This is a genomic window from Aeromonas sp. DNP9, from assembly GCF_001728955.1.
Taxonomy (GTDB): Bacteria; Pseudomonadota; Gammaproteobacteria; order Enterobacterales; family Aeromonadaceae; genus Aeromonas; species Aeromonas veronii.
The window spans coordinates 1-53,080 of sequence record NZ_LYSQ01000028.1 but is presented as its reverse complement, the minus strand read 5'-3'; the positions used below and the strand labels follow the sequence as shown (position 1 = coordinate 53,080).

General features: G+C 59.2%; 70 protein-coding genes (1 of these 70 cut by a window edge). 25 read left to right on the top strand and 45 right to left on the bottom strand.

Annotation, left to right across the window (positions count from 1 at the left end):
- From A9G06_RS18170 to A9G06_RS17955, 45 genes are all read right to left on the bottom strand, one after another.
- Window positions 1-5,517: the 5' portion of an LPD38 domain-containing protein gene (locus A9G06_RS18170; RefSeq protein WP_069556138.1), read on the bottom strand. 1,341 nt of this gene lie to the left of the window's left edge; the window shows 5,517 of its 6,858 coding nt (coding positions 1-5,517); its start codon is at window positions 5,515-5,517; its stop codon lies beyond the left edge, outside the window.
- 134 nt (window positions 5,518-5,651) lie between these two features.
- Window positions 5,652-7,052 (bottom strand): hypothetical protein, encoded by a 1,401-nt coding sequence (locus A9G06_RS18165; RefSeq protein ID WP_069556137.1) that lies wholly within the window; start codon window positions 7,050-7,052, stop codon window positions 5,652-5,654.
- Between the two features lie 11 nt (window positions 7,053-7,063).
- Complete coding sequence (locus tag A9G06_RS18160; RefSeq protein WP_069556136.1) at window positions 7,064-7,303, bottom strand: bacteriocin; 240 nt, start codon at window positions 7,301-7,303, stop codon at window positions 7,064-7,066.
- Complete coding sequence (locus A9G06_RS18155) at window positions 7,303-7,677, bottom strand: hypothetical protein (protein ID WP_041980040.1); 375 nt, start codon at window positions 7,675-7,677, stop codon at window positions 7,303-7,305. Before A9G06_RS18155 ends, A9G06_RS18160 begins: the two co-directional genes overlap by 1 nt.
- Before the next feature lie 10 nt (window positions 7,678-7,687).
- Window positions 7,688-8,326 carry a hypothetical protein gene (locus tag A9G06_RS18150; protein WP_069556135.1) on the bottom strand — a complete coding sequence of 213 codons (639 nt, stop codon included), beginning with the start codon at window positions 8,324-8,326 and terminating at the stop codon, window positions 7,688-7,690.
- 8 nt (window positions 8,327-8,334) lie between these two features.
- On the bottom strand, window positions 8,335-8,694 hold the full coding sequence (locus tag A9G06_RS18145) for a hypothetical protein (RefSeq protein WP_069556134.1): 360 nt from the start codon (window positions 8,692-8,694) through the stop codon (window positions 8,335-8,337).
- A complete protein-coding gene (locus A9G06_RS18140) occupies window positions 8,691-12,437 on the bottom strand; it encodes a DUF1983 domain-containing protein (protein WP_069556133.1) in 3,747 nt (1,248 codons plus the stop codon). The genes A9G06_RS18145 and A9G06_RS18140 overlap by 4 nt, the downstream gene beginning before the upstream one ends.
- Window positions 12,437-13,981 (bottom strand): hypothetical protein, encoded by a 1,545-nt coding sequence (locus A9G06_RS18135; protein WP_253182352.1) that lies wholly within the window; start codon window positions 13,979-13,981, stop codon window positions 12,437-12,439. The genes A9G06_RS18140 and A9G06_RS18135 overlap by 1 nt, the downstream gene beginning before the upstream one ends.
- 155 nt (window positions 13,982-14,136) lie before the next feature.
- Window positions 14,137-14,460, bottom strand: a complete 324-nt coding sequence (locus A9G06_RS18130; protein ID WP_069556132.1) for a hypothetical protein — start codon at window positions 14,458-14,460, stop codon at window positions 14,137-14,139.
- Entirely contained in the window at window positions 14,457-16,139 is a 1,683-nt protein-coding gene (locus A9G06_RS18125) for a hypothetical protein (protein WP_069556131.1), read from the bottom strand. The genes A9G06_RS18130 and A9G06_RS18125 overlap by 4 nt, the downstream gene beginning before the upstream one ends.
- 11 nt (window positions 16,140-16,150) lie before the next feature.
- Entirely contained in the window at window positions 16,151-16,828 is a 678-nt protein-coding gene (locus A9G06_RS18120) for a DUF6682 family protein (protein WP_069556130.1), read from the bottom strand.
- Window positions 16,829-16,837: 9 nt separating this feature from the next.
- A complete protein-coding gene (locus tag A9G06_RS18115; RefSeq protein WP_069556129.1) occupies window positions 16,838-17,419 on the bottom strand; it encodes a hypothetical protein in 582 nt (193 codons plus the stop codon).
- A gap of 2 nt (window positions 17,420-17,421) precedes the next feature.
- Window positions 17,422-17,859, bottom strand: a complete 438-nt coding sequence (locus tag A9G06_RS18110; RefSeq protein WP_069556128.1) for a hypothetical protein — start codon at window positions 17,857-17,859, stop codon at window positions 17,422-17,424.
- A gap of 66 nt (window positions 17,860-17,925) precedes the next feature.
- Window positions 17,926-18,315 carry a hypothetical protein gene (locus tag A9G06_RS18105; RefSeq protein ID WP_069556127.1) on the bottom strand — a complete coding sequence of 130 codons (390 nt, stop codon included), beginning with the start codon at window positions 18,313-18,315 and terminating at the stop codon, window positions 17,926-17,928.
- A 68-nt stretch (window positions 18,316-18,383) separates the two neighbouring features.
- On the bottom strand, window positions 18,384-19,601 hold the full coding sequence (locus A9G06_RS18100; RefSeq protein WP_069556126.1) for a N4-gp56 family major capsid protein: 1,218 nt from the start codon (window positions 19,599-19,601) through the stop codon (window positions 18,384-18,386).
- Window positions 19,602-19,673: 72 nt separating this feature from the next.
- On the bottom strand, window positions 19,674-20,603 hold the full coding sequence (locus tag A9G06_RS18095; RefSeq protein ID WP_069556125.1) for a hypothetical protein: 930 nt from the start codon (window positions 20,601-20,603) through the stop codon (window positions 19,674-19,676).
- Between the two features lie 149 nt (window positions 20,604-20,752).
- Window positions 20,753-21,607, bottom strand: coding sequence for a Gp49 family protein (locus A9G06_RS22095; RefSeq protein WP_069556124.1), 855 nt, complete (start codon window positions 21,605-21,607; stop codon window positions 20,753-20,755).
- Between the two features lie 119 nt (window positions 21,608-21,726).
- The gene (locus A9G06_RS18085; RefSeq protein WP_069556123.1) at window positions 21,727-23,853 is read right to left on the bottom strand and encodes a portal protein; all 2,127 of its coding nucleotides are present in this window, start codon (window positions 23,851-23,853) and stop codon (window positions 21,727-21,729) included.
- Entirely contained in the window at window positions 23,853-25,550 is a 1,698-nt protein-coding gene (locus A9G06_RS18080) for a terminase (RefSeq protein WP_069556122.1), read from the bottom strand. The genes A9G06_RS18085 and A9G06_RS18080 overlap by 1 nt, the downstream gene beginning before the upstream one ends.
- A 59-nt stretch (window positions 25,551-25,609) precedes the next feature.
- Window positions 25,610-25,969 carry a hypothetical protein gene (locus A9G06_RS18075; protein ID WP_069556121.1) on the bottom strand — a complete coding sequence of 120 codons (360 nt, stop codon included), beginning with the start codon at window positions 25,967-25,969 and terminating at the stop codon, window positions 25,610-25,612.
- A 22-nt stretch (window positions 25,970-25,991) separates the two neighbouring features.
- Entirely contained in the window at window positions 25,992-26,192 is a 201-nt protein-coding gene (locus A9G06_RS18070) for a hypothetical protein (RefSeq protein WP_069556120.1), read from the bottom strand.
- Window positions 26,193-26,234: 42 nt separating this feature from the next.
- Complete coding sequence (locus A9G06_RS18065; protein ID WP_069556119.1) at window positions 26,235-27,125, bottom strand: terminase; 891 nt, start codon at window positions 27,123-27,125, stop codon at window positions 26,235-26,237.
- A complete protein-coding gene (locus tag A9G06_RS18060) occupies window positions 27,126-27,305 on the bottom strand; it encodes a hypothetical protein (RefSeq protein WP_205756326.1) in 180 nt (59 codons plus the stop codon). It lies immediately after the preceding gene.
- 53 nt (window positions 27,306-27,358) lie between these two features.
- On the bottom strand, window positions 27,359-27,589 hold the full coding sequence (locus tag A9G06_RS18055) for a hypothetical protein (RefSeq protein ID WP_069556118.1): 231 nt from the start codon (window positions 27,587-27,589) through the stop codon (window positions 27,359-27,361).
- 1 nt (window position 27,590) lies between these two features.
- A complete protein-coding gene (locus A9G06_RS18050) occupies window positions 27,591-27,815 on the bottom strand; it encodes a hypothetical protein (protein WP_069556117.1) in 225 nt (74 codons plus the stop codon).
- A 55-nt stretch (window positions 27,816-27,870) separates the two neighbouring features.
- Window positions 27,871-28,350 carry a TIGR02594 family protein gene (locus tag A9G06_RS18045; RefSeq protein ID WP_069556116.1) on the bottom strand — a complete coding sequence of 160 codons (480 nt, stop codon included), beginning with the start codon at window positions 28,348-28,350 and terminating at the stop codon, window positions 27,871-27,873.
- Window positions 28,350-28,667 (bottom strand): phage holin family protein, encoded by a 318-nt coding sequence (locus A9G06_RS18040; protein ID WP_069556115.1) that lies wholly within the window; start codon window positions 28,665-28,667, stop codon window positions 28,350-28,352. The genes A9G06_RS18045 and A9G06_RS18040 overlap by 1 nt, the downstream gene beginning before the upstream one ends.
- A 139-nt stretch (window positions 28,668-28,806) precedes the next feature.
- Window positions 28,807-29,133 (bottom strand): hypothetical protein, encoded by a 327-nt coding sequence (locus A9G06_RS18035; protein ID WP_139126286.1) that lies wholly within the window; start codon window positions 29,131-29,133, stop codon window positions 28,807-28,809.
- Between the two features lie 39 nt (window positions 29,134-29,172).
- Window positions 29,173-29,871 carry a TIGR02642 family protein gene (locus A9G06_RS18030; RefSeq protein ID WP_069556113.1) on the bottom strand — a complete coding sequence of 233 codons (699 nt, stop codon included), beginning with the start codon at window positions 29,869-29,871 and terminating at the stop codon, window positions 29,173-29,175.
- The gene (locus tag A9G06_RS18025) at window positions 29,868-30,293 is read right to left on the bottom strand and encodes a hypothetical protein (RefSeq protein ID WP_069556112.1); all 426 of its coding nucleotides are present in this window, start codon (window positions 30,291-30,293) and stop codon (window positions 29,868-29,870) included. Before A9G06_RS18025 ends, A9G06_RS18030 begins: the two co-directional genes overlap by 4 nt.
- Entirely contained in the window at window positions 30,290-30,535 is a 246-nt protein-coding gene (locus A9G06_RS18020; RefSeq protein ID WP_069556111.1) for a hypothetical protein, read from the bottom strand. The genes A9G06_RS18025 and A9G06_RS18020 overlap by 4 nt, the downstream gene beginning before the upstream one ends.
- Entirely contained in the window at window positions 30,532-30,849 is a 318-nt protein-coding gene (locus A9G06_RS18015) for a Ref family recombination enhancement nuclease (protein ID WP_069556110.1), read from the bottom strand. Before A9G06_RS18015 ends, A9G06_RS18020 begins: the two co-directional genes overlap by 4 nt.
- The gene (locus tag A9G06_RS18010; protein ID WP_069556109.1) at window positions 30,830-31,564 is read right to left on the bottom strand and encodes a metallophosphoesterase; all 735 of its coding nucleotides are present in this window, start codon (window positions 31,562-31,564) and stop codon (window positions 30,830-30,832) included. Before A9G06_RS18010 ends, A9G06_RS18015 begins: the two co-directional genes overlap by 20 nt.
- Window positions 31,561-32,004 carry a recombination protein NinB gene (locus A9G06_RS18005; protein WP_069556108.1) on the bottom strand — a complete coding sequence of 148 codons (444 nt, stop codon included), beginning with the start codon at window positions 32,002-32,004 and terminating at the stop codon, window positions 31,561-31,563. The genes A9G06_RS18010 and A9G06_RS18005 overlap by 4 nt, the downstream gene beginning before the upstream one ends.
- Window positions 32,005-32,182: 178 nt before the next feature.
- Window positions 32,183-32,479 (bottom strand): hypothetical protein, encoded by a 297-nt coding sequence (locus tag A9G06_RS18000; RefSeq protein ID WP_069556107.1) that lies wholly within the window; start codon window positions 32,477-32,479, stop codon window positions 32,183-32,185.
- Between the two features lie 75 nt (window positions 32,480-32,554).
- Window positions 32,555-32,857: a hypothetical protein gene (locus tag A9G06_RS17995; RefSeq protein ID WP_069556106.1), complete on the bottom strand. Its 303-nt coding sequence runs from the start codon at window positions 32,855-32,857 to the stop codon at window positions 32,555-32,557.
- Window positions 32,857-33,132, bottom strand: coding sequence for a hypothetical protein (locus tag A9G06_RS17990; protein ID WP_069556105.1), 276 nt, complete (start codon window positions 33,130-33,132; stop codon window positions 32,857-32,859). Before A9G06_RS17990 ends, A9G06_RS17995 begins: the two co-directional genes overlap by 1 nt.
- Window positions 33,133-33,134: 2 nt before the next feature.
- Window positions 33,135-33,623 (bottom strand): hypothetical protein, encoded by a 489-nt coding sequence (locus A9G06_RS17985; protein ID WP_253182351.1) that lies wholly within the window; start codon window positions 33,621-33,623, stop codon window positions 33,135-33,137.
- Window positions 33,601-34,635: a conserved phage C-terminal domain-containing protein gene (locus A9G06_RS17980; protein ID WP_069556104.1), complete on the bottom strand. Its 1,035-nt coding sequence runs from the start codon at window positions 34,633-34,635 to the stop codon at window positions 33,601-33,603. The genes A9G06_RS17985 and A9G06_RS17980 overlap by 23 nt, the downstream gene beginning before the upstream one ends.
- Window positions 34,632-35,651: a phosphoadenosine phosphosulfate reductase family protein gene (locus A9G06_RS17975; RefSeq protein ID WP_069556103.1), complete on the bottom strand. Its 1,020-nt coding sequence runs from the start codon at window positions 35,649-35,651 to the stop codon at window positions 34,632-34,634. Before A9G06_RS17975 ends, A9G06_RS17980 begins: the two co-directional genes overlap by 4 nt.
- Window positions 35,648-35,800 carry a hypothetical protein gene (locus tag A9G06_RS22310; protein WP_171903404.1) on the bottom strand — a complete coding sequence of 51 codons (153 nt, stop codon included), beginning with the start codon at window positions 35,798-35,800 and terminating at the stop codon, window positions 35,648-35,650. The genes A9G06_RS17975 and A9G06_RS22310 overlap by 4 nt, the downstream gene beginning before the upstream one ends.
- 50 nt (window positions 35,801-35,850) lie before the next feature.
- Window positions 35,851-36,069: a hypothetical protein gene (locus tag A9G06_RS17970; protein ID WP_069556102.1), complete on the bottom strand. Its 219-nt coding sequence runs from the start codon at window positions 36,067-36,069 to the stop codon at window positions 35,851-35,853.
- 5 nt (window positions 36,070-36,074) lie between these two features.
- Window positions 36,075-36,542, bottom strand: coding sequence for a hypothetical protein (locus A9G06_RS17965; protein WP_253182350.1), 468 nt, complete (start codon window positions 36,540-36,542; stop codon window positions 36,075-36,077).
- Window positions 36,529-37,332, bottom strand: coding sequence for a BRO family protein (locus A9G06_RS22090; RefSeq protein ID WP_069556100.1), 804 nt, complete (start codon window positions 37,330-37,332; stop codon window positions 36,529-36,531). The genes A9G06_RS17965 and A9G06_RS22090 overlap by 14 nt, the downstream gene beginning before the upstream one ends.
- Window positions 37,333-37,365: 33 nt before the next feature.
- On the bottom strand, window positions 37,366-37,581 hold the full coding sequence (locus A9G06_RS17955) for a hypothetical protein (protein ID WP_069556099.1): 216 nt from the start codon (window positions 37,579-37,581) through the stop codon (window positions 37,366-37,368).
- Window positions 37,582-37,708: 127 nt separating this feature from the next.
- Between A9G06_RS17955 and A9G06_RS17950 the strand changes: the two genes are divergently transcribed.
- The 25 genes from A9G06_RS17950 (at window position 37,709) to A9G06_RS17840 (ending at window position 53,044) form a co-directional block, all read left to right on the top strand.
- Complete coding sequence (locus A9G06_RS17950) at window positions 37,709-38,320, top strand: helix-turn-helix transcriptional regulator (RefSeq protein WP_083243827.1); 612 nt, start codon at window positions 37,709-37,711, stop codon at window positions 38,318-38,320.
- Between the two features lie 144 nt (window positions 38,321-38,464).
- Entirely contained in the window at window positions 38,465-38,800 is a 336-nt protein-coding gene (locus A9G06_RS17945) for a helix-turn-helix transcriptional regulator (protein ID WP_069556098.1), read from the top strand.
- 228 nt (window positions 38,801-39,028) lie between these two features.
- Window positions 39,029-39,274, top strand: a complete 246-nt coding sequence (locus tag A9G06_RS17940; protein WP_069556097.1) for a hypothetical protein — start codon at window positions 39,029-39,031, stop codon at window positions 39,272-39,274.
- 409 nt (window positions 39,275-39,683) lie between these two features.
- Window positions 39,684-39,875: a PA3496 family putative envelope integrity protein gene (locus A9G06_RS17935; RefSeq protein ID WP_069556096.1), complete on the top strand. Its 192-nt coding sequence runs from the start codon at window positions 39,684-39,686 to the stop codon at window positions 39,873-39,875.
- 2 nt (window positions 39,876-39,877) lie between these two features.
- On the top strand, window positions 39,878-40,243 hold the full coding sequence (locus tag A9G06_RS17930) for a hypothetical protein (protein ID WP_069556095.1): 366 nt from the start codon (window positions 39,878-39,880) through the stop codon (window positions 40,241-40,243).
- Window positions 40,240-40,797 (top strand): hypothetical protein, encoded by a 558-nt coding sequence (locus A9G06_RS17925; protein ID WP_069556094.1) that lies wholly within the window; start codon window positions 40,240-40,242, stop codon window positions 40,795-40,797. The genes A9G06_RS17930 and A9G06_RS17925 overlap by 4 nt, the downstream gene beginning before the upstream one ends.
- Window positions 40,794-41,636: a PD-(D/E)XK nuclease-like domain-containing protein gene (locus A9G06_RS17920; RefSeq protein ID WP_069556093.1), complete on the top strand. Its 843-nt coding sequence runs from the start codon at window positions 40,794-40,796 to the stop codon at window positions 41,634-41,636. Before A9G06_RS17925 ends, A9G06_RS17920 begins: the two co-directional genes overlap by 4 nt.
- Before the next feature lie 56 nt (window positions 41,637-41,692).
- On the top strand, window positions 41,693-42,598 hold the full coding sequence (locus A9G06_RS22500) for a RecT family recombinase (RefSeq protein ID WP_139126287.1): 906 nt from the start codon (window positions 41,693-41,695) through the stop codon (window positions 42,596-42,598).
- A 319-nt stretch (window positions 42,599-42,917) separates the two neighbouring features.
- A complete protein-coding gene (locus A9G06_RS17910; protein ID WP_069556092.1) occupies window positions 42,918-43,604 on the top strand; it encodes a KilA-N domain-containing protein in 687 nt (228 codons plus the stop codon).
- A gap of 74 nt (window positions 43,605-43,678) precedes the next feature.
- Window positions 43,679-44,902, top strand: a complete 1,224-nt coding sequence (locus A9G06_RS17905) for a hypothetical protein (RefSeq protein ID WP_069556091.1) — start codon at window positions 43,679-43,681, stop codon at window positions 44,900-44,902.
- Window positions 44,899-45,501: a hypothetical protein gene (locus tag A9G06_RS17900; RefSeq protein WP_069556090.1), complete on the top strand. Its 603-nt coding sequence runs from the start codon at window positions 44,899-44,901 to the stop codon at window positions 45,499-45,501. Before A9G06_RS17905 ends, A9G06_RS17900 begins: the two co-directional genes overlap by 4 nt.
- On the top strand, window positions 45,494-46,072 hold the full coding sequence (locus A9G06_RS17895) for a phage N-6-adenine-methyltransferase (protein WP_069556089.1): 579 nt from the start codon (window positions 45,494-45,496) through the stop codon (window positions 46,070-46,072). The genes A9G06_RS17900 and A9G06_RS17895 overlap by 8 nt, the downstream gene beginning before the upstream one ends.
- Window positions 46,073-46,130: 58 nt before the next feature.
- Window positions 46,131-46,307, top strand: coding sequence for a hypothetical protein (locus A9G06_RS22305; protein WP_171903403.1), 177 nt, complete (start codon window positions 46,131-46,133; stop codon window positions 46,305-46,307).
- Window positions 46,308-46,329: 22 nt separating this feature from the next.
- Entirely contained in the window at window positions 46,330-47,268 is a 939-nt protein-coding gene (gene rdgC, locus A9G06_RS17890; protein WP_069556088.1) for a recombination-associated protein RdgC, read from the top strand.
- A complete protein-coding gene (locus A9G06_RS17885; protein WP_069556087.1) occupies window positions 47,265-47,537 on the top strand; it encodes a hypothetical protein in 273 nt (90 codons plus the stop codon). The genes rdgC and A9G06_RS17885 overlap by 4 nt, the downstream gene beginning before the upstream one ends.
- Window positions 47,534-48,103 (top strand): hypothetical protein, encoded by a 570-nt coding sequence (locus A9G06_RS17880; protein ID WP_069556086.1) that lies wholly within the window; start codon window positions 47,534-47,536, stop codon window positions 48,101-48,103. The genes A9G06_RS17885 and A9G06_RS17880 overlap by 4 nt, the downstream gene beginning before the upstream one ends.
- Window positions 48,100-48,777, top strand: a complete 678-nt coding sequence (locus tag A9G06_RS21670; RefSeq protein WP_216093223.1) for a hypothetical protein — start codon at window positions 48,100-48,102, stop codon at window positions 48,775-48,777. The genes A9G06_RS17880 and A9G06_RS21670 overlap by 4 nt, the downstream gene beginning before the upstream one ends.
- Entirely contained in the window at window positions 48,764-48,982 is a 219-nt protein-coding gene (locus tag A9G06_RS17875) for a hypothetical protein (protein WP_253182349.1), read from the top strand. The genes A9G06_RS21670 and A9G06_RS17875 overlap by 14 nt, the downstream gene beginning before the upstream one ends.
- A 50-nt stretch (window positions 48,983-49,032) precedes the next feature.
- Window positions 49,033-49,473: a hypothetical protein gene (locus A9G06_RS17870; protein ID WP_139126285.1), complete on the top strand. Its 441-nt coding sequence runs from the start codon at window positions 49,033-49,035 to the stop codon at window positions 49,471-49,473.
- Between the two features lie 59 nt (window positions 49,474-49,532).
- A complete protein-coding gene (locus A9G06_RS17865; RefSeq protein WP_069556083.1) occupies window positions 49,533-50,171 on the top strand; it encodes a hypothetical protein in 639 nt (212 codons plus the stop codon).
- Between the two features lie 88 nt (window positions 50,172-50,259).
- Window positions 50,260-50,448, top strand: a complete 189-nt coding sequence (locus tag A9G06_RS17860; protein WP_041979943.1) for a hypothetical protein — start codon at window positions 50,260-50,262, stop codon at window positions 50,446-50,448.
- 11 nt (window positions 50,449-50,459) lie between these two features.
- A complete protein-coding gene (locus A9G06_RS17855; protein ID WP_041979941.1) occupies window positions 50,460-51,209 on the top strand; it encodes a hypothetical protein in 750 nt (249 codons plus the stop codon).
- Window positions 51,210-51,277: 68 nt separating this feature from the next.
- Entirely contained in the window at window positions 51,278-51,712 is a 435-nt protein-coding gene (locus A9G06_RS17850; RefSeq protein ID WP_042880876.1) for a hypothetical protein, read from the top strand.
- Window positions 51,705-51,902 (top strand): hypothetical protein, encoded by a 198-nt coding sequence (locus A9G06_RS17845; RefSeq protein ID WP_017411491.1) that lies wholly within the window; start codon window positions 51,705-51,707, stop codon window positions 51,900-51,902. Before A9G06_RS17850 ends, A9G06_RS17845 begins: the two co-directional genes overlap by 8 nt.
- On the top strand, window positions 51,869-53,044 hold the full coding sequence (locus A9G06_RS17840; protein ID WP_069556082.1) for a site-specific integrase: 1,176 nt from the start codon (window positions 51,869-51,871) through the stop codon (window positions 53,042-53,044). The genes A9G06_RS17845 and A9G06_RS17840 overlap by 34 nt, the downstream gene beginning before the upstream one ends.
- Window positions 53,045-53,080: the final 36 nt, after the last annotated feature.

The window sequence follows — 53,080 nt, the reverse complement described above, 5'->3', positions numbered from 1 at the left end:
GAAGCTGGCGCCGCTGAACATCACATCAATGGTGCTGCCGTCCATCGCCAGGGTCTTTTTCACCCCCTTGATGGAATCGATCACCGGCTTGAAGCCGTCTTTGCTGATCGCCCAGCTGGAGAGCGAGTCGCGCAGGAAGTTGCGCAGCATAAACTCAGGGGATGCGGTCACCCCTGCCGTCAGGATACGCTTGGCGCTTGATGCCATCATGGTCATCTTGCCAAAGGGTTTGCGGTCGAAGAAGGTCATGGCCCGATACAGATCAGGGTCCTCCACCCGCAACATGTACTCCTCACCCTCAAGCTTGAGCATTATCCTGTCCTTGCCATTGGCAAGCGCCTGATAGTCCATCTTGTTAGGCTTGGGTATCACCTCGATGAGCCCGGTATCCGCCAGATTCCAGACGGTCTTTTGCGCCGCCATGTTCTTCATGGAGGCGTCGATCAGCTTACTGGTGCTGGTGAAAATGTTCTCGAGCAGGTCGTTGGTGTTGGCCTCCCCTCCCTTGAGCTTTTTGATCCCGGCGTTCTGGTTGGCAATTCCCTTCGGCTTGAAGGGGGCGATCACGTCACCGTCATCGGATTCACGGAAGAACGGGATGTACCACTCGTTTTCAAACTCGGCACGCGCCTCAGCGGTGAATAGGCCAGCCTCCTGCGCCAGATCCAGAGTGGCGGCGTTAAGCCGGTTCCAGCGGGCCTTGGCATCAAGGAACTTGGCCTCCTTACCCTTGCCTTGCCCCTTGAGCGCCGCAATGTCATTGGCATCGAGCAGGTTCTCCCTGCCCTGCGCCATCAGCAGCTCGGCCCGGTGACCGGCCATCCAGCCAAGCCAGTTGTGCAGATCAGCCCCCAGATCTGAGAAGATTCCGAGCAGCGCGTCTTTCTCGCCGGTACCCGCCTTGCGCTGGATCACCCCATCCTTCCACTCCGGCAGACCATAGAGCATGGTCGCCTGCATGGTGGAGGCGGCCCCGGTGGCCATCCGCGCCGCAACATAGCCGGAGTCGGCCGCATCGGTAATGCCTGCCGCATCCTCGGCGTACTTGATGGGGGCCAGCGCATCGAGCACTTCGGTGTTGGCTTTCTTGATAAAGCGGTCTACCCATGACTCAACCACGCCGCGATCAACCTTGCGCAGCTTGTCCAGATTGGCCTTGGTCTTGTCGATGATGTCAGGTTTTGGGCCGAGATTGAGCTTTTCCATGGCCTTGTCGGCGGCCGTATTGGCTTGGCTCATCTTGATCCCGCCCTTCTTCGCTGGCTGTTCAGACTCCTGACTGAACTTATGGCCACCATCCGGTCCGCCATTGTCAGGGCCGCCGCGCTTCATCTTCTTGCCCAGCCCCTCAATCAGCACCCGGGTTTCGGCAGCGGTAATGCCACCAGGCACAAAGCCGACAGTGCGCAGTGCCTTGGTAACCCATGCCACCACTTGATCCCAGCCGCGGCGCCAGGCGCTCTGCTCCAGCTCGGCCAGGTGGGCGATCACCTCCTCTGCCTGCACACCGACATCCTCGCCAGCGTAATGGGTATCAACCCAATCCCACACTGCCTTCATGCTGGGGGCGCTCTTCGATTTGATGATGCGGCTGATCAGCTTGGTGTACTCACCATCGCCCAGCACGTTGGCTAGGCCATAGTGGGCCAGCACCTCATGGCGCAGGATCTCGCGCATCCGCTTGGGGTTCGCGATGGTGTCGGCGGCCACATGCAGGGTGCCGTTGTCATCATCGAACGCGGCGCGGCGGATCAGACCATCCTTGGCCGCCAGCCCCAGCGCCTGCTCCAGCTCGGCCTGGGTGGTGTGGATCTGCACATCAATGCCACTGGCACCCCGGTACTGCTTGAACCACTCCTTAGTGACCAGCTCCGCCTCTTTGCGGGTCAGGTGCTTGGCTGGTTTCTCGCCCTGCGCCATGGCTTGCTTGGAGAATGAAACGGCTCGCTTTGCGCCGATCCCTTCGTCCTTCATCGGTGGCGCCGATACGATATTACTGTTACCCGAGACCGGCTTGATTGGGGTGGCACTGGATGGGTTGCGAACTCGCTCGATGGCTGTGCTGAGCGCATCTTTCTTGGCTCCTTCAAGCCCCCATCGCGCATCGTCCGGATTGTCGTCGTGGCTGATGCCAAGCTCGTCAGCCACCGCCAACGCCTCATCATCCGTCAGGGAGCCAATGTCCGCGGAGGCTGGCTGCTCGCCAACCGGCTTGGTGGTATCGCCATCCTTCACCCAGCGCTTGAACTCCTCCACCGGCATCGCCTTGATAGAGCCAAGCCCCTTCCACCCCTTTTCATAGTTGTCAAGGTAGCCAGCCTGGGCGGCCTGCTCATCGGCAAAGCCCATCATCACCTTGTGCTCGTCAAACTTGCCGGTCTTGGGGTCTACCTGATCCACCACGTAGACGGTTTCGCTATCTGGCCGATCGCCGATGAACACATCAACATGATCCCCGTCCGCCCCCAGAGTGCGCTTGATATAGCCGTAATCGTGGGCCATGGTGGACTGCCACGCCTTGCCATCCTTGTCGGTACCAGAACGGGTAGATCCCTTGGGGTTCTCGAGCGCGATATCCAGCCCCTGTAGCTTGAGGTGACCCTTCTTGTAATTGCCGGCCTCCTTCTGAGCGTCGGTTGGTTCAGGTGCCACCTCGGCGCGGGCTGCCTCGATCTGCTGAACCGGCTCACTGGCGGCTGGCGCGGCGTACTCCCGCACCTTGGCCGCCGATGACTTGGCCACCAACAGGCCACCCTTGCCAGGTATTGCCTTTACGCCGCTCTCCTTGGCCCACTGCTTGATGAGCGGCACATCGCCTTTCAGGGTGATGGTGCCATCCTGATTATCAATGGCTTCTGTCCATGGCGTAGGTGCGGCTGCAGGCTTCGGCGCCACTGGCTCGGGTCGCACGACCTCAGAAACAGCAGCCCCGGCATCAGGGGCCGGGGCTGTCAGTGTTGGGTCATGTTGCTGCTGTCCATCAGGTACAGGTGGAGCAGCAGCGTAGTCTGCCGGATCTCCGGATCCAGCTCGGTCGGTGAGTCCGGTAATGGCTGGTCCAGCGCCTGCAGCAGCCGGTTCGCCTGCGCCAGGCTGATCGCCTTGTCCTTCACTGCTAATTGCAGGTACTGGGGTAACTGGCTCATTGCTCACCTCTGTCTGGGGTTGGTTGACGGGGATCACCTCGCGGTATCCAGTATCGATAGCAGGTGCTAATTGGCTGGCCTCGCCCGCGGCGGCAGACGGCGCCGGAACTGTTTCAGCGCTTACGCTTGCAGCTGGCTGATCAGATGGTTGATTCGGGTCAGTGACACTGATGTCGTCGAGCTGCGTGGCGCTGGGCTGCGTGGTTGCAGCCGCCTTGACCTGCTCAACCTCGGCGATCTCGGCCACTCCAAAGCCGCCACCATTGAGCGGCACCGGCATCTCCTTGCCCTTGCGGCTAGCCATGGCAGCCTCTTTCTCGGTTGCGAACGGCTTGCCTTTGCGGGTGATGCGGAGTGTCTGGAGCTGGCCAACTGCCGATTCGGTGGCGCTGCCGCGCATCGGCTTGGCGTCAGGCTGTCGCTGATCTGCGCCATAGACCACATCGCGGTGCGGCAGCTCGGTACCGACCTCGCGAGCCTCACCCTCAATCACTGCGCCCGGCAGCTCGCCAGCGGGCTTGGTTGGCGATGCCTCTGGCGGCAACACATCCCCCTCCTGCCCACTCTGCCAGCGAGTACGCTCTGCGCCGCGGAACTGGGGGCCGGTGCCAGCCTGCTTGTCGTCAAAGTGGCCCTCCTTGGTCATCCCCCGGGCGGCATTGGCGTCACCGGCAAAGATCACATCCTTGAGCGGCAGGGCTGGGCGCTGGTTCTCCATGGCTACCTGCTGGGCGCTCTTGTTTCCTGCGAACGGGTCAAGCCCGAGCTCGCCAGCCTGAGCTCGCTCATAAAAGCTCTTGCCCTGATCGCCAGCCTGCATCTGGGAGGCAACCAGCTCCTGCACTGACTGGCCAAACTCACCAGCCAGGGCGCGCTGCACCTCGCTATCGGCAGCCATGCCCTTGAACCGCTCTGCGGTATCGTCACGGCGCAGGTAGGCCGGCACATCACGCAGCTCGTCAAACTGGCTGGCGCTTGGGCCGAGCGGGGATTGCTCGCCAGATGGCGCAACCACTTGATCGGCCATGGCATCAGCAGCAGGCGCCAAGTCTTGATCTGCCGGCGATGCAGCAGGGTTCACCTGCACCGGATCACCCGACTCAACAGGCGCTACATCCTCCGCAGTGGCGGGATCTACCTGTGCGCCACCTTCGCTTTCTGGCTGTGACTTGCGGCCGCGCAGCCCGCCCACGCCACCCAGGGCGCCACCGGTGCCCATGCCGATCATGCCGCCTTCCAGCGCGCTGGACACCACTCCTTTCATCGGATCGATATCGGCAGCGGCCACCTCGTTGAGGGATTCGTTGATGGTGTATTGCTGCACCCCCTCCTCGATAGTTTCTCCGATCCCCTCACCTACAGCCCCCTTGGCTGCCCCCTTGAGCACGCCGCCGGTCGCCGCCTTGCCTGCCAGCATCTTGAACAGCATGGCATCGCCCATCACAGAGCCCATGGCGGCAGCGCCCCACACCTTGGCGTCGCTCATGGTTGCTCGGCTGGCAACATTGGCGGTCTCCTCCCGGGCCAGCGACAGCTTTTCCTCATCAGAGAGGTGTTGCGTCTGCTGATCCTGGTCGATGCGGGTGAATGCCTGGCGGAAGGTATCGCTCTGGGACAGCTCATCAAAGCTCATGCCCAGCACTGACTCGCGAGTATTCACCCCCGCGCTACCCACCGAACCGGTCGCGCCAGTGGTGACAGCTGCGCCGGTCGCCAGCTTGGCCACCGTCTTGGCGGCGACAGCCTCGGCCACCTCCTGAGTGACCCCCCGCTTGAGCATGGAGGTGGTGACGGCGCGCCCGATACTGGCCTTGGCGGCAGCACCCGTCACACCGCCAGCCAGCAGGGTCGGCACCATGGAGCCCACGCCCTGCGCCATCTTCATGGCCCATACATCGAGATCCCCAGCGCCATCCCCCATAGTGAGGCGCCCCTCTGGCGTCTCATCAATCAGGCTGCGGCCAATCGCCTCTTTGGCATCGCCGCTCATCCCATCGGTCAGCGACTCGGCGCCTGACTTTGCCAGATCGCCAGCGCCAGCCACCACATCAAGCACCGGGCTCAGCTTGCTGGCCATATTGGCGCGAGCCTGCTCCAGGTAATCGCCACCCTGCTTGCCAGCATTCTCCTTGCCAAACTGGCTTGCCTGCCTGGCCAGCTCACCAATCCCGCCAACCAGTTCCAGTGCGCCAGCGCCCACGCCGCGCGCCACATCACCCAGGCCTACATTGAGGTCGCGCTGTGGTGTTTGGGCGGCAGACGGGGCGGCAGCCGCAGACAGGCTGCTATCGAGATTGCTCCAGAACGGGTCTGTGCGGGTGTCGGATAGTTTCGGTTGTGGCAAGGCGTCGCGCAGTCCAGGCTTGTCCATGGTGTCCTCGGCTTTTTGTGCAAAAGAAAAGCCCCGACCGGCGAACCGATCAGGGCTTGATATGGGGAGTGCTGGCCAATAAGCAGACTGGCCGACTATGGAGAGATGCTAACGCTGGGGGGTTGGAAAGGCAACTAGCGGCGCGCTTGCGCCAGACTGATGGCCTGATAGGCGCCAGCCTCCGCATCACGCAGCCTGCTGGCTGTCACGGTAGCTTGCTCCTCTTTCTTCTGCTTGGCCGCCTGTTGGCGCCACAGCTCGAACGCCGTGTTCATCCGTGCCGGGTTATCCATCAGGCTGCTCAGCTTGCCGTGCTGGTTGGCCTCCTTGATAAACTGCAGGCGCTCGGGATCGCCCCCGGTCCACGCCTTGAGTGGCGCCTCCTGCTTTGGCTCATCCGTTTTGGTGGTCATACCGTAGGTATCAGCCATGGCGGCCTTGCTCTGCTCAAACTGGGCGTCCAGCGCCTCCTGTTGCAGGTCCTTATCCTCTGCATTGCTGGCAGAGATGCGCGCCCTGTTCTGGCCGTGCTGCTTCTCCAGCTCGGTGACCGCCTTCTTGTAGCCCGCCTGATCCGGGCCTGCTGTCAGGCCAAGGGAGGTGCGCAGCTGGTCGGCGTTACCGATCATGTGCTTGGCCAGTGCCGCCCGCTGATAGGCCGGTTTCAGGAAGTCATTGATGGGGATCACCTTGGGGGTGTCATCCGGCGCAGAGGTCCGGTTATTGGTGACCGGGCGAACTGCCTTGCTGCCGTCATCGTAGGTCACCTCCACTCCAAGCACCACGCCTCGCCCGTCAGGGGTGATCATGATGTTGTTCAGCTGCTTGCCGGTGATGGTCTTGCCACTATCCGGGTCGATATCGCCAACCCCCTTGCCGATCTCGTCCTGATAGAGGGTGCCGGCAGCCTTGATAAACTGCGGGTTATTCACGGCTGCATGCCCTTCCGGCGTGGTCGGGTCGAGCTTGCCTTCCTGAGCTTGGCGCATCAGGTTGCCTGCATGGGTGACAAAGGTCTTGCCAGCCTCGGCATAATCCTGCTGCAGGTAGCGCTCCGGGTTGAAGGTGCCAGCGCGCGGATCCCGCACCACGCTCCAGAACTGCTGACCCGGGTCTTTTCCTTCCGCCACAGCTTGCCAGCCAGACTGGATGATGGGCAGATTCTCCTGTTGGTAAGCCTGCTTATCCCGCTCCTTTACCTGCCACTCATATTCCTGTTTCTGGCGCGACTCCTGAGCCGTGGCGCGGCGCTCCGCTGCATTGGCTCGCGCCTCGGCAGACTTCACCTGGCGCTCGGTGAGCGCGAACTGGCGATCAGCCCGATCATCGGCAACCTTGTCACGGCCACGACTGTAATCAAGCTCGCTCTGGTAGCGATCATCGGCCACCTTTTGCCGCTCCTGCTCGTTCTGCCACATGGCGTCGCGCAGACCAATGGCCTTTTCTGCCCGCTCGTCCTCTTTCTGGCCGCGCTGGTAACGATCCATGGTGTTGAAGCCAGCCAGAAAGCCTTCTGCCAATCCTGATACGCTCATCTCAATCCCCTTTAAAACAGGCTATCCGCCAGAAAGCCAATGCCGCCACCAACCAGCGCCCCGACAGGGCCGCCAACCATCATGCCGATCCCGGCTCCAGCACCGATCGAGCTCATGGTCTGCTGCTTGCGCGCCGCCTTGAGGCTCTTGTTGGCAGACTCAACCTCCTGCTCTCGATTTGCCGCATCGCGCAACCCTGCCATGCCCTGCTGGCGCGTCTGGGCGCCAATATCAAGCAGTCCGTATCCCATTACATACCTCCACCGGTTTTGATTGCCTCACGCAGTCCGGCATCAGCGCCGGTCAAGATCCCCATCTGGCGCGCCTGCTCCTGCTCGCGCAGGCCGTTTTCGGTACCTGCCGTCATCAGGGCAGCCCGCAACCCCTGGCTGTTGTCGTTGGCGTTGCTGCTCACCCCCATGCGGGCATTGCGGTTTGCCGTGGCCTGCTGGGCAGAACGCAGGGCGTTGGCGTTGTTCTCATCAACCCGGCCGAGCTGCTCCTGCAAGAGCTTGCCGTTGGTGGCAAGTTCCATCAGCTCCTTCTGCTTCGGGTAGAAGCGGTCTTTCCAGTCCTGGTAGCTCTCGCGGGTGATCTGTGCAAATGTATCTGCGGCGTATCCCATCGTTTACCCCTTAGTAACCCTTGCCTTGCAGCACACTGGCTGTCGGGCTGATCTTCTTGCTCACGGCTGTGGTTGTTGCTGGCGTCTTAAGCTCCTTGAGCCCATACGCCGTGCCAGCCCCCGCCAGCGTGCCAACCAGGCCAGCGGTCGCCTGCTGGCTCTGAAATGAACTCTGGGCGTCACTGGTGGCCTTGCGCAGGCTGGTATTTGCCACATCACCCATGGCCGCCAGCGATTCAGCCTTCTGCCCGGCGCCAATGCTCACCACATCCTTGAGGCCCGCCACATACTTATCTTGCTGGCTGGACTGGGCGCGATTGGTGGTGTCGGTCTGGCTCAGCGCCTGATCTGTCTCCAGATTTGACATGGCTGCCTGATACTTTCCGCTGGTCGGATCCACACCGCCAGCCGCCATAGAATCGGCCAGTCCGGCGCGCGCCTCGCCAAAGGATTGAGCGGTACCCAGCGCGGCCGTGCCAGCCAACTTGCCGTACTCGCTCTCGTTGTTGAGGTCATCCACCTTGTCCATGAAGATGTCCTCATACTGCTGCAGGTCGTTTTTATAGAGCTGCCACTGCTCCATGGCCACGCCAGCCGCCGCTTTCTGGGCTTCCGTCTCCTGAATTTCGTTAGAGCCACCCTTGCCCATCGCTCACCTCACAAGTTGATCTGAAATACAAAGAGCCCGTCAGCATCATCTGGCTGACGCACCCACCCCATTTTTGGCGCTACCCTGAGCCACCCCTTGCGCGCAGAGTGAAAGCGCAACCAGCGGGCACCTATCATGCGGGCCAGCCGTTTCACCTCCGGAAGGTGACGCTCTGGCGCCCCACCTTCACCCCAGCCGACCCATACCAGCACGCCGGTAGTGCCCTGCTCGCTGACCGGCTTCAACACGAAGCCGTCATCGCCACGCACAAACAAAAACGCCACCCGGTTACGGATGGCGTCTTGCAGTTCGGCGGATAGCTTGGGATTGCCTGTGTCGCTGGCGATACGGTTGATTGCCTTACTCATGTCAATGCCATTAGCCAGACGGCTCTAGCGGTGTCGTTGTATTCAGGCCCAACAGCACTGACGTTGCCTGATGTGCTTGTAGCAAACGATATGGTTGCATCAGTGTTGGCCGGAATGACCATAAACGGCTGAATTGATACTGACATATCAACACTTCCACCTGTTGGTAGATTTGCGTTGGCGCTAGCGGTCTCAATAAGGGCTCCATTTAGGTATACGTGAACGTTCAGCCACACCGAACCACTACCAGATACGCGACGACGAAATACTATCCCACCCTGCACCAGCACCAGATTTCTGGCCCGATTGTATGCTGGGATGGTGAACGCCCCCTTATGGGTAAACATCTTGGTGACATCACCAACAATCCGATCGGCATAAATAGTGCCAAGCACCACGCAGTTCTGATCTATCGTGCAGTTACCGATAGTCATATTGCGAACATAGCCGCCCTCGGAATAAAGGCGGTTGGTGTAGAGGCTGCCATCGCTGTAAATGATGGTGTGCCACCCCCATCCCCAGCCGCCATAAGGGCCGCCCTTGCCAAAGCCAGCAGCACCGCCAGACATAAAGGCGTTGCCCATATCGAACTGGCCACCTGTGATAAGCGGGGCGCTGATGCTCACCCCCGCCTTGATATAGTCGGCAGTAATCTTCTCGGAGTGGATGATCTGGATGGTTGCCTTGCGAATGATGGCCTCGGCGATCACCGTCTGACCATTGTCGATGGCAAACAGAGGAGCGGTGGCGTTTGGGCTGTTTGGGTTGAATACGACAACCTGGCTTGCCGACAGCGCAACCATGCTGGTGCCGTCACTCTTGGCCACCAAGCCGATCCCGGCCTTGATGTCTCCAGCCTGAGCCTTGACTGACCACATAGCTTCCGCACCATTTTCCAGATCGGCGATGGCCTGGCTTTGGGTCTGCACTGCCGACTCCAACTCTCCAGCTTTGGCAACAACCGTATCAATACGCTTGCCTAGCGCGCTATCAGCTGTTGCCCTAGCCTCTGATTCGGTGGTGACCTGCCCAGATAGGGTGTCATCACCCTTTTTGAAATCTGCCGTAACCTGCTGGATCTGGTTTGCCAGCGACTCTACGGCATCAGCCCGCGTTGTCGCCTCCTCATTGATGCGTCCGGATAGCGTGGCGTCAGCGGTCTCCATGGCAGACTGCTGCTGGCTCAACTTCTCGGTCATGGCTGAGTCTGCGTCAGCGCTTGCCTTGGCCACCTCGGCAATAGAGGCGGACAGCGACTGGCCAACCCCCTCTATCTGCGCCTCAAGCACCGATGTCTTTTGTGCCAGCGCTTCGTCAGCCGTGCTGCGCGCCAGCCGTTCCTCGGTGATCTGGCTGTGCAGGTCGGCGCTATCCGCCTCGTAATCTGCAGTGAGCTGCGTCACATCTCTTGCCAGCGCCTCATGGGCATTGGCCAGCGTTTGCTGCTGAGTAATGATCTTGCCGCGCGCCTTGCGGTTCTCCCGGTCGCGCTCATCGCTTGCCAGCGCGCCCTCGACATCCGTTTTGCCGCCAAGGTCGATGGATGACTCCATGTTGTCCTGACGCTGTGCCAGCGCCTGAGCGGTATCAACAACCACCTTTTCCAGGCTGGAGATACTGGCCGCGTTGGTGGCATCACCCTCCGTTACGCTGGCGTCCAGCGTGGTGATCCGCTGAGCCAGTGCGCCGTCACCATCTGCCCGCGCCTGCTCCTCTTGGGCTACGCGGGCGCTCAGGTCGCCAAGTTCGCCATCCACATTGGCGATCAACTCATCCACTCGCCGCGACATGGCCTCATCAGCCGTCGCTCTTGCCTCTGATTCACTGGCAATCCCGGCGCTCAGGGCATTGTCTGCATCGGTCAGCTCGGCATGCATCTGATCTTGGCGCAGTGCCAGTGCGCTGTCAGCGTCGGTCGATACCTTCTCCAGTGCCTTGATGGCTGCTGCGGTTTCACCAAACGACCCGCTCGTCGAAGCGCTCAGATCATCAATGCGCTGGGCCAGCGCACTATCGGCGTCGGCAAATACCTCCTCCACGCCGGTGATGCGAGCCTGGGTGTCGGCATCCTTCCCCTCAAACTTGACGTCCATGTCGGTGATGCGCTTGGCTTGGGCAGCCTGCTCATTCACGATCACCTGCTGCTGGGTGCGAATAGCGCCAAAGGCTGTGCGGTTGTCCCTGTCTCGCTCATCCCCTGCCAGTGCGGCATCAATGGCGGCCTGGCCAGCATCGCCAGCGCCATCAGCCTTGTCCTTTGCCAGCTCAATCTCAGCCTGGATTTCATCGAACCGACCAGCAGTAATGCCGCCCTCAGACTCGATAATCTCCTCCAGGGCGCTGATCTTGCCCTCGGCCTCACCAGTACGCACCTCCAGCCCGCTGACTCGCTGGGCTGTTACGCCATCGGCGTCAGCGGTGACGCGCGCCAGCTCGGTGATCCTGGCATCCAGCTCTTCATCACCCCGGTTCACGGTGGCCTGCAGCCCGTCGATTCGCTGCGCCTGGCTAGATAGCTCATCGGTGTGGACCGTCAACTTGCTTTCAGCGTTGGCCAGCCGCTCGCCCTGCTCATCAACCTCTTGCTGCGTAGCCTTCTGGGCCAACTCCCCCTTGGTGGCGTTCAGCTCCTGCCCAATCTGGGTAACCTTCTTCTGCTCCTCGGTGAACTCACCCTTGGTCACCGTCTGGCTCAGGCTGGCATCGAGCCCGTTGATACGCTGCTCGGCCTCTGTGATCCGCTGCCCTTGGCTATCAACTGTGACGTTATCCGCCTTGCTGGTGATCTGCCCTGATACGGCATCCAGCGACTGGTGTACCTCTGTGATGGAGGTGCGCAGCTCTTCACGGACGGCGTTAACCGCATCCATGGTGATGTTGCCATTCTCTGGATCAACCTCGAACACCGCATCCCGGAAGCTGTCAAAGTCGCCCTTGTACTTGTCGATCTTGTCGTTCAGGCGGTCCTGCACCAGCCCGATATCGATACTGGCATTGCCAAGCTGGTCCTGTGCGTCCTTGAGCAGCGCCTCGCTTTCCTGCTGCTTCTGGTTCAGCGACGCCAACTCCCCCTCGAGGCTGGGGATCTTGTTCTGGATTGAGTCGATGGAGACATCCACCTCCTCCAGCTTTGGCTTGATTGCCTCCACATCCATGGAGAGTTGTGGCACTTTCTTGATGGGGTCCAGCAGTTCCTTGGCCAGATGGCTCTCATCAATCTGCCCCTGCAGCTCGTCAAGGATGTCCTGCACATCTCGGCTGGTCTCGGCCTTCACGCCGTTGGCGTTAAATGGGCCAGCGTCATCCTTGCCATTGACGAAACGAACCCAGTAGTAAAACGTGGCCCCTTTGCCGATGGCATCAGAGAACACATTGGCCGAGGTGGTACCGACCAGCGTGGCAGCCGGCAGGCTATCGGTCTCGGCTCGCCATATCTCGGCATAGGCATGGCCGCGGTAGTTGGGACCATCCCAGTCGATAACCACGGTATGAAAGGCGCCATTAGCCTGCACATTGACAGGCGCATGAGGCTTGTCATAGGTGCCGGTTGGGAATAGGTCCGGGTTCTTGCCGGGGGTGAACGAGCCGCCAGCACCTGGGCGCAGAGTCGCCAGACCCAGTGCGGTCAGTTCGCGCAGCGTGATAGCCTTGTCCAGCTTATTGCCGCGCTGCCCTGTCAGCAGCTCGACGTTTTCGGCGGTGGCGGCCTGATCTCGCCCAGCCCGGTATGCTGCTTTTGCCATTACATCAACTCCGCCATTGAGCCAGCCAGGGTAATACGCCGCACAGTGGCGGTACCGAATACCTCGATTTGCCACCAACGGCCACGCACCGGGGGCAGCCTGAACGCGCTCACCGTCAGGTTGCCGGGTGAAAGCTCCATTACCTGCTGGTTATCCACGAACAGCCTGATCCCGATCTGAGTGATGTCTGACGACAGGATCCGGCAACAGCCATAAGCCGTGCCGCTGACATTCATAAACACCTTCGAGCGCCAGACGAACTGACCATTACCAGTCTCGCCACCGCGCCAGATATGCAGATCCCGCCCCTTGGCCACAAACAAGCTATCGCTCTCCATGTCTGAAACCGCCGCATCCCAGCGATTGGTCAGCTCACGCAGGTCGCCAGACTTGGGGTCAAAGATAAAGGCGTGGGTATCGGTCAGGCCGACGTACTTGCCTTCGTGATGCCAAGCACGCAGGGTTTCAGGCTTCATGGCTCGCCACTGCTTGCGTGTGATCACCTGCTCGGTCACCACCTGCCCACCGCTGGCGCCAATGCCGACAAGGCCGTCAGGGGACGCATAGAGCACGACACCATCCATCGCCACCATGGAGCGCGCGCTGATACAGGCTTGCGGCAAGTGGCTGAGCTTCTGGTTTGTTACAGAGGAAGAGCTCACGCCCTGCGCCAGATAGGGATAACCCTTGGTGCCAATCACCAGCGCGGTGTCGATGGCGGCGATCGCCACGATGTCATGCTCTGTGGTAAGCCGGTATTTCTCCGGCCAGGCATAGGGCAGATAGGGCTCGCACAGATAGAGCGAGTTGCCAGCAAACCCGGCACACATGCCGTTGGCCATCTGACACAGGCCGCGCAAGGCAGCAGGTGGTGGGGCGTAATCGTAGGTCTCCAGCACAGGGCCGAGTTCGCCATCTGCACGGTTGTCCACAAACGAGGCTTGTGCAATGGGCAGCTCTGCTACCAGCAGGTAATCAGCCAAACCACCACCGGAGACAGACCGGTAGATCCGGCGCTTGGTGATGTTGTTGTCCTGCGACTGCGGGGGAGATAGCGCCAGCGTCACCGTTGATTCAGGAATAGGGATTGCCACCTTGCCGCTGGCTGGCCCGGGCGGCCCCTCCTCGCCCATAGCGGTGACATAGGTGTCAACGTAGTAGCGGGTTTCGTCGTCTGTGATGTCGTCATCCTTGCCGCCCTCTGGCGGCGTGATGGCGCTGACACCAACAGGAACGCCTGGCGCAGGCACCCCGAGCCGATACCAGGCAGTAGGCTTGGCACTGCCACCGGTCGCTATCTGGGCATGGGTCACCTTGGGGTATTCGCCGTCGGTATAGTAGACCCGCTGATACTCATCCTGCGCGATGGGTGAACGCATGGCCTCAACCACCTTGTTCCATGCAAACCAGTGCTCGCCATAGCGGAACAGGGTTGTTGGCGTGATGGACAGCACCACCCCGGCGCTCGCATCCTCCTCGATGGGAGAGATAACGCCGTGATCGAAATGACAATCGCGGGCCACCACGGCCACTTCATCAGACAAAAGGTGAGGCTCCACGCGCGGCGTTACTCCTCGCATGGTGACGATATCAATGGCTGACATGGGATTCTCGGCGGGCAGGAAACAAAAAGGCCCACTCAGAATAGAGCGGGCCATGATGGGTAAATCCTAACGCTGACAGCGCCAGGAGGCAAGGCTCACATACCAGCCGGATCTGAGGCCCAGACATACTGGGGCGTATCTACGATAACAGTCACCGGCTCCAGCGCGGCGGCCAGCGCCCAGTCTTGGGTTCTGACGTTGGCGTGATAGCCCGGCACTGGCTCGCGCAGCGGTAGGCCCTCCGTATCCAGCACACCGGTGGGACGGGTAACCATGCCTGGTGGCAGCAGCTGCAGCGATGCGGTGGGGTGATAGAGGGTGCCTGTTTCGCTGTCTTTGATAAAGCCAGCAGCGATCAGCGCCTTGGTCATGGCGGCCTTATCGGCCGCCTTTAAGTTGAGGTCGATAAAGTCGGTCATGCGATAGCCTTCATTTGATCGTCAGTCAGGGCGCGGCGCCAGACTCGCAGATTGCGAACATGGCCGAACAGGTTCTGAACCCCTGTCGCGTCAGAGCCGATATTGGTAACCATGTTGTTGCCGGTGATAGCGCCTGAGCGATTCACGGTTGCAACAGCGCCGCCGCACCGTACGGTGATCTGATCGCCCTTGATGCGATAAACCACCGTCTCCATCGTGCCGGGCGCATTCTTCAGTGCCTGCCCCTGATCTGCCGTACCGCCACGCATCGCAAACCGCACACTGTCACCGACCAGCCAGGTGTAGGTGCCAATATGAAAGATGCGCGGGAAGGTTGTTGATGGCGCCAATGGGTTGCGCCTAACCTCAACAGCAACGGTCATATCTCCCGCGCCGACCGGGATATTGAGCGGGTTTTGCAGCGTAAGAAGATCAGCGGAGCGTGTGGCGGCCGCGCCACTTGTTGGGATGTAGGCGCTGGCTGAGAAGTTGTTTTCCAGCTGGAATGAGCCAAACGTCTCATTGGCAACCGGCTCTCCCCTGAAAGTCCGGTAGGTAGTGCTATCAGATGAGATTGTTGTCCCGATAACGCGAACGAGAGTGGGGCTGATTTTAACTACCGATGATGATGAGATCAGGCCCTGGGAGTTTGTAACAACAAGCTCCCCTGTTGGCTTAACCCTGAAATGCGCTGTTTTACCATTAGATGAGCCATCCCGAGCCTGAAAGCTGATAACCGTATCTGTAGCGCCGAGTTTTACAAAGAATGAGAAGGTTAATACCGTATTAGCTGGCGCTATACAGTCTTTGGCAAGAGCCCCCGTTCCAGCATACTGAACCAGCTTATAGCCGCTCTCGGTAACAACTGTTGATCCAGTCTCTGCCGTTATTTGGTTAAGCCCTTCAGACACCTGGATGTAGTTGGTCACAGCGCCATCCAGTGAGCACCCCCACTGGTCAAACGTAGGTTCATTCACGGCTGCCGTGGTGAGAACCCCGTCACGGTTGATATAGGTCTTGGTGGTGCTGCGGGAGAATGTCAGCATCCGAGCGATCACATCATCCCCCACTTTGACCTCGCGGCCATAGCCCGTAAACAGTCGCAGCGAGTCGGTCAGCGGCGCCCACACATCAGGCATGGGCAGGGCCGCTAGGACCACAATCCCCGCCGCCCGGTCGGCCTCTGTGCCAGAGCGATCGGCTTCTGTCTTGGAGCGGTCAGCCTCGACCTTGGCGCGGGCCGCCTGGCCCTCACCCTCGCTGGTTACTCGCTTCCAAGGGATCAGCTTGTGAGTCGTTCCGTCCGGGGCGGTTACCGTGATCTCTGCCGCGTCGCTGGTAAACAGCTGCTGAACCATATCCGACTGGCTCTGGTAGTAAGACAGAGAGGCGTTCAGCTTGCGGGCAAACTCCGGAATGGAGTCAGAGAAGGTGGTGATAATCTCGTAAGCCTTGCCGGTGCCGGTAGTGCCACGGAACGCCTGCACGAGATGGAGCTCGGTGTTTGACACCACGTAATCGACTTCATAGAGGTCAACCGTGGTGCCGGTGGTCATACAAAAAAGGTGGCCCTTGGCCACCCCGTTCTTGGCATCTGCGAAGGTGGTACCGGTGCCGGTCACCTTCTTACTGCCGTTGGTGACGGCTACAGTGCCATCACGCTTCCACACTCCAGCCATCTATGCACCCCTTACTGCATTGTTACCCGGTTAAAGCCAGCCTGCTGACGGGCTTCCATGTTGGCGTCAGCCTGGGTTTTCTCCCCAAGCTGCTGCAGGAATGCGTTGTAGTGACCTGCCGCGCGGTTGCTGTTGGCGGCGTACTCGGCATCCTTGGAGAAGCAGCGGTAGAGCATGAAGTCGATGATGGGGTTGATGTAGATATCATCCAGATCCGCCATAGCTGGGGTGCTGGCGTTCTCTACATCAGCCAGCTGCTTGGATTGCGGGGCGACCGAGTAGATCACATCAACCTTGACCGCCGCAGCCGGGCCTGGGTGCAGATAGAAGGTCTTGGGGTCGCGCTCTTCGTAGCAGTAGTTATCAACGGATGTCGCCGTCTTGCCGGAGTGCCAATCGGGATAGCTGTCATCCAGCGCCTTGCGCGGCACAAAGCGAATCACCTTGCCGTTGGCGTTGCGCAGCACTTCAATCAGGCGCAGGGCGTCGGCCGGCAGCGCCTGCTTGGTGCCTGCCACGCAGATAAACTCAACGTTCTTGGTGTGAGCGTCAGGGCGAACCAGTACGATCGCCTTGGTGGCGTCGTTGTAGTAGTCCAGCAGCTCCTGCTTGGGCCAACGAGTGAAGGTCGGATCGACAAGCAGGGTATTAACCCGCTTGATGATTGTGGAAATAGGCACGGTAGCCATGGCGACTCCTTAGAAAAAGCTGTGTTTGCGGGGCGGGTTGTAGTATTCGACTTGGGTTGGGGCGCTATGCTGCTTGCGGAACCGGCCGGCACGACGCCACCCCTCGACAAACTCGGCGCGATGGAAGTTGGCCCGCTTGGGGTCAGACCAGGGGCGATCCGGTTGGGCATAGAGCAGCGCAGCCACACCATGGGCGATGGCCTCGGCATGGTCGGTGTATAGCTGTACTGGCAGCTCCTTGGCGCCTTTTACCGGGGCGGCCACGTACCAGATCCGCACATTGCTAAGATCGGTCAGGATGCTCAGCTCATTGGCCGACATGGCGAAGTAGTCGCGTCCAGAGTCCAGCGGCACGCCATCTGCCCCGGTGAGGTGCAACACATTGCAGGAGGTAACCCCGTCCACATTGCACACCACCTCAAGGCTGCCAGCCGCCGCACTTGGCAGCAGGCGATCGAGGGTGATCAGCTCTGATTCGCGGCAGAAGGTGATTGCCGCCTCGGTAACGGCCTCTTCCAGCAGCATCTCGAGCGGACCTGTGATGTGCAGCCTGACGGTAGGCAGGAACTGCTCGCGGGGTACCATTTGCATGCTTAGCCCTCCGCCTTGGCGGCCTTGGCTTTCAGGGCGTCACGCACGCGAACGCGGAAGTCGTCCACCTTCTCCTGCGGCCCCTTCTGCTCGATACCCAGATCTTCACCTTCGATCAGGGTCGCCAGCTGGGCAGAAGTGAGCTTGGCCAGATCGATATCACCAACCACCATGCTCTGCTCTTCGGCCAGGCGGGCAGCCTCTGCAGCAAGGCGCTCCTGCTCTTCCGCTTCCATCCGTGCGATGGTCTCCTGCCGCTCCAGCGCGCCAGCCAGCGCCTCATGACGGATCCAGACGGTGGGAAACTCCAGCAGTTGCATGGCGATGTGGCTCTCCACATCTACGGGCGTGTGGCGCGGGAACACCAGGCGGGATCCGGTCACTGTGTCTTTCTTGCTCGGCTTGTCGCCGATATAAACCACGGCAATTTTGTCGCTCACGGCAATATCTCCAATCCAGAAATGAAAAAGCCCGGCACTGGGCCGGGCATGGCGTGACTGGCAGCCTTACAGGTTGCCGATCACCTCATAGTGCAGCTTGAGCTTGACCGTGCCCGTTGCTGCGCCGCCGCCGACGGTGAGGGTGATCTCCTGGTCTGGCAGTGTCTTCAGATCGTCCACTGGGAAATACTTGGATACCGCCGTTGCCGTGCCTTCGGCGTTGATGATGGTGGTATCGCCAATCTTGACGGTCAGCGTGGTGCTGGAACCCAGCCCGGCGCTGATGAGGGTGGCGCCAACCACTTTCAGGTTGGGCTCCACCTTGTCACCAAAGGCGATGACGTCGCCGGACGGCACTGCCGCCAGCTTGGCCACCAGAGTCGGGGAGATAGAGAGGTTGCCGAACGAACCAATAAACCAGCGGTACGCTCGGGCGAGCAGGGTAGTTTTGGCCATGATATGGCTCCTTGTCTGGTCAGATATCAACAGGAGGGGGTATCAACCCCCTCACTCGGGTGGGTGGATTAGCGCGCGACGGCACTGACGGCGGTATCCAGCACCATGCAGCCATGGTCCTGAATGTTGCCGTTGCGCTGCTTGAAACGGATCTTCTGCAGGCCGGATACCCAGCTGATGGAGATCTCGGTGTTGTTGCCGTGGTTGGTTTTCTCTTCGTGCATGCCGAATTGAGAACCCTGCTCGCCGGAGCCGAAGGCGTTAGCCAGCGCCTGACCGCCCAGCAGCACGGCGCGGTCGATGGTGGTGCCGGCAACCTTGTCCACTTCCGCACCGGTCGCGGAGTTGGCGGCGCACACCTTGACGGTGCTGCCCTGGTTGAAACGGATCGGCATGCCCTTGTAGGGCTTGACCAGGATGCCACGCCACATCGCACCTTCACCGCGGAAGATGGGGTGACTCCAGCCCTTGCTGCGCTCCATCGCGGACGCCAGCATCGCTTGCCAGTCCTTGCCGGAGCTGGAGGTGTAGAAGTCGTGCCACTGGCGCGGGGTGACATAGAGCACGTAGAGCGGCTCACCACCAGACGGATCCGCCACCATGCGGATCGGCTGGATGGGGTTGGCCATCTCGGACAGGAACAGCGACATGTTGTCCACACAGCCAAGATTGAAGCGGTCAGCCGCGTCGATGGCTTCGAAGCTGGTCGCATCACCGCCGAAGAAGTGGCGCTCGTAGGTGGGCGCAGTCAGCGGGTTGATCATGATGTCGGCAAATTCCGGGTCATCCGCCAGCGGCAGAATGATATCGGTCGCGTAGTAATCGCCGCGGGCGCCGGCCAGTTGGGCAAAGCCGCGCTGATCAACCAGTCGGCCGTAGTAACCATCACCAAGCAGCGCTCGAGCGGTCTTGATCAGGTCGTGCCGGGTGCGAGACTGACTCATCTTGCCGCCAGCATCCACACCGTGACGGGTCTGGTTGACCTTGAGCGAGAAGTCTGCAAAAGAGAGGCTTTCCAGGCGACCATCAATATTCTGGTCACCCATGGTCGGGCGGCCGGAGAGCTGATGGAACAGCTGCATATCAACGGAGTCGCCAGCTTGCTTGGACAGATCGGTGATGCGAACCACCGGCGCGCCTGCACTGGTCTGCTTGCCGCCGTTGACCTTGACGCCCTTGGGGGCCTCATCAGTCAGCATGTTCACCAGCGAGTGGGAACGGTTGGCCGCGGTAAACAGGGCGGCCTGCAAAATCTTGTTGGCTTGCGCCGAGGTGACTTGGGTCATGATCCTCTCCTACATGAAAACAAAAACCCCGACGCAGTGGCCGGGGTTGGTTGATGTAAACGGGGTTGTGGGTTAGAACCCGGACTGCGCCAGCAGCGCCTCGATCTGGGCCTCTGTCATGTTGCCCATCTCGCCGATTAGATCGGCTTGAGACATGGCACCATAGCGCTCGACACCCGTTGCCGGTGCGTGATGGGTTTGGCCGAGTTCTGATGGGCTGGACGGGATGTGATCAGCTGGTTTCTCTGCCGCCTTGCCGGGTGCCTTGGTGGGAGGCGCTTCAACCTCATCACCAAAGGCCAGCTTGGTGCGGCGAGCCACTTCTGCGAATCGCTCCGCCAGCGGCTTGTTGCTCCACGCGGGGTCGGCCTGCAACTTGTCATCGATAGTGAGGGCCATCTCGAAGCGGTCCTGGTCGCCGTCACGCCATGCGGCCAGGTCAGGTACCGCCTGCAGTGCGGCCTGTACCGGGTTGGCGACTGGCTGAACCTGTTGCGGCGCGGCTTGTTGCTCCAGCTTTTGGAGCTTGCTGGCAATGGCAGCGATGGACTTGCCGAGATCCGGGTAGTCCTGCGCCAGTTGCTCCAGCTCCTCCTGGCTGATGTCGTCCGGGTCAACCGATGGGTCGATCCCGTTCTTCTCCAGCAACGCCTGCAACTTATCCCGCTCCGCCTGGGCCTGCTGCGCCTGAGTCAGCTGCTCACGCAACTGCTTGGCTTCATTGCGCGCCTGCTCCAGCACCTCATACGGGATGGTGTGTTGACCGTTCTTGGCCATAACGACCTTTTCAGGTGCGCTGGCCTGTTCCTCAACCTGATTGGCTGCGGCTTGTTCGCTACCGGCTGCCACCTCGCCCGCCGACGGCGCGGGTTCTACGTCCGTTTGCTTGGTGCCAGTGCCATTGTCCAGCTCGACATCGGGCGCTTGCTCAATCTCGGCCAGCATGGCTTCCAGTTCGTCCAGGCTTTCAGTCCCGGTCAGGTTATCGATGGTTTTGCTCATGGTCGTCCTCGTGGGTTTTCAGTGGGTGGTATCGCTGCCCAAGCGGGGGAGGGCTCTCGTTGAAAGCGCTCCCCCGCTGGGGCTGGGCATAAAAAAGCCCGCACAAGGCGGGCAAAGGCTGTCGTCTATCGCTAGGGATTCACTTAAACTCAAAATCTCTCGGAGAGTCGCGCTTCTCGTTCAGAGAGGTACTGTTTCTTTGCGCTATCGACAGCAACCTGGTGCTGCTGCTCATTCTCACCAACAGAGCAAACCACTATCTCGCCCTCTGCAACTGCAATCCTTGTTGAAATAATCGGTAGTGTTGCACCACCGACTCGCGGCCCGCTCATTTCTTCAAGGTGGCACTTGAGCCGCCAGCCTTCCAGCTTCCACAGCTCTTGGCGGGCCTTGGCTTCGGCATCCTTGATGGCGTACTTGGCGCCAAGCTCTGCATTGAAGTTGGCCGGGTCGGCGCAGGCGGTCATGCCGATGGCGAGGGTGAAGCCGTTGGCAGCAATGGCGGTGGCCAGCGTGGTTGTGGTGCCGGGAACAACCTGCACCTCATAGCGAATGCTGCGCATCAGCGCATCGATCTGGTCAGGGGTGACGCGCGGCGCTGTCAGTCCGAGAGTCTGGATCTCGCGCTCCATCTCGGCATCCTCTTCACTGGCGCACACAGCCTGCTCTTCGAGCATGAGGTATCCACCCTCAAACACATCTTTCGGGCTGAATGATACATAGTCGTTCTCATACAGCACGATGTAGTCACCAATGCCAGGGGTGAAGCGGGCAACCATGTCCGGGGTGACCATGTAGGGAATGGTGATGCCGTCATAGAGTGGATTGGTGATGTCGATCATGAAGTTGCCATGCTCGTCACAGGGGTGAACCTCTGAGATTACCGCTGCATGAACCTTCTTGTACGACTGGAACTCGGCCATCGCGTTACGGATGAGGATGATCCCGCCGTCCTCACTGAGGGCTGCCTCAAGCACACCTTTCAACTCAACCTTGTCGGTCATGTCCCGCTCCAAATAAAAAACCCGGCGCTATGGCCGGGTCTGGAAATGAAAAGGCCCAATCTCGAAAGACTGGGCCATGATGGAGAAATCCTAACGCTGGGCGATTAGGAAAGCAACTATCAGAGCGCGATCGCGTCTATCTGCTGCTGAATGGTGTCCAACAGCTGGGCCTGCAGGGCTGCCTGCTCGGTCTGCATCGCCTGCTGCTGGGCTGCCAGCTGCTCCATCTCCTGCAGGGTCTTGCCGGTCTGGGCCTGCTTGAGGGCGTCCTCGAAGCGGATAGAGTCGGTCAGCTTGGTGATGCGCTGGGCCTCTGCCTGCCACTTGGCGGCCTTACCTTCCAGCTCTGCCAGCTTGGCCTGCATTTCCTGCATGGCCATCTGCTGCTGCATCTGGGCCAGCTGGGCCTGCTGCTCTGCGGCGGCGCGTTCCTCATCGTTCATCTCTTCCGGGTCCTTCTGGATGTTGAGGGCATTGCGGATCCGCTCCACAAACTCGGCCTTGCGCGGCACATCCATCAGCTCAACCAGCAAATCAAAGCAGGCAGCGGCGGCCTCTGGCGGCAACTGAGACATAGCCTGAGTCATTCGCTCGGCCAGCTGCTGCTTGTAAGCGGCGGTCTGCTGGATTGGCGCCAGGGCGATATGGGCTCGCAGGCGAGTCACGTCGTTGGTCAGCTTGCCACCTTCCTGCTCCACGTTGATCACCACAGCCTTGCGGCGGCGCGGGTCATCGCGGTTTACGGTCACCTTGTAGTTGCGCTTGCTGGCCATATCCTCAAGCAGATAGGCCAGTGCCAGCTGCCCTACCTGCTGGCAGCCCATCCGGTAGTTGTCGTTGATCTCCGACAGGGTGGTCGCGCCCTGCTCCACCAGATTACTGATGGCAACGCCAGATTGGCCGGTAGAGCCCTGCCCCAAGAAGGCGGCATAAACCCCCATGGTGTCTTGGATCAGCTTCACCGAGTCCTGCATCACCTGGAACTGCTGGGCCGCCACGTTGAAATCCTGCTCCACCTTGAAGGCGTCGCTCACGCTGGTCTTATTGGCACGGTCAGGGTTGAGCTCGATATAGCCATCCGGACGCTCTACCTGCTCCAGCACCTGATCCCGGCTCATGTTGGTGGCGTCCTTATCCATGATGACGCGCTTGGCCTGCAGCAAGAAGGTGAGCTTGATACGGCGCAGGTTCACCTCATCCTGTGCTGGCATGGCGCGGGCAATCAGGCCATATGGCTCGCCGGTACGGTCCTTGCGGTACCCCCAGAACGGCACCAGCGGATACATGTTGTGCGGGGCGGAGCAGGGGCGATCGACCAGATGATGGGGGCCAACGAACCATGACTCGCGGATCACGGCTACCGGACAGCGTTCCAGCCTGGCGCGACCGCTGGCAATGGCGGCACGGTGCAGCTGATTGCTCTTGTCAAACTCCAGCGCACGGCCAGAGTCGAGCATCAGCACCTGGCGCATGGTGTAGGTGCGGTAGTAGACCACCTGCAGCAGGACGCGATCCCGCTCCCGGCTGCACCACTCGATCTCCTTGCCGCTGAACTGGCTCCACTCGTCATATGCGCTGACAAGGTTGGGGTCCAGCCCCTCGATAGAAGTCAGTCTGACCATCCCAGCCCAATCATTGACACCCCATTCCAGCGCCTGAGCCTTGCTCGGGAACATGGTCTTGGCCTCATCCAGATCAACCCAGCGGCGGCGCATCAGCCAACGGCAGTCGCTCAAATCGGGCTCCCGGCTGTGCCAATCCCAATACACCTCGTCACGGTGGACGCTGCTGAACTTGTAGCGCGGTCCGAACGGGTCACCACGGCGGCTGACCTCAACCCATCCCAAGCCGGTCTTGATCTGGCCGCCATATGCCTCACCACGGGCGCGATCCAGCCCGCCCAAGCGGCACATATCGGAATATTCGGCGTTGACGGCCTCGGCCAGTTGCTCGAGCTCGTCGTCGTGGTCATCAGCAATAACCATCAGATCGGTGCGGCTCTTGGCCTCCATCCCCAGCACGCCGTCAATAGTCGGGGCGATCAGGTTATGGATGGTGATGGGCTGGCCCCGCTCCTTGAGCACCTTGACCACCTCTGGCGGCAGCTGGTCGCCGTCGTAGTAGGCACAGGAGCGATTGGCAAGGCTTCGCCAGTCTGGCTGGCCATTGATATCGCTCATCAGCGCGAGCAGCTTCTGCGTATCGAGGCCGCCCTTCTCGGGGGCTTTGGGTTGTGAGTTGATCATCAGTTGGCCATCCAATGCTTGGGTTTACGGGTGGATTCGGGTTTGACGATGCGGGCAGGCATGCGGGCGCGCATCTCTTGGGCAATCATGTAGCTCATCAGTTGGTCGTCGTAGCAGCCTTCCTGGGCGTTCATGCTGCCGGATTTGTCATAGACGTAGGTGGTTGCTTCGGAAATGGTGCCTATCCAGCGGATCCCGGCCTGACCGGCACGCAGCAGGGCCTTGAGACCATCCACCACGATCGGCTTGGATTGACGTGTGGTCAGCCAGCCGAGGCGCTGCGTCTCATCATCCCGATCCCGGTCGATATACTCCTGGGTGTAGATGCGGCGGGTAGGATAGAGCTCGCGCAGCTTGAGCAGGACAGCGTGACCGTGGTTGTTACGCTCCGGGCCGATATAGGCGGGGCCATGCTCTGCGGTGCCGTAGAGCTTACCGACATGGGCCAGCAGCTGGGCAAAGAGACCGGGATCCAGATGGCCGAACCAGTGGGCAACCTGACGCCCGTCACTCTTGGCGATCACGTCAAAGCTGGAGCGGTCGCCGTGCTCGAGACCTTCCGCCACGTCGGCGCCAATGGCGTAATCCTCATCGGGATCGGGCAGCTCCCACACCAACAGCATGTTCTCAAGGGAGCGCTGACCCTGCTCGTCCAGCTTGTCAGGCTTGCGGGCCTTCTCACGCTTGCCGGTAACGGGATCCATGTCATAGACGATGAGAGGCGGCATGCAGTCGCCCTCTGCCTCCATGGTGGCGATGGGGTCGAATACCCTACGGCCAGAGGTCAGGAACGCCTCCAGCGGCGTGCTGGGGTACTCCTGCTTCATTTCTCCGCGCTGCGTCCTCTCTTTCAGTACATACCACTGACGCTGTTCGTCGCTGATGGTGCAACCCATGGCTTTCTCAACCGCGGCGAAGTAGTCGGCCTGCGCCTTGCTCATCACCACGCCGGACGCTGGAACGTCGGCGCGATACTTTGGGTCCTGCCACCAGGCGAAAAAATGAAACTTCCAGTCGAGCTGAGTCAGCTCTCCTGCGGACCTTGTTAGCTCGAGGGACTGCATGCTCATGGCGTGGAAATCGCCGCCCACGCCTTCGGCTGTGGATTCAATAAAGGCCACAGAGCCCTCGTGAATGGCGTTGAGGGTACCTGTTCGCACCTCCTTGGCCTTCTCCGGGTACTTGGCGCAGATCTTGCCGTGCTCTGACACATGCAGGCGCTGGACGGTACCGGAGCGGAAAGAGGTGGCGACGCGAATGCTGGATCCGTGCTTGAATAGGATGTAACCACCGTTATTCCCTCCGCGCCGGGTCACCACCTTGAACTGAGCCTTGATCCAGCTGGGCAGGTTATCGAACGGCACTTCAATCTTGGTGCGGTAGATTTCCCCTGCTGCAGCCAAGTCCTGAGCGATGATTCCGCACTTAAGGTTGTCGTTGAACAGCGCCTCATCGAGCAGATAGATATCTATGGCCGTGGAGAACCCGAGCTGACGCGCCTTGAGGATGATGTTCAGCCACCACATGGTCTTGAACAGCAGCTCCTGCGCCGGACGCAGCCGAAAGCGCACCAACTGGCCCTGCTCGTTCTCGATCATGTAGAGGTTGTTCATCCGCCACCACTTATCGCTGAGCTTTTCGCGGATACCCGCAATCTGCTCCTGCTCAGTCATGGCGGAGATGTCGAGTTCGGTCATTGGATGGTCTCAGGCAATAAAAAACCCGCCGAAGCGGGTTGGTGTGGGTGATGCAGTGTTTATGCTCGTTCGCGCCATGCTGCGGCGATATGGCCAATCTCATCCCTGGCTGCGGCGCGCTGCTTGGCGCTCTCGGCCAACATAGTCACATGGCGGGGATTGGCAATCATGGCGCCCATCTCGACCAGCACACCGTTGCGGTAAAGGCGGTATGGCTCAAGGAGGATGCGCTCATGGGTGACAGTGGCGGCATAATCAGGCTCCTCATCACTGCCAATCAGTCGCAATTCCCCCATGACAGGAGGCAGTTCGTACCACACCTCGCGCCCTGAATCGATTTCATCGCACACCGCTCTCGGTAGCGGGTAGTCAGCAATGTAAACAGCCTTCCCTGTCTCATCCTTGCGGTAAATTCTCATCACTCCCTCCAGCGTGGAAAACTCAGGCGATCGGGCTTTCATCTTTTATCCACCGCTCAAGCTCTGTGATCTTTTCATCCCAACGCTTGAAGGCAGCCGTTGCGCGCTCATCATCATCAGGCCCGGTATCTTCTACGCCAAAAAGCTCAGACACCGAGCGCAGCTTGGCAATAGCCTCAATAGCCAAAATCCTTTGGGTGGCCTGACGCTCCCTTTGTTTCATCGCTGACTCCTGCATGGCGGGTGAATTAAGACTCGCATTTTATCACGACATCATGCCGCCAGTCCCCATCTTGCGGAGCTCCGAGAGCATCTCGCTCACTGGGGTGGTATCGCTACCGCCATCCTTCTCCAGCCGGTCGGCTTCGGCGGTCAACTTGCGGGTGGCAGCCTTGATCCGCTTGGTGTCCGCCTCAATCTTGGGGCCAGTCACCGCATCAATTCGCAAGGTGCTCAGGGTGCGTTCGATAGACTCAATGCGCTGGATGTTCCGGTCGAGAGCCTGCTCAGCTTTCAGGATCTTGTCATAGAGCCCAATCCGGTCGGTCATCTCTGTGGCATCTACCAGATCCTGATGCAGGTTCTTCAAGGTCTTGGTGACAGAGATAACGCGAGCCCGGGTGAATATCAGCTCGTCATGCAGCCTCAACTCCTCGGCCTGGTCGAACAGCTCAGGCGAATCAAGGAATTGGGCGTAGCCACCATGGGTCAGCGCGGGCCGATCGCCTGGCTTCCACTTTGCGACAGGGCTCGGGTTGCCGGGGTTGCCGACGGACTCACGATTGCCCACGCCAAAGCGGCCATCTGGCTGGCGTCCCGATTTTCTTTTCGGGTTTTGGCCTGAGTCGTCAGGGGTTTGTGTGGATGAGGATGACTTTTCCCCTCTTCCCTCTCCCCTCTTGGCCTTACCTTCATTCCCCTTGGGTTGCGCACTTTGCGCAGATTGCGCAGTTTTGCGCACTTCGGATTGCGCAGATTGCGCAGCTACGCGAGATTTATCGGGTTGTGCGGGGGATTGCCCCCGCGATTTCAAATAGCGACGCGCCGAGTTGTAGTTCAGGCCGCGGCTGTCACACCAGTCTTTCGCACTGATGCCGGTCGCTTCGTGCTCCTGCAGGAATTCTGCATTGAGCTGTGCCCAGTCGGTCTTTGCCATTTAGAGAGATAGCTCGCCTTCGACAACGGTGTCGCCTGGTACGGGCTGATGGGTTGCCGGTACCACTACGGAAACGCCGGTATTGAGAACAACCAGGGCATGACTGCCGTCATACTCCTTCACATGAGTGATAACCCCGGTCACGGTAACGCCATTAACCACCGCATCGCTCCAGTGCATCGAGATAGTCCAGTAGGTCGGCTGTTGAGTCCCCAGAAAGACAAACCCCGCCGTTATTGGCGGGGCTCCATGTCAGCCTGGGAGTGGGTGGTGGGCAGTTCGCTGTTTGGCTTGGCGTTGTCTGACAGCTGGCCAGAAGCAGCACCGAAGCGAGCAGCAAAGCGCCCTTGTGGGTCACTATGGTTTTGGTCATAGCTTTCCTGCACCTCCCTTGCCCGTTCCTGCTTAAGCCAACGGCCCAGAAGGGCCGTTAGAATGTCGAGCAGTTGGAGCAAGCTGTTCATGTTATTGCTTCCGGGCTTTGTCGGCCGGCAGGTTCAGGGCCAGCTTGTCCAGCACCTTGATGAGACCGACCAGGAAGGCGTCTACCTTCCCGATAATCTCATCATCCCGGGTGGACGGGGTGACGGCCGCAATCTTGGCCAGACCCTGCACCACAAGGGACGCGCCCCCTACCACGGCCATCAGGATGACAATCCAGTTGATGACCACCTCAACGATGTGTTCCATCGCACTCTCCTCTCTGCGGTTACCGGTTACCCGGCGATATCGGCAAGGCTGGCGCCTACGCCTCTGACTTCGAGAACTCGGCGGCAGCCATCACCGGAAGCTCCCCTGCCGGCATAGGCTCACCAGTTGGCCAGCGGTATGCGGTAACCCGGGAGCGAGGGAACGCCTTCACATTCACGGCGTCAGCCTGGTTGCCACCCAGCACCAACAGATTGCCAGCCTTGTCCTGCCCCACGACGAAACCGACATGGCCGCCACCATCACGGCTGAATACCACCACGCAGCCAGCAACCGGCTTATCCAGCTTCTCACCCCAGGAGGCATAAGAACGCGCCCCCTCGAATCGGGTGGACTGAACACCTACCCGCTCCAGGCAAGCGCCCACGAATGCCGCGCACCACGGCGTCTCGTCGTCTTTGATGCCGCCACGCTTGATAGCCTTCCACATCGCCACGATTTCAGGGTTGTGATTCGACCCCTTGATTTCAGTCAGCCCGATATGTCGGCGGGCCTCTTCTACCCAACGCTGTGCCATTACTCTTTCCCCCCAGTCATCCAGCCGGTTGCCCGGCGCTCGTAAAGCTCCAGAGCCTTCGACCCCATCAGGCCAGCCAGACCAGCCATAAAGCCACACAGCGGCAGCGGTGCGGCGATATACCAGCTCAGAAGCATGGTCAGCATCCCGGCGAAGCCTGACACCACAACCTGCAGCGCCGCCTCCGCCCAGCGGAACTGCCGCCGTTCGCGCTTCACTGTCTGTATGTAGGTCACAAGCCCTCCCCATACGCTCAGCCCGCCGAACGCCAGATAGGCGAGCATGCTGTAGTTCTGTGGATCCTTGTCAGGCGTCATCGCCCCTCCAGAAACGACAAAGCCCGCACGATGGCGGGCCGGAAATGAAAAAGGCCAGAGTCCCGGGGGAATCTGGCCATCTTTGATAGATACTAACGCTGGGGCGGTGGGGATTCAAGCAATCAGGGTAATGGATTGGCTATTCTGGTTTGCGTACGCCGTTGTGTGCATGAGACAAAAGGAACTGCCTTAAATCCTCCATATCCCGCTGGCATCGTAGGCATTCTTCAAGCATACACAGCGCCTCCGCGGCAACCGAAGGCACACCGCCTTTCCCGCCAAGATACGAGGTGAAACCAACCTTGGCGACCGATACATTGTCAAAAAACAGCGCCTTGGCCTCTTCGTTATCATTCAAGGCCCCAATCAACGCGAACCCCGCCTGGTCTCCGGTCAATCTCAAGCTGATATCCACCAACTTCCCAACCGGAAACGCCTCTCTCATCATCTCATTGCCACTCTGCATACCCTTATACCCCACTGTTTTTTTCAAATTTGACCAAGCCTACGCAGCCCGCATCTGGCGCACCTGCCGGTCCATGATCTTGGACAGATCGGACGCTTGGTGGATCACCTCATCAACCAGCCGCTCGACGCGCTGTCGCATCTCCTGGCCGAACCGACGCGCGACCATATCAGCATGCGGCACGACTCGCCCGGTACCGTGGCACTTGGGGCACTCGTCACCCTTGCGGGGGCGGATCCCGGTGCCCTTGCAGTGCGGGCAGCGGCCGGATTGCAGCATCTCGGCGACACAGTGGTCGTGGGCGAGAGACAAGATCCCGTTACGCTCAGCCAGCAGGCGCTGATATTCGTGGTCATTACCGGCCCGGTGGGCACGCTTGGCCTTCTCCATCACCACGGCGGCGCGGCGGCGCTCCTTGTCGTAATGGGGGTGGGATGACACCAGGTTAGCCAACTGCTCAGGCAGCGGGCGGCGCAGCAGGATAGCCAGCGCCATACCACCGGCCTCGGCATTACCGGCCGCGCACTCAAAATGCGCAAGCAGCTCAGAGATGGCGGCAGCGTCGAGCAGGTGATCGGCCATCATGAACTGGAGCCCCTGCGGGTTGTTTTTGGCGGCTACCTGCAAGGCACCGATAAAATCATCCCGCCCCAGGGCGTTGAAGTTGCTGGAGGTTGGCTCATGGAGCGCCCCTTTTGGTGAGAACAGGCGCAGTGCCATTTCCAGTGAATTACTCATGGGTTGGTCCTCGTTTGGTCTTGGTCCTGATTGAAAGCGGTGAGCAGCCAGGCACGCAGCTGGCCGGATTTGATGTGTTCCGGGGTCGCCTCGATGACAGTCCAACCCAATAAGCGGGCCTCGTTCATCTTGGCGCGATCCTCCACGAACCCTTTGCCGCGGGTATGCCGGCCACCGGAGTGGATACCGCCGTGGATCTCGACGGCGATCATGCGGGTGGGCCAGGCATAATCGAGGCGCCACTTGCGCTTGGGGTGGAACACCAGCTCGGTGGCAGGGTCGGGGAAGCCGACCAACTGGGACAGCACCTTGTCGTGCAGCTCATCCACCTGTTGCGCCTTCTTGACCTTGTTCACCACGGACTTGGCTTTCGGGTGTTTATCCAGCAGACGGGCTGCATCGATGGCTGAGAGACGGATCATGCAGCCTCCTTGATTCGCTCAAGGAGGTTTTTTGCCTCGCGCACAACAAACTTGTTGTAGGCATCATCAAAACTCGGCCGCTCAATCCCACCGATGACTCTTTCGAGGTGGGCGATCAGCTCGCTACGCTGAGCCAGCATCTCCGGCAGGCTGTATGTATTGGCCTTGCTGAAATTCTTGGTAAATTCGTTGATAACGTCGCCATGGTAAACCCCGTCATCAAACAACTGCTTTCCGCTCATGCCGCCCTCCCGATGGTGTTCTTGCGCAGTTCGGCCACTTCCCGGGCTACCTGCTCCAGCAAATCCTCCTCGGTACCGTGCTCCTGCTGCCAAGTGCGCGGTGCAGCGTGGAATCCGGTGGGGTAGCAAGCGCGATGGTGCCGCGGGCACAGTGGCAGCACTCTGGTGTGCTCGGCGCGCTGGGCCATACCAGACCCAGAGCGCACATGATGGATTTCCGCTGGCGTGGCGCCATACCCGGCATTTCGGCAGGCGATACAGCCGAGCGAGCTCACATCATCCAACCACTGCTGGTCAGCCTTGGTTTTGCTCATCGCGCGCTCCTTTCATCGTGTGAGACTGCAGCGATTGCAAGTTCAGCAAGGTGAATGCCCCGCCTTTTTGCGGACACCAACCGGCCGTATCGATATGGATCACGTTACCAAGCGCTACCGGGCTGCTCATGGGGGTGTGACCAACAACTAGGGCATGCACATCAGGCACACCGCTCTCATCACCAAGCTCCACACGCCGACGCGACCACATGCAGGCGTTCTTAATGGAGCGCAGCAATCCATGGTTTCCCTCTGCGCCATCCTCAAGCTTTTCAATCAGGTAGCTCCAGGACGGGAATGGGCAATCCGCATGGACCAGGCCAATCAACCCACTCGGCGTATCCACCTCGATGGCGATAGGCAGCTCGCGGAACTGGGCTGCGTACTCGCCGCGCTCCACATCGAGCAATGACATGAACCAAGCCCCACCGTTCTGCAACCAGTTTCCTGTGTCACAGGTGTCGTGACGGCACACATAGTCGTCGTGGTTGCCACGCACCGGGTGGAACCATGGCTTGGCCAGCCACTCCAGCACCAACTCGCATTCAGGCCCACGATCTACCAAGTCTCCGACAGAGAACAGGCGATCGCGGGCGGGGTCAAAGCCAACCTTATCGAGAGCCTGCTGCAATAGGGTGAAGTGGCCGTGAATATCGCCTACCGCGAAGTCTCGCCCCGCGGTATTCGCTGAAAATCTCTTGACCAGTGAGCTCATGCAGCAGCCCTCCCGTATGCAGCCACCCAGTCGAAGCCGCGGCGGGATTCATCCCCGAACTTCACGCCCTGCTGGGCACCGAAAGACTGAGCCAGCTCGATAAGATCGCGCATCTCTCGCACGGTCATCTTGGAGGTGGACTTGCCCAGCACCACGAACCCGTTGCCGTCGATGTTCGGTACCACGTCCTGCTGGTACAGGGCGGCGGAGAGGACGTGTTTCCAGTCCTCCTTGGAGAGCTTGCGGCCGTGCCAGTTCACCTGCTCGGCGATGTCGGTCATGACCGCCCAAAACAGGGCATTCTGGGCCAAGGACCGGGTCATTTCCTTGATTTCGAGGACCAGCGGCTTGTCCTGATCAACAGGCAGGCTTGCTACCAGCTGGCAGGCGCGGGTGCGGATTTCAGGGCTGCGCAGGAAGTGCTTTGGATAGTTGCTCATCCTCACCCCCGCTTGGCTTTGTTGCGGCGCTTGGCGGCTGCACGCTGGCGTTTGGCGGCCCTGTCATTGCGCGGGTTGGGGATGCAGTATGAATCTGACGATGTGAAGTGCTGCAAGCGCATCCAAGGAGCATGCGCTGATGTGGCAGCGATCGCGTATGCCATGGCGAGTGAAATTCTCATGCCGCCACCGCCTTAGCCGCAACGGCTTCCGCAGTGGGGAACGGCGAGAGGCTGTAATGCCAAACCTGCTTGCCGTTGATGGTCTTGTTGCTGGAGTGTTTTTCCCAGCCGTGGCAGCAGACTTCGCGCAGGCGGGCACTGATGGCAGCTTGGGTATCGGCTTGTCCGTAGCGGCTCCAACACTCGCGCTCGATGTCACGCAGGGTGCGGGGCTTGCCGTCGCTCATGATGGCGATGACGCGGCCCAACTGGGTCGCAACGGATAGATCTCGGGTATTCGATTTTGCGGTCATGGTCGGGTCCTTTGGTTAATCAGCCGGGTGGTCTAAGTCCGGCATGAAACATGTTACGGCGCGATATACCCCTTGTCACGGGTTTGCAAGGGCCTCGCCTCCAGAGTTATCCACAGCTCCATTTGCAACACCACCTCTCAACACCAGCACTGGCGCGCCTCTCAGCCGTTCGACCTCCTCAGCCACTTGCTCAGGCGTCGTGTCGAGAACCAGCCAGTGCCCTGCCCCGCACTGGCAATCGGTGTGCCCCAGCACGGCGATTTCGTCTGCCACCTCGAGCAGCACTCGCTCCCCGCACCAACCCCGAACGGGCGGATAGATAACCACCCGGCAGAATTTCGCGGCCTTGACCGCGGCGATCACGTCTTGGTTGAACATCACATCACCTCCAACAGTCCGCGATTTGAGTTGAGCAAAGAGGCTCTCTCGGCAACCATCTGCTTGGTAACCCAGTCAGACCTCTCGTAAACACTGGACGCGTCTGCATCTGGCCATGGGCAACCGATATCCATCCAAAATCGCTCTCCATCCCCCTTGCCAACCCAGAACCAACCATCAGGAAGCACAGGTAAGTCCGTGGTTCGGTATTCAGGCCAATCGAGGTGGAACTCCATCACGACGGCGATTTGAATCATTTCGTCTTGGCTCAACATCCCTAAATCCTCCCTGTGATGGTAAAACCGCGCTGGCGGCGTTCGGTGAGTATCCTGTCCAGCTCAACCTGCACCGCCTCGCTCGTCACGTCGCCGTCACGCTGCAGCACGATCACGGTCGCCTCCATCTCGCATGCCCTGATGGAGATCTCCAGCCGCGGCGCCCTGGTTGGTGCGGCCGTGGCTGGCTGCCGGCGCAGTATCTCTGCCCGCACCTCTGCTGGTCTGGGGGCAAACTGGCGCTCCACGTCGGACGCCATGTCCTGCACCACCTCCCGGATCTGGGCCGGGGTGAACCCGCGCAGTACGCCACCCCATGCCAGCGCCACGCCGCGGGCATTGGCATCCAGCTGGTTGGCACTGGCGGGCCAGCTCCCGGCCATCAGTGGCAGTAGCTCCTCAGCGATGAATGCGGCCATGCGGGCGCTCATGGCGGGCGCATCCTGGTTGGCTGGCAGAGCGGTCACGTTAGAGGGGAGTGTCGTCGTCATAGCTGACAGCTCCAGATTCGATGAGACTGCGCGCCTGCTGCTGGGCGGCGGCAATGTTGGACATCGGCTTGCGCTTACCCTCGAAGCCCTCCCACTCGCCGTTCAGGCAGCGCGGGCGATCGATCTGATCCCAGCGCTGGGCGCCAGCCAGGTACCCGGCGAACTTCTGCGGCGCAAACAGGGTCATTGGCCGCAGGTATTCGGCCATTTTCAGGTTTGCGGACCAGTGCTCGCGCTTGAAGTCGATCACCAGTTGCAGATCGGCCACGGAGTAGCCCTCCGCCAGTCTGGCGTTGATGTTCTGCAGGGTGGTTGGCTTGGCCTGATAGCGGCGATTGCATGCGGCGTTGAGGTGGTTCAGCACAGCCAGAGAATCGACTGATGGCTCTGCCGTTTTTTTAGCCGGTTTTGTTTCGTCAGAAACAGAACAAGAGATCTGTTTATTATCTTCAGAGTTTATATTGTTATTAATGATAAGATCTTCGGCATGATACTCCGCACCTAACTCCGCGTCGCTGAGTTGGCGATCACCCTCTAACCCCATATCTGGTGCGCCATCAAACTCCGCGCCATACTCCGCGCTAAAGTGTTGCGAAACTCCGCGCTGATAAGCGTCGAAATTCAGCAGGCTGATGATGGTGTAACCACTCTTGCCCTGCTTGGTCGTCCTGCCGATCGCTCCCTCATCCTCGAAATAGTCCAGCGCCCTGCGAGCCTGATCCTCAGATACGCCACACGCTTTCCCGAGCGAACGAGCAGAGCAAACCAGCTGGCCGCGATGAATGGTTAGGCGGTTGCCATTGAAGGTGACTTCACGGCTCTCATAGGCCGCATCCAGCAGCAAATGCAGCCACACGGACTTCTTGGCTACATCCTTGTACCAGGGGGCATTCAGCATCGACGAGTAAGCGAGGCGGAAGCCATTGCGGGCATTTTCGCTCACGTTGCTACCTCTGCTGATAGGTTTTGAAATGGGGGCGCCTGCCCCCGGGAATTGGATAACAGTGTTCATGCTGCCTCCCCAGCCTTTTGTGGCTGAATGGCGGTGATGCTTGATGGGTCAAAAACAGGATTGTCGCAGAGCCCATAGGCGCTGGAGCAACCAACGTCAGGAGCAAGGCTGGCGAACATATCAAACGTCTTTCCACCTCTGCCGGTCATCGACCAGTCAACCACTCGATGGATGTTCAGCAGCTCCTGAGCCTCTTCATGTGTCATCATCTCGACTGACTGACCACCACCCGCGACACGCGGGCCATAGAAGCTGGAGGCGCCGCGCTTGCTGGCCATGCTCACCAGTCGTTCCCACTCTGCGACGCGCTCGATCTCTTCTGGCCAGCGGTTGGCAATTTCACGCAGCTCGTCTTTCCGACACATGATGCAAGGCATGCAGCCAACACGGCTCAAGCCCTGCTCATAGAGCGGGTTCCATTTCACGCCATGCTTGCGGTGAAACTCGAAAACATCCTGCGCAGTCCAGGTAAGGATCGGGCGGTAGTTGATCAGGCCATCACGCACCTCATCTTTCTCAGGCAATTTTGAGCGCGATGTTGACTCATCAGCGCGCACCCCTTGCCAGCTCCATACCTCCTCGGTTTCATGGTCTTCAAGCAGAGGGAATAGCACCTGCTGTTGCATTGGGTTGCGCTTCAGCTCTTCGGTACAGAATCTGGCCATAGTGCTTGGGAATCGCCCTTTCCACAGACACAAATCCAAGAAAGGGTTCCCGGTCGGTTGAAGAGCGACAAGGGCACGCTCGATGATTTGTTCACTGACGCCTTCGTCTCGCCATTTGGTCAATACCACATCGCGTTTGCGGATAACCTGCGCAGAAAAGTCCGGCTTCACTCGACGAATTACGAGACCAAGCCGCACCTCCAAATAGTCCAAATAGCCATAAACCTCTGGGTGCTCATGGCCGGTATCACAGAAAACGGCTTGCAGGTTCTCGGCGTTCCGCTCGATTGCCAGCAGAAGGGTGGCTGTAGAGTCTTTGCCGCCAGATACAGAAACGATGTTGTGGTTCACGACACCACCTCCAGCTCGGTGTATTCACACCCCGGGCATTCAAATGAGCGGTCATCGGTACCGGTGTGCAGCTCGCTGCCACACATTGGGCAGTGATCCAGAGCGGCACAAAGGGGGTGGCCCAGCGGGGCCGTTGGGTTCATGGTCATGTTGAGGTCCTGATTAAGCCCGGTGGTGAGGCGGGCCTGATTTGTAAGGGTTATGCGCTTGGCTGCTTCTCGGCGCGTTCGATCTTGCGGGCCATCAGCTCCCGGGAGAGTTGAACGGCTGTCTTGTCGGTACCGGCAGCGTGCGCAGTCGGGATCAGCGAGGTGTCCAGCTCGAGCGACAACTCATGGATAACGGATTTCAGAATAATATTGTCCCGTTCGCTGACGTGCTGGGCTGCGGGGCGTGGCGGTCTGGCGTTGATAGTCATTGCAGTTATCTCCCTAAAACGAAATTGATGAGATCTTTGAGCTTTTGCACCGGCTTCTTGGGGCGCTCCTCGTCATAGATGGCCTCATCTTGCGCCGAGAAGGTCAGCAGGCCGCGCTCTGGCAAGCCATCCCCTTTCAGGATCTCCTCGACAGTGACGGGCGGATAGCCCTGCTCGATAAGGCTTCGATTGGCCCGTTTGACGGCTCTCGCCAGTATCTGGGGCTCATGCTTTGATATGGAATTGAGCAGCATCAGCAGCGAGGTGCGGGCAAATGCGGTTTCAGTCATGCCGACTTCGGCGCCGACTTCCTGCCACACGGAGCGGTGGCCGACAGTGCCGCGCACCCGCAGGGGGGAAACGGCGTCCATTTTTTCGTGATCAGACAGGGCTGGTCGTCCCATTTGGTTGGTCCTCTGGTGGTTTAGATAATCACCTGACTTTTCAGGAGATTGGATCTCAATGCTGCGCATAGGTATAGGGGGTCTCCTGCAACGCAGGAACCTGACAATTCAGCTCTTTCTCGGCCTGGTATTTGCCCCACTCACCCGCGATCCACTGCACACCTTTCGGGGTAAACACGGTCTTGGCAAATGCGTAGTTATTTCGTTCAGCAGTTCCCGTTTTCACCTCAAAGCGACCGGCGTTAAGATGCTGGGCGTATGCCATCCACTGACCACTGAGTTGGTACATGTACCGTTTGGCACACAGGAAGGCGCGAAACTCATGCTCTTTTGCCTTGAGCAGCTTGGCTACCTCACGGAAGCCAAGGGATCCGCCACAGTAGGCGTAGTTGTCGAAGAAGTGACTCTTGTGGGCATTGGCCGCAATGGTCTGTTGAGCGGCTGCCAGCTCTTGGCTTTTACGGTCGATCACCGACTGCGCCACCATCAGCGCCTTGGCCATGATCAGCTCCGGCGCGTCCTGCTCCTGACCGGCAATGTAGCCGCCATGCTTGCGGATGCTGGGCAACACTTCGAAGGTGACCCAGCGCTTGAACAGCTTGGCCTCCGGCTTGCGGCTACGCAGGATTGCAGAGTAGAGGCCGGATTCGTTGATCACGGTCATCTCTTGGTCTCCACTGGGGGTACGCACAATCTGCGTACCCCTCTCATCTTCATCAATCCAGCGAGTCATATCGCTCGCCATGCGGTATTCCAATACTTGGGCAATATCAGCCGCCACGAACCACGGCTCTCCCTGCTGGTCGGTAATGATGCGAATGTTGTGCCCTTCAAAGGCCTTGCTAATCAAATTGGTCATGGTCTTGGGTCCTGTTGGTGGTTCAACTGCTGGTTAGGCAGCTTGGTCTTGGGTCTTGCTGAGGGAGTAATCCTCCAGCCCCAGTCGCAGCTCGCCATTGCTGGCAATAACAAAGCTGACGGCATGCTGGGCAGGGACAATGCCCCCGTTCAGCTTCTTCCACTTGGTGAAATTGGATTGGCTCGTGCCGATGGCGTTGCACGCCTTGGCAGCATTGCCAAAAAACTTGGTGACATCTTCGATACGCATAGTTGGTCCTCGTCTTGGTGGTTCCCACACAATTTATTTCTAAACGGAAATTTTTGCAACTCAATCCGCTCCCATTGGAAATTTCCTCCTTGGTAGACTTGGTTTACAAAATGCAATAGGTGAAACGATGAAAAACTTTGCGGAACGATTGCAGGCAAGGATGAAAGAGTTACATGTGAGCGCCGCCGAACTGAGCCGCAAAACAGGCATATCCCCACCCGTGATTAGTCGATTACTCTCTGAACCTGGTCGCGAAGTCAGAGCCAGCAGTCTCATGTCAATTGCCAAGCAATTGAAGGTTGATCCGGTCTGGTTGTTTCTTGGGCGCTCGGCCGACAGTTTGATCCATGACATCGAAGCTGGCCCCGGAATGGTGCCGGTGTGGACCATTCCGGGATTGCAGACCGACCCAGTTATAGATGCTTGGCCCCACGCAGATACAGGCCGCAAGCTGGCTACAGAGAGAGACGGCCACCTGATAGCCGTGGTTGCTGACAATGATCAGCTGGCTGATGCAGGCATTACCCACGGAGCCCTGTGCTTAGTTGATCTCAATGATGACAAGCCAGAGCACAACAAGATTATGCTGGCTAAGGTGGACGACAAGTTTATGTTTCTACGCGCGATCCAGGGCCTGTCAGACTGGCGCTATGGTGTGGATGACCCTCGCGCAGGATCTCTCACTGATAAACAGCTGCTCCCCATAGGCAAAGTTATCGAAATCCGCCTCCCCTCTTAAGTCGCTCTCTGCCGCATATTGATAGCCCGCCACTCGGCGGGCTTTTTGTCGCTTTAAAAAAAATCAGAAATTTCTTTTCAGAACGCCATTGATCTTTCATTTCTATTTGGCAATAATCATCCCATACCGAAACAGCAACACCTGATGCAAATCGGAAAGTCGCTCAAGGAAAAGACCATGAAAACGATAGGGCTGAGAATTCAAGAAAGGCTGGAGGAGAAGGGGATAACGGCCGCAGATCTTGCCCGGAAAACTGGCTTATCAAAGCCAACGCTGAGCGCCATCATTCACGGCAACACCAGCGACCCAAGAATTAGCAGTGTATATGCCATAGCAAAAGCGCTTAATTGCGACCCGCATTGGCTTTATATCGGCAGTGTTGATGGTGCAGCAAAGTGTGCGCAACCAGAGCAGAAACAGCGCAAGACACCGCCGCGACTTAATCGCAGCAAGTTTTACCCGCGCACATTTTTTAACTGAATTCAGTACCACCCGGCAATCAGGACCCAGCCCCTAACCAGGGCAGAAGTGAAAAGCGCCTGACCAGCGCGTAAGAACGACAAAGCCCGCACAGGGCGGGCTTTGAAGGACCAGGGTACCACCCCCAGTCAGAGACGGCCGGGGGACCAACCCCGGCAATCAGGACCCCAACCAGTTGACCCGGTGGGTATTAGCGAGGACCAACTCGCCAACAGGAGTAAATGTACCATGACCAAGAGCATTTTTTCCAGAGCCGCGCATCGCGCAGACCAGATCCTCTTCGCCATCGCCGACAATCTCAATGGCAACGCCGCCCGCCGCCGCGCCATCCGTCAGCGCCTTCATGTGGCAATGCTGGCCTCAGAGCAGCACCGCATTGTGGCAGCCCGCGCCGCCCAGCGCCGCACCACAGGCTTCACCAAGCACAGCGCCCTCCTCCACTGGCGCGCCGAGTTTCACCGTAACGCAGTCTAGCGATCTACCAGCAATAAGGGTCTGGCGCTTCCCTCATAGCGCCGTAGCCAAAGCCTCTTTTTTAAGCACCGCAAGGATGCTTTGGCTTCGCTCACGCCAAATTCGGCTGAGCTCGCTCTTTAACAGTCAGGAACCGGCTCACAACCACGAATCCCGATGCCGGTAGGGATGCGCCGATAACCCGTCAATTCGGAAAGCGGTGCGTGAATGTGAACGATTTATCACTCGACTATTGCGACCTCAACACAACAGGGAGTGCGAACGATGTGACCGACAGCCGTTAGAAGCGGCCAATCCCAATAACCCGCCCGCTGGCAACAGCGGGTATCCCAAGGCGGCTCCGGTGGAGCTGGCAACAACATAGCGTCGAAGCTGTGGCCGCCTTCGGATAACCAAGAGGACCCAGACCATGAAAAATCTGACCGAAGCCCAGGTGATGGGCTTTCGCGGCTCCATGCCGCCCCGCACTGAACACCGCTACAGCGTGAGCGTTGAACCCGGCGCAGCAGAGCGCCGAAGCGCCCACGAACGCACCGCCACCCGCCGAGCCATCGAGGAGTACCACGAGAAGCGCGCCCTGCGGCATGAATTGGAGTTATAGCCATGACCAGAGAATCCGCTCTGCTGGCTCTGCTCGAAAGCCGCGAAGCCGAGGCAAACGCCAAAGCCGAGTGGATCGCCGAGTGGGTAGCCACCAACCGACCACTGCTGATGGCAGGCATGCTGAGCACCGACCAGGCAACCCTGCTTGGTGAGCTCAATCCAGACCAGCACCGCCAGTACAACCAAGCCATCTGGCTGCTAATGAACGACGGCGACCACTCCCATCTGGTGCAGTTTATCCAGCAGGTGGTGGATGCCGGCCTTTCCGACCTTGCTCATGACGCATGGAGCAACCATCTCGCCGACTTGCAAACCGCCATGAGCGAGGAGCAATGGCAACAGTACCAGCACAGGAGCGCAGCATGAAACAGCATAACAATGAACCGTGGAGCGCTGTTGAAGTCACCAAGGATGAAGCTCAGCTGATTAAGATCCGTGCATCAAATGGAGCGAACATTGCTCGCCTCTGGATTGATGTTGATAACAAGCACTTCAGTGACGAACAGCGTGAAAATGCCCGCCGCATCGTTGCTTGCGTGAATGCGTGCCGCGGCCTGCCGACCGATGAACTGGAGCAGAAAGGGCTGGTTGCTGCCGTCGGCACTCAGCTGTTGGATCTCGATGAGAGCCTGACGCAAGCCAGAGCCCACGCATCAACCTATAAAGCCCGCGCCGTCAAAGAGTCCAGCAGAGCCCACGAACTCGAGCAACAGCACGACGAACTGCTGGCGGCGCTGGAAAAACTTTCCGGTGACGTAGAGGCTCTGATGAAAGAGAGCGGTGGCGTCTATGGCCTGCACCAAAATGGCGAACCTGCGCCATGGGGTGAGCTTGTTGCGGGTGGGCGACATGAAACTTGGTTGCTCAGCCTGAGCGATGCTGCGGAGCTTATCGCCAAGCTCAAGGCTGGTGCCGCATGAACGCCGCCGTCGATACCAGCCTGGCCCTGCTCCAAGGGCTGGTGCTGGGCCTCTCCAACGAGGATTACCACACCGGCCCCGGGATCAGCAAATCCCAGCTCGACGACATCGCCGAGAGCCCGGCCACCTACATCTGGCGCAAGAGCGCGCCGGTCGATGAGGAGAAGCTCAAAGCGCTGGACATGGGTACCGCCCTCCACTGTCTGCTGCTGGAGCCGGAAGAGTTCAAGGATCGCTTCATCATTGCGCCTGAGTTCAACCGCCGCACCAACGCTGGCAAGGAGGAAGAGAAGGAGTTTCTGGCCAACTGCGCCGAGCTTGGAAAGACAGTTCTCTCGTTCGAGGATGACCGCAAGCTGCAGCTGATGCGCGAAAGCGTGTTCGCCCACCCTGACGCCCGCTGGCTGCTGGAACAGGACGGCATCTGCGAGGGGTCGCTCTACTGGACTGACCGCGAGACCGAAGAGCTCTGCCGCTGCCGCCCAGACAGGATGCTAACCGGCCACCCCATTCTGGCCGACGTGAAGAAGGTGGACGACATGAGTCGCTTACAGCGCCACGTCGAGGAGTTCCGCTACCACGTTCAGGACGCCATGTACTCCGATGGCTATCGGGAGATCTACGGCGAGATCCCGGACTTCATCTTTATCGCGGTCAGCTCATCCATTGAGTGCGGCCGCTACCCGGTGCGGGTTCGCCCGCTGGAGCAGGAGTGGAAAGAGGCTGGCAAAGACCTCTACCGCCGCGACCTGCGCAAATTCCACGAGTGCCGAGTTAACAACGACTGGCACGACCTGATACCACTTACCCGCCCGGCATGGGCAAGGAGAGCAGCGTGAACAATACCCAGATTGCCGAGTACGGCAGCCAGCAAACAGCAGTAGCCCCGCAGGGGATGGGGCAAAACCTCACCCTCGACGTGGCCAGCATGAACTCCATGGTGAGCCTCGCCAACATCATGGCCACCGGCAAGGCAACCATCCCGCAGGAATACCGCAACAGCCCGGGCGACTGCCTGGCGGTGGTGATGCAGGCTGTGCAGTGGGGCATGAACCCGTTTGCTGTAGCCCAAAAGACCCACTTCGTCTCAGGCAAGATTGGCTACGAGGCGCAGCTGGTCAACGCAGTTATCACCGCCCTCGCCCCCACCAAAGACCGGCTCCACTTCGAATGGTTCGGGGATTGGAGCAAGGTGATCGGCAAATTCGAAATCAAGAAGGGGGACAAAGGCGAATACCGCGCCCCTGGCTGGGGGCTGAAAGATGAAGAGGGCCTTGGCATCAAGGTCTGGGCCACCATCAAGGGTGAGGATGAGCCGCGGACGCTGGAGCTGTACTTGGCTCAGGCGCGCACCCGCAACTCCACGCTCTGGGCTGATGACCCTCGCCAGCAGCTGGCCTATCTGGCCACCAAGCGCTGGGCGCGCCTCTACTGCCCGGATGTGATCATGGGTGTCTACACGCCGGACGAGTTCGAAGGTGAGCGGGTCGAGCGCGATGTAACGCCGCCATCGTCTGGCAATCGCACTCTCGACGCCATGCGTACACAGCGACCGGTAATTGAAGCTGAGCCGCAGCAACATGCTGAACCGCACATCGAAACGGTCGAGCAAGTTGACCACGCCAGCGCCTACGCTGACCACAGCGCCGCCATCGAGGGCGCATCCTCCGGAGAGGAGTGGCAAAGAGCCTACACCACAGCGTGGGAGTGGGCCAACGGCACCGGGGACCCGCAGATAGTCAAAGGCATCAAGCAGATCGCTGGCGAGCGCAAGCGCCAACTCGACCAGCAGCAAGCGTAACAAACCACATCAACCCATCCAGCCCGCCAACCAGCGGGCTTTTTACGGGATTGACATAAATGCGCCAACTTAGTCATACTGACCACGCAACGGAAAAATCCGTTGCCGGGATTGGCGTCCTGAACCTACAAGAGCGCATCGACACGCGCCAGCGTGTTTTTTTATGCGCGGCCCAGTAGTACCTGTCAGTTATGGCGGGCTGGGTGGGGGCCCTTCGGGGCGCCGGGACTCTTGTAGCCGGTACGCCAACCTCATTCAGTTCGCCACCAGATGATTGGCGTCATAGGTGGCGATTCACTTCTACAAGAGGAATCGAGCTATGAATACCCAACTCACCATTGCTAATCACTCCATCACCATCACAGCCGATGGTATGTACAACCTCAACGACCTGCACAAAGCCGCCATTGCTCAAGGTAAGGCCACTGCATCGCACAAGCCCAGCGAGTTCAAACGCTTCAATGGCGCCTATATTGCGGCGGTAGAAGCCAAAGCGGGATTTCCCGCTTTGAAAACGGTAAGGGGTGGCAACAAGCCCGGAGTGTGGGCGGTTGAGTTGGTAGCCATGAAATATGCAGGCTGGATTGAACCCGCTTTTGAAGTTGATGTTTACGCCGCAGCTCAAGCAGCCCGCCGCAGCGAAAGTGAGGCGCTGCACCGCCAGCTTGCTGAGCTGACTGATAACGACATCCCCTTTCCACCGGTTGCCAGCGAACTGCACAAATGCAGCGGCCAGCAGCTGGCCAAGGCCCTCTGCCACAAGCTGGGCACCACCCGTTACATGCTCAGCATCGAGCCAGACAGTGGCAGCATGAGCGGCCGCCACGGCGGTGACTGCCTCACCCTCTGGCCGGTTGCCGACTGTGCCCACGTCATTGACCCAACCGACCCGCGCGACATGCAGCGCATGCTCGACCTGATGAGCAATGACGACCTGACCGACCTGATGAAGCTGACCCTGGCTTCCGTCACTCGGCGCACCAAATCGCTGATGCAGCCACGCTAATCAGCGCCAGTTTCAACCAACAACCCCAGCCATCGCGCTGGGGTTTTTGTTTTAACCACCCAAGGACCCCGACCATGACCACCGAACTGAACCCCAGCGAGGCAACCAGCCTTGCCCTGAACACCCTCACCAGCCAGATCCGCAACATCCTGCTGATGCCTGACGGCCCAGCCAAGGCCGCTATCGGCGGATTCGAAACCCTGCTCACCGCCAACCTGACCATGATCAGCGAGGCCGCCAACGCCCATATCGACGAGTTCAACGGGCTCATCGGCGAGTTGGAAGCCCGGGATGGCGAGCTGAACGACCAGATCGCACTGGTGAACCAGTTGCGCCAGCAGGTAGCCGAAGCCGAGCAGCGCATCGCTGACGCTCAAGAAGAGGCCAGCGCCAAAGCAGAGCAGGCTGAAAATGCCGTCTACGCCGCAAACCGCAAGGCTGACGGAGCTCAGGCAGATCTCAACGCTGCCAACGTCCAGATCCGCGAGCTGGAACGCACCATCAAAGCCTATAAGGCGATGGATCCGGAAGGCTTGAAGCGCAAGGTGGCAGAGCAGCGCAAGAAGTTGGAGGAGCGTCTGAGCGCCATCAACGCCAGCAAGAACGAGATAAGCGGGTACCGCCGCGACAACACCAGGCTTTCCCGCAGCGTGACCGAGCTGACTGCCATCATCAACCAGCAGCAGGCCGATCTGGATGAGCGCCAGCAGGTCATCAACGATATGGCCCGGTTCAAGGAGATCAGCCTGTTGTGGGGCAAGCACCTGCGCAATCACTACCCTGACGGCAATGGCATCCGATGGAATGTCTACCTGGTAGAGGGTGGCATCCAGTCTGACAAGAGCTACCTGCTGAACGATCTTGATTGGAGGCTCCACGCCATGCGCTCAGACGCCACCGGTTGCACCGTGATGCTGAGCGAGTGGATGAGCCCAATCTTCCCGAGCGTCATCGCCCGAGACATCCCGATGGAGGCGATCCGCGACATCCACGCCTTCATGCTCGATGCGTTGGCTATCACCCACCCTCACCTGCAGCCCCGCGCCGAGTGGGCGCAGACAGTCCACATCAGCGAGATTGGCCTCAACGCCAAGGTGCAGGGGCTGCTGGAAGATGCCGGCATCACCGACCTGTGGAAGCTGATGGTTAACCAGAGCGACAAGCTGCTGGCAATCAAGGGCATTGGCGCCAAGCTGGCCGATCAGATCATCAGCGCCGGCCAAGCTGCGGTTCGCCAGTGGGAGAAAGATCAGTTCGCAGCCAGCCAGCAACCGGAACAGCACAAGGAGGCGGCATGATCACCCTGCAAGCTAAAAATGATTTCCTGCGTGAAACCTCTGAGCACACCATGAAGGTGCGTCGCGATGACGGCCTTTACCGTCACCTTGAGTTTTCCAATCGCGGCAGCTCGGTATACCGCTTCGACCTGATCACTTGGCCGGGATATCTCACCATCTGTGGGGATATGGGCACCTGGACATTCAGCCGCACCGCCGACATGTTCGAGTTCTTCGGTGGCAACTTCGAGAAGAGCGTTAATCCGCGGTACTGGGGCGAAAAACTCCAGATGGGAGCTTCTGGCCGCCGCGATGAAATCTGCATGGAGTTTGACGAGGAATCGTTCAAGTCAGGTCTGCGCGAGTGGTTTGCCGAGTATCATGAAGATGAAGGCTGCGACAAAGACTACACCAGCACCATCAACGAAATCTGCGAAGAGAGCTACAGCCACGAGTTTCAGGCCTGCCAAGCCATCCACGACTCAGACCTGCCAAGCCAATATGAGCTTATGGAGGGGCTGACGATGAAGCGATACAGCCACCACTACCTGTGGATCCTGCACGCTATCGTCTGGGGGATTCAGCAGTACAACGCCAGCAAGGAGGCCACCAATGGCTGACTACCGCGGCTCCACCACTCCAGAAGCCACCCGCGACATGACACAGACCCCGGCATTTCTCTTCCGGGCGCTGGATCTGGAGTTCAACTTTGTCCTCGATGCCGCCGCCCTGCCGGAAACAGCACTCTGCCAGAAGTATCTGACGCCTGATATCGACGCCCTGAGCGTGGACTGGGGCGACTTTATCAGCCCTTCGGTGCGCTCGCCGTGGGCTTGGCTCAACCCGCCATACTCCGATATCGGGCCATGGGTGGAAAAGGCCATCGAGCAGCAGGGCCGCGGCATCGGCACCGTAATGCTGGTACCGCAGGACACCAGCACCGAATGGTATCCCGGTGAGCGTGCCAGCGAGGTGCGGCACATCACCGGCTACCACGATGAGCACGGCAAGTGGCGCAACGGCCGGGTGAGCTTCATCAACAAGGCAACCGGCGAAGAGATGAAGGGCAACCCCAAGGGATCCATGCTCCTCATCTTCGCCCCCAACTGGCGCGGCGAGTGCCGGATCCGCGATGTCAGCAAGCTCACCCTGCTGCTTGCCGGAGCAGAGCCCGTCAGCGCTGCAGCCTGATACCCCCAAACCATCCACCGCCAGCCACACAGAAACGGTGGATAAGTCGAGGAATCCCATGAAAGACACGGAACACCCCTACTGCGGCGCGGTAGTCATCGGGTTGGGCGTCGTCATGCCCCACCCCAAGCTGCGCGGCAAGTTTGTACTGCCAGGCGGGACCATCTGCAACCGGTCACAAGCCGAAGCAGCCGCCAAGAAACTCCACGATCTGCAGGCGAAAGCCCGCAACTAACCGACCAAAAGGACCCCTGACCATGAATCACTCCGTACTCAAATCTGCCAGTGTCTACAGCGCCAAGCTCCCCGCCATCAACGCCATGCGCGAACACCTGGCCGAGCTTGCCTTCACCCCGCTCACTGAAAACCAGCTCAGCTGCGCCGGGTTCGAGAACAATCAGGTGACCGGCGAGCTGGTTACCAACCTCCCCGGCGTCGGATTCGCATTCGTCGTGCGCCAAGACACCAAACTCATCCCGGCCAAGATCGTCAACCGCAAGCTCAAAGAGCGCGTTGACGAGCTGCTTGCCTCCGGCTTGTGCGAGAAGATCACTCGCAAACAGAAGCAGGCCATGAAGGACCAGCTGATTGTCGAGATGGCCGCCACCGCTGAGTATGAAACCACGCTCATTCACGCCCTGTACGACCAGAAAAACGAGCTGCTGTACCTCAATACCACCACCAAGCGCCCGCTCAATGTGGTTATGCACCTGCTGGTGAAGTGCATGGGCTCCCTCAAAACCAAGACCATCCACATCGACAACATCAAGATGGGAATCAGCAACCGCCTGAAAGACTACCTGACCGATAGCGCAGAGCGTCCGGAAGCGCTCGGCCCCTTCTCTCCGCTCCAGTTCGTCAAGCTCAAGTCTGCCGACACCGCGCAAGAGATGGTGACCTTCAAGGGTATGGATCTCAACGGCGATCGCGCCTCTGACGTGGTTTCACTGCTGGAGGCTGGCTATCAGGTGGAGGAGCTGGAGCTGTGGCACGAGCCCATCAGCTTCAAGCTGAACAGCGATTTCAGCCTGCGCGCCATCACCATGCCGGATTATGACTCCGACGATGATGCCGACGATTACGCCCACCACTGGCGCCAGTGCAACGCCACCAACCTCATCCTGCTGTCAAAGGCCATCACCGACCTCTGCACCATGATGGACTACCAGGCACCGGCAGAGGAGAAGGCAGCATGAGCAAATACCGCAAAGGGGCGCTCTACATTCGCCGGATGAAGGAAAGCGATGACACGGAAAGTTTCAGAACTGCCTTTCGCCTCGCGTTCTACAGCATGCAAATCAAGTCAGGAAAGCTGAAGAAGGCTTATGTGCTGGTACGGCACGGCGATTCCAGCGTGATGGATGTCGGCAGAAGCCGGGTAGACATAATGAACACGATGATTTTTGGTGGTGCCAAGGGGCTAAGTAAGCGGCAGGCCATGCGCAAATGGGGGAAAAAATTGTGATCGAACACACCAAGGGCCTTCTGGCCCTTTTTCGTAACGGCCAGTCGGTCGGCTCAGTCGATGGATACGGCGTCTGTGAGCTCTGGCCCCGAACTGATGAAGGCTTTCCCAACTGCGAAGGAAAGGAAAACGGCCGCCGCATCGTCGCCTGCTGGAACCTGCTGGACGGCTACGCCACCGGGGATCTGGAGGGCGTGACGCTGGCCGAGTTTGTGGCCAGCCACGCCGAGCTGGCAGAGAAGGCCATTATCGCCGCCTACGCCAGCCTCTTCGTCGAGCGCGGCGCCACAAACTATCTGGAAGTAAAAGGGGCTCGGCCTGAGCTTGGCCCCTTCACCATCACCCTGCAGCGCACCGAAGGGCTCACGCCAGTTGAGAAGCTGGAAGCCATGACCAAGCAGCGGGATGTGCTGCTCGAGGCACTGGAGAGTTCTTTGGCCGCCATGGAACACATGGGTAATGCCCTCAATGCGATGGACGCGGTAACTGAAGAGGATGAGATGCATTACGCGGCATTTGAACAAGCCCGCGCTGCTATCGCTATCGCGAAAGGAGAGCAATCATGAAGCGGCATGAGAACAGGGAATATTCAGATCGCATCAGGGCTAGTAACCCAGCTACATCGGAGTCAATGGCCAGAAGAAAACCTGTGCATGGCGTTGGCGTTAATGACGCCGACTACAACGTATACCCAACAAGAATAAACGGGAAAAGACCTGCTTGCTGTCCCGCATACCAGTCATGGGTGGCCATGCTAAATAGGGTTGCATCAGCGAAGTACCATAAGCGCTGGCCAACCTATTCATCAGTATCAATATGTGAAGATTGGCTGAGATTTTCTTCATTCCGTGAGTGGTGGGCTGAGCATCAGGTTGATGGGTGGGAGCTAGACAAGGACATAATCAGTCCGAATGCACGCATCTACTCTCCAGACAACTGTATATACATACCTGGGTGGCTAAACAGCTTCACCCTAGGTAGTGATGCTGCTCGTGGAAGGTACCCAATCGGGGTTTCACTGCATAAACACAGCGGATTATACCGGTCTGAGTGTTGCCATCCTTTTGGCAAAAAGGAATATCTTGGCTGCTTCTCATCTCCAGAGTCGGCTTATTCAGCTTGGATTGCTCGCAAGACGGAAATAGCCAACGAACTTAAAGCCAAAATCGATGCGATTGATCCAAGGCTGCATGCTGGGGTTTTGATGATTATAAATGGGCGCAGCCATGAGATATCGTGAACCGATCATCCAGCCCGGCCTGACCAGGGAAGAAGCCGACGACGCCCGGGAGCGATACCTCAAGATCAACCCCGGCGCCAAAGTCACCATCGACAGCCAGCCAGATAACCCCCAGCTCAAGACCCTGATAGCCCACCTCCCCGTCCTGCCGTTCCGGCGCGTCATGGAGCCTGGCTTTATCGGGTACAGGGGGTGGCGAGCATGACCAGAGCTCCGGCTATCTCTGGACTTTCTTTTAACCGCGAGGATAAACCCATGAAAGACCGCAAAGGACAAGACTGTACCTCTGTTGAAGGCGAGCACTCAGTTGCCTGTCTCTACGAATGCGCGCTCGCACGGCTTGGCCTGACCGATACGCCGGAAATGCGCGTGATCTTCTGGGATGCCAAGGATGCACTGGTGCGGGATGAAGGAACCGATTCCTATGTGACACCACCTCCACTCAGTGCGCCGACTCACGACTCCGACAGCTCAGCCAACAACCGCGGTGTGCCGGAGATGCTGGGGACGTGCGACTACTCGCCGTCTGAGACTGTCGTGGGAATAATCCCAAGCGGCACTGTTGTGAAGATAAACGGGATCCCGGTATCGGTTGAAGTTGATACGCCCGTTCGAACCCACAAGAACAACGTCGCGCTTATGAAAAGCAGCCAGGTCATGACCGGCGCTGGCTCTGATAGCCAAGTGCCAGCCTAATGGCCGCCTTGTTCAACTAAAGCCCCGGCAAGCTCGGGGCGTTTCAATGAGGACCAACCGTGAATATTGACTTGGAAAAACTGCTGGAGCTGGCTGGCAAAGCAACTCCAGCGACATGGAGCACGGACGGGCACACCTGCGTTAACGGTGATCATGGCCTGCTAGCTGATACCTGCTTTGCGCACGATGCGGCATTCATCGCCGCCGCCAACCCAGCCACTGTCACCGAGCTGGTGAATATGGTGAAGGGCTCAACCATGGCCTGCATCGCCGACATTCAGGCCGAACCTGAGTTCCCCGGCGACGCGCCGCCCGAACTGATGAAGTACATCCGCCAGTGCATCGAGACGAATGATGAGCAGCACCTGCTCCACATGATGCGCATGGCAGTGGCCATCACCAAGAAAGGCATTCAGGAGCGCATCGCCGCCCGCACGGGGATCGCCATTGAAGGCATCTTTGGCCGGGTGGTGCGCGACCAGTGCAGCTGCGGTGAGCCAATCAGCGTAGAGCTGGACTGCCCGAGACGCACCATCCGCACCGACAAGAAGCGCCCGTTCTATCCAGATGAGGGGCTGCAGGAGGGGCTGGATCCGCAGAATTACAGCGAGCACGGCACCAGCGTGTTCCGCTGCCGCAAGTGCGGCGAGCCGGTTGATGAGACTGTGCCGGCTGCAAAGTATGGGGTGACTGCGTGACCAAACAAAAGGCGGCCGGGATCGCAATCCTGGCCATTAACATTCTGGCCGTCATCGTGGCGGCCGACCTGTTTGTGAAGGGTGGCTGATGGCTGACAACAAGGAATTTGCCGAGCAGATCGCCGCCGCTATGGCGGAGCTCGGTACCGAGGAGGCTCTTGGCTGCATGAGTCGGGTGATGTGCTGGGTCGCGGCAGACCACGGCCAGCCCATCCAGTTCGAGTGCGATCTCGGGGTGGTGACAATCGAACCGAAGCAGCAGGTTATGGATAGTTAACTGGAGGGGTAATGATCCACTATCATGGAGGGCCAATAACTCCTGATACATGCGCAATAAAGGCATGGAAAGGGCGTCACGCATTTATCAGTTACGCTAACCATGGCCAGTTGGCTCTGGCCTCCGAAATAACACAGTCGTTTGCACTAGATAATGGCGCGTTCACATTCTGGAAAACTGGCCGACCAATAGATTGGGCTGGTTACTATGAGTTTGTTGAGAAGTGGCGCCATCACCCGCGCTTTGATTTCGCCATCATCCCGGATGTTATTGATGGCGGAGAAAAGGGTAATGATGAGTTGCTGGCCGCGTGGCCACATGGAAAGGTTGTTGGTGTCCCGGTATGGCACATGAACGAAAGTGACGACAGATTTATCAGGCTGTGCAGACATTATCCACGAGTAGCTATTGGGAGCTGCGGCGAGTACGACATCAAGTACCCAAAGAAATGCGTTCAGCGCCTCAAGGATGTGATCCGTCATGTTGTTGATGCAAACGGGTATCCAATGGCAAAGCTTCATATGCTTCGCGGCCTTAACCAGGCGGTATTTAAGCATCTTCCTTTTTCAAGCGCAGACAGCACCAATGTGGCGCGGAATATCGGCCTAGATAGCGCATGGAAAGGGACGTATCAACCACAGAGTAAAGAGACCAGAGCTGCGATCCTTGTGGAGAGAATCGAGGCTGTGAACTCAGCATCTAGGCTGGTATATGACCCTGAATTTGACCGAGTGTCCATCCAACTTGCCATGGAAATTTAAACGGACAAATAGCGGCCCTTCCTTCAACCCAATTGGCGCCCCATCCTCAAGGACAGGAGGGCCACGCCATGCAACAGCTACAACTCATCGACCAGAGCAGCCAACTGCTGGACGATCTGGTTAATACCGTACTCTCCCCAACCCTGTCCCAATCGGCCAAGCTCGCCGAGATCGGCCGCATCCTGGCGCACTTCGACCTGCCTATCGAAGCGCCGCGGGTAACCGGCCAGCTCTGGAGCGCAACCGATCTGGGCAAGGAACTGGGGGTGAGCGCCCAAGCCATCGGCAGGCTGGCCAACCAGCACAACCTTAAGCGCCCCGCGTTCGGGGAGTATCGTCTTGACCAGGCGAGCAGTAGCAGAAAACAGGTGGAGTGTTTTCTCTACAACCGAGCGGGGCGTGATGAAATCACCAGACTAACGAGGACCAATCACCATGGGAATAGCAGCAGATCCGGCCGTAAGCCATATTCCGGGCCAGCTCATCATAATGAGAATGCCTGACGCCATCCCGCTCAGCACCTACCTGAGCACCATCGAGATCACCGATCGGGATACCATCAACAAGCGGATCCAGCGCGGCATCTGGCAGTTGGGGGTTCATATCGTCAACGTTGACGGGGTGAAAGAGCGCTGGGTTAACATCGCAGAGGTGACTAAGTGGGCAATGAAAAACAGCTCCCACGCGGCGTGAGCCTGCGCGGTGAAACCATCAACATCACCTTTACCTTCAAGGGGGTTCGCTGTCGTGAGCCCCTGTCAAACCTGCCCAACACCACAGCAAACGTGCGCTATGCCTCCCGCCTGCTCGGCGAGATCCAGGGCAAGATAGAGCGCGGCCAGTTCGCCTACGCAGACTACTTCCCAAAATCCAAAAAGCTGCGCATGTTCGGCGGTGCGTCGATCGCCGCCCAGGTGTCTGACTATCTGGATGAGTACCTGCACCGCTGCGAAAGCCGCGGACTGAGCCCGTCCACTATGGTCGGGTACCGCAAATGCCACAAGGCGCTTGCCGATCTGCATGGGATCACGGTGTCAGAGCTGACCCCAGCACAGGTAAAGAACTGGCTGGTAAGAAGCAGCACCACCGCCAAGACGGCCCGCAACCGGCTGTCGTTCCTGCGCAGTGCCATTGACGAGGCGGTAACTGATGGACTGTTGCCATCAAACCCGGTGTCGCTGGTCACCGTATCCAGATATTTGGACGTGGATTCAGCTCCTGAACAGGGAGCCAAATCTGTGGACCCGTTCAGCCCGGATGAAGTGTCAGCCATCATATCGACCGCTCACGGCATCAATGAGCAGTGGGCAAACCTGTTCGCGTTTGCGTTCGCCACCGGCATGCGCCCGTCCGAGATCTGCGCCCTGCGCTGGGGGTCAATCGACTGGATTGGTAACACCATCCAGGTGTCAGCCGCCAAAGTGGTCGGGGTAATCAAGACCACCAAGACCAGGGCCGGGACGCGAACCATTGAGCTGACGAGTGATGCGCTGGCGGCGCTGACCAGCCAGAAGCGCTTTACCTTTATGCGCGGCGAGTACGTGTTTGAAGATCCGAAGCTCAACGAGCCATGGTCTGGGGCTGAGTCCATCAGAAAGAAAGCCTGGCTCTACACCCTCCGGCGATCCGGTGTTCGCTATCGCCACCTCTACCAGACCCGCCACACCTTCGCCACGGCCAACATCAGCCGCGGCTGCAACCTGTTTTGGCTCGCCACGCAGATGGGACACAAGGGGCCGGAGATGCTATTTCGACACTACGGATCCTACCTCGCCGAGTACGACGGCCAGACAGCAAAAGCGCCAATCCTGATCCAAAATCCAACCGGAAAATAAAAAAGCCTTATAGTTCAATTGGTAAAGCTGCACAGT

Excerpts from the sequence above, each read along its gene's own strand:
- A9G06_RS18165 (WP_069556137.1), bottom strand. The coding sequence starts at position 7,052 with ATGAGCGTATCAGGATTGGCAGAAGGCTTTCTGGCTGGCTTCAACACC.
- A9G06_RS18160 (WP_069556136.1), bottom strand. The coding sequence starts at position 7,303 with ATGGGATACGGACTGCTTGATATTGGCGCCCAGACGCGCCAGCAGGGC.
- A9G06_RS18155 (WP_041980040.1), bottom strand. The coding sequence starts at position 7,677 with ATGGGATACGCCGCAGATACATTTGCACAGATCACCCGCGAGAGCTAC.
- A9G06_RS18150 (WP_069556135.1), bottom strand. The coding sequence starts at position 8,326 with ATGGGCAAGGGTGGCTCTAACGAAATTCAGGAGACGGAAGCCCAGAAA.
- A9G06_RS18145 (WP_069556134.1), bottom strand. The coding sequence starts at position 8,694 with ATGAGTAAGGCAATCAACCGTATCGCCAGCGACACAGGCAATCCCAAG.
- A9G06_RS18140 (WP_069556133.1), bottom strand. The coding sequence starts at position 12,437 with ATGGCAAAAGCAGCATACCGGGCTGGGCGAGATCAGGCCGCCACCGCC.
- A9G06_RS18130 (WP_069556132.1), bottom strand. The coding sequence starts at position 14,460 with ATGACCGACTTTATCGACCTCAACTTAAAGGCGGCCGATAAGGCCGCC.
- A9G06_RS18125 (WP_069556131.1), bottom strand. The coding sequence starts at position 16,139 with ATGGCTGGAGTGTGGAAGCGTGATGGCACTGTAGCCGTCACCAACGGC.
- A9G06_RS18120 (WP_069556130.1), bottom strand. The coding sequence starts at position 16,828 with ATGGCTACCGTGCCTATTTCCACAATCATCAAGCGGGTTAATACCCTG.
- A9G06_RS18115 (WP_069556129.1), bottom strand. The coding sequence starts at position 17,419 with ATGCAAATGGTACCCCGCGAGCAGTTCCTGCCTACCGTCAGGCTGCAC.
- A9G06_RS18105 (WP_069556127.1), bottom strand. The coding sequence starts at position 18,315 with ATGGCCAAAACTACCCTGCTCGCCCGAGCGTACCGCTGGTTTATTGGT.
- A9G06_RS18100 (WP_069556126.1), bottom strand. The coding sequence starts at position 19,601 with ATGACCCAAGTCACCTCGGCGCAAGCCAACAAGATTTTGCAGGCCGCC.
- A9G06_RS18095 (WP_069556125.1), bottom strand. The coding sequence starts at position 20,603 with ATGAGCAAAACCATCGATAACCTGACCGGGACTGAAAGCCTGGACGAA.
- A9G06_RS22095 (WP_069556124.1), bottom strand. The coding sequence starts at position 21,607 with ATGACCGACAAGGTTGAGTTGAAAGGTGTGCTTGAGGCAGCCCTCAGT.
- A9G06_RS18085 (WP_069556123.1), bottom strand. The coding sequence starts at position 23,853 with ATGATCAACTCACAACCCAAAGCCCCCGAGAAGGGCGGCCTCGATACG.
- A9G06_RS18080 (WP_069556122.1), bottom strand. The coding sequence starts at position 25,550 with ATGACCGAACTCGACATCTCCGCCATGACTGAGCAGGAGCAGATTGCG.
- A9G06_RS18075 (WP_069556121.1), bottom strand. The coding sequence starts at position 25,969 with ATGAGAATTTACCGCAAGGATGAGACAGGGAAGGCTGTTTACATTGCT.
- A9G06_RS18070 (WP_069556120.1), bottom strand. The coding sequence starts at position 26,192 with ATGAAACAAAGGGAGCGTCAGGCCACCCAAAGGATTTTGGCTATTGAG.
- A9G06_RS18065 (WP_069556119.1), bottom strand. The coding sequence starts at position 27,125 with ATGGCAAAGACCGACTGGGCACAGCTCAATGCAGAATTCCTGCAGGAG.
- A9G06_RS18060 (WP_205756326.1), bottom strand. The coding sequence starts at position 27,305 with ATGCACTGGAGCGATGCGGTGGTTAATGGCGTTACCGTGACCGGGGTT.
- A9G06_RS18055 (WP_069556118.1), bottom strand. The coding sequence starts at position 27,589 with ATGAACAGCTTGCTCCAACTGCTCGACATTCTAACGGCCCTTCTGGGC.
- A9G06_RS18050 (WP_069556117.1), bottom strand. The coding sequence starts at position 27,815 with ATGGAACACATCGTTGAGGTGGTCATCAACTGGATTGTCATCCTGATG.
- A9G06_RS18045 (WP_069556116.1), bottom strand. The coding sequence starts at position 28,350 with ATGGCACAGCGTTGGGTAGAAGAGGCCCGCCGACATATCGGGCTGACT.
- A9G06_RS18040 (WP_069556115.1), bottom strand. The coding sequence starts at position 28,667 with ATGACGCCTGACAAGGATCCACAGAACTACAGCATGCTCGCCTATCTG.
- A9G06_RS18035 (WP_139126286.1), bottom strand. The coding sequence starts at position 29,133 with ATGCAGAGTGGCAATGAGATGATGAGAGAGGCGTTTCCGGTTGGGAAG.
- A9G06_RS18030 (WP_069556113.1), bottom strand. The coding sequence starts at position 29,871 with ATGAGTAATTCACTGGAAATGGCACTGCGCCTGTTCTCACCAAAAGGG.
- A9G06_RS18025 (WP_069556112.1), bottom strand. The coding sequence starts at position 30,293 with ATGATCCGTCTCTCAGCCATCGATGCAGCCCGTCTGCTGGATAAACAC.
- A9G06_RS18020 (WP_069556111.1), bottom strand. The coding sequence starts at position 30,535 with ATGAGCGGAAAGCAGTTGTTTGATGACGGGGTTTACCATGGCGACGTT.
- A9G06_RS18015 (WP_069556110.1), bottom strand. The coding sequence starts at position 30,849 with ATGAGCAAAACCAAGGCTGACCAGCAGTGGTTGGATGATGTGAGCTCG.
- A9G06_RS18010 (WP_069556109.1), bottom strand. The coding sequence starts at position 31,564 with ATGAGCTCACTGGTCAAGAGATTTTCAGCGAATACCGCGGGGCGAGAC.
- A9G06_RS18005 (WP_069556108.1), bottom strand. The coding sequence starts at position 32,004 with ATGAGCAACTATCCAAAGCACTTCCTGCGCAGCCCTGAAATCCGCACC.
- A9G06_RS18000 (WP_069556107.1), bottom strand. The coding sequence starts at position 32,479 with ATGACCGCAAAATCGAATACCCGAGATCTATCCGTTGCGACCCAGTTG.
- A9G06_RS17995 (WP_069556106.1), bottom strand. The coding sequence starts at position 32,857 with ATGTTCAACCAAGACGTGATCGCCGCGGTCAAGGCCGCGAAATTCTGC.
- A9G06_RS17990 (WP_069556105.1), bottom strand. The coding sequence starts at position 33,132 with ATGTTGAGCCAAGACGAAATGATTCAAATCGCCGTCGTGATGGAGTTC.
- A9G06_RS17985 (WP_253182351.1), bottom strand. The coding sequence starts at position 33,623 with ATGACGACGACACTCCCCTCTAACGTGACCGCTCTGCCAGCCAACCAG.
- A9G06_RS17980 (WP_069556104.1), bottom strand. The coding sequence starts at position 34,635 with ATGAACACTGTTATCCAATTCCCGGGGGCAGGCGCCCCCATTTCAAAA.
- A9G06_RS22310 (WP_171903404.1), bottom strand. The coding sequence starts at position 35,800 with ATGACCATGAACCCAACGGCCCCGCTGGGCCACCCCCTTTGTGCCGCT.
- A9G06_RS17970 (WP_069556102.1), bottom strand. The coding sequence starts at position 36,069 with ATGACTATCAACGCCAGACCGCCACGCCCCGCAGCCCAGCACGTCAGC.
- A9G06_RS17965 (WP_253182350.1), bottom strand. The coding sequence starts at position 36,542 with ATGCGCAGCATTGAGATCCAATCTCCTGAAAAGTCAGGTGATTATCTA.
- A9G06_RS22090 (WP_069556100.1), bottom strand. The coding sequence starts at position 37,332 with ATGACCAATTTGATTAGCAAGGCCTTTGAAGGGCACAACATTCGCATC.
- A9G06_RS17955 (WP_069556099.1), bottom strand. The coding sequence starts at position 37,581 with ATGCGTATCGAAGATGTCACCAAGTTTTTTGGCAATGCTGCCAAGGCG.
- A9G06_RS17950 (WP_083243827.1), top strand. The coding sequence starts at position 37,709 with ATGAAAAACTTTGCGGAACGATTGCAGGCAAGGATGAAAGAGTTACAT.
- A9G06_RS17945 (WP_069556098.1), top strand. The coding sequence starts at position 38,465 with ATGCAAATCGGAAAGTCGCTCAAGGAAAAGACCATGAAAACGATAGGG.
- A9G06_RS17940 (WP_069556097.1), top strand. The coding sequence starts at position 39,029 with ATGACCAAGAGCATTTTTTCCAGAGCCGCGCATCGCGCAGACCAGATC.
- A9G06_RS17935 (WP_069556096.1), top strand. The coding sequence starts at position 39,684 with ATGAAAAATCTGACCGAAGCCCAGGTGATGGGCTTTCGCGGCTCCATG.
- A9G06_RS17930 (WP_069556095.1), top strand. The coding sequence starts at position 39,878 with ATGACCAGAGAATCCGCTCTGCTGGCTCTGCTCGAAAGCCGCGAAGCC.
- A9G06_RS17925 (WP_069556094.1), top strand. The coding sequence starts at position 40,240 with ATGAAACAGCATAACAATGAACCGTGGAGCGCTGTTGAAGTCACCAAG.
- A9G06_RS17920 (WP_069556093.1), top strand. The coding sequence starts at position 40,794 with ATGAACGCCGCCGTCGATACCAGCCTGGCCCTGCTCCAAGGGCTGGTG.
- A9G06_RS22500 (WP_139126287.1), top strand. The coding sequence starts at position 41,693 with ATGGGGCAAAACCTCACCCTCGACGTGGCCAGCATGAACTCCATGGTG.
- A9G06_RS17910 (WP_069556092.1), top strand. The coding sequence starts at position 42,918 with ATGAATACCCAACTCACCATTGCTAATCACTCCATCACCATCACAGCC.
- A9G06_RS17905 (WP_069556091.1), top strand. The coding sequence starts at position 43,679 with ATGACCACCGAACTGAACCCCAGCGAGGCAACCAGCCTTGCCCTGAAC.
- A9G06_RS17900 (WP_069556090.1), top strand. The coding sequence starts at position 44,899 with ATGATCACCCTGCAAGCTAAAAATGATTTCCTGCGTGAAACCTCTGAG.
- A9G06_RS17895 (WP_069556089.1), top strand. The coding sequence starts at position 45,494 with ATGGCTGACTACCGCGGCTCCACCACTCCAGAAGCCACCCGCGACATG.
- A9G06_RS22305 (WP_171903403.1), top strand. The coding sequence starts at position 46,131 with ATGAAAGACACGGAACACCCCTACTGCGGCGCGGTAGTCATCGGGTTG.
- rdgC (WP_069556088.1), top strand. The coding sequence starts at position 46,330 with ATGAATCACTCCGTACTCAAATCTGCCAGTGTCTACAGCGCCAAGCTC.
- A9G06_RS17885 (WP_069556087.1), top strand. The coding sequence starts at position 47,265 with ATGAGCAAATACCGCAAAGGGGCGCTCTACATTCGCCGGATGAAGGAA.
- A9G06_RS21670 (WP_216093223.1), top strand. The coding sequence starts at position 48,100 with ATGAAGCGGCATGAGAACAGGGAATATTCAGATCGCATCAGGGCTAGT.
- A9G06_RS17875 (WP_253182349.1), top strand. The coding sequence starts at position 48,764 with ATGAGATATCGTGAACCGATCATCCAGCCCGGCCTGACCAGGGAAGAA.
- A9G06_RS17870 (WP_139126285.1), top strand. The coding sequence starts at position 49,033 with ATGAAAGACCGCAAAGGACAAGACTGTACCTCTGTTGAAGGCGAGCAC.
- A9G06_RS17860 (WP_041979943.1), top strand. The coding sequence starts at position 50,260 with ATGGCTGACAACAAGGAATTTGCCGAGCAGATCGCCGCCGCTATGGCG.
- A9G06_RS17855 (WP_041979941.1), top strand. The coding sequence starts at position 50,460 with ATGATCCACTATCATGGAGGGCCAATAACTCCTGATACATGCGCAATA.
- A9G06_RS17850 (WP_042880876.1), top strand. The coding sequence starts at position 51,278 with ATGCAACAGCTACAACTCATCGACCAGAGCAGCCAACTGCTGGACGAT.
- A9G06_RS17845 (WP_017411491.1), top strand. The coding sequence starts at position 51,705 with ATGCCTGACGCCATCCCGCTCAGCACCTACCTGAGCACCATCGAGATC.